The 56,141-nt window shown below is 58.2% G+C and carries 56 protein-coding genes and 2 pseudogenes (2 of these 58 cut by a window edge); 20 read left to right on the top strand and 38 right to left on the bottom strand.

The genetic code is table 11. The features are described from left to right. The 3 genes in view from QTL96_RS23320 to QTL96_RS23310 are tightly spaced (each overlapping or abutting the next) and all read right to left on the bottom strand, a layout consistent with a single transcriptional unit that may run on beyond the window. Positions 1–1,146, bottom strand: the start of a protein-coding gene (locus QTL96_RS23320; protein WP_289729388.1) for a two-component system VirA-like sensor kinase. Its footprint begins 1,401 nt before the window's first position; 1,146 of the gene's 2,547 nt are visible here — the first part of the coding sequence; it begins with the start codon at positions 1,144–1,146; its stop codon lies beyond the left edge, outside the window. Continuing rightward, positions 1,103–2,161 carry a cytochrome c peroxidase gene (locus QTL96_RS23315; RefSeq protein WP_289729387.1) on the bottom strand — a complete coding sequence of 353 codons (1,059 nt, stop codon included), beginning with the start codon at positions 2,159–2,161 and terminating at the stop codon, positions 1,103–1,105. The genes QTL96_RS23320 and QTL96_RS23315 overlap by 44 nt, the downstream gene beginning before the upstream one ends. After that, positions 2,136–2,858, bottom strand: coding sequence for a winged helix-turn-helix domain-containing protein (locus QTL96_RS23310; RefSeq protein ID WP_112819940.1), 723 nt, complete (start codon positions 2,856–2,858; stop codon positions 2,136–2,138). Before QTL96_RS23310 ends, QTL96_RS23315 begins: the two co-directional genes overlap by 26 nt. Before the next feature lie 514 nt (positions 2,859–3,372). On the opposite strand from QTL96_RS23310, the gene QTL96_RS23305 reads away from it, so the two are divergent. From QTL96_RS23305 to QTL96_RS23270, 8 genes are all read left to right on the top strand, one after another. After that, a complete protein-coding gene (locus tag QTL96_RS23305) occupies positions 3,373–3,534 on the top strand; it encodes a DUF1127 domain-containing protein (RefSeq protein ID WP_112819938.1) in 162 nt (53 codons plus the stop codon). Positions 3,535–3,845: 311 nt separating this feature from the next. Continuing rightward, positions 3,846–5,312, top strand: a complete 1,467-nt coding sequence (locus QTL96_RS23300) for a sodium:solute symporter (RefSeq protein WP_289729385.1) — start codon at positions 3,846–3,848, stop codon at positions 5,310–5,312. A gap of 346 nt (positions 5,313–5,658) precedes the next feature. Continuing rightward, positions 5,659–6,054, top strand: coding sequence for a cupin domain-containing protein (locus QTL96_RS23295; RefSeq protein ID WP_289729384.1), 396 nt, complete (start codon positions 5,659–5,661; stop codon positions 6,052–6,054). 252 nt (positions 6,055–6,306) lie between these two features. Then, entirely contained in the window at positions 6,307–7,347 is a 1,041-nt protein-coding gene (locus QTL96_RS23290; protein ID WP_289729383.1) for an alpha/beta hydrolase, read from the top strand. A gap of 136 nt (positions 7,348–7,483) precedes the next feature. Beyond that, complete coding sequence (locus QTL96_RS23285) at positions 7,484–7,669, top strand: twin-arginine translocase TatA/TatE family subunit (protein ID WP_289729382.1); 186 nt, start codon at positions 7,484–7,486, stop codon at positions 7,667–7,669. A gap of 35 nt (positions 7,670–7,704) precedes the next feature. After that, the gene (locus QTL96_RS23280; RefSeq protein ID WP_289729381.1) at positions 7,705–8,442 is read left to right on the top strand and encodes a response regulator; all 738 of its coding nucleotides are present in this window, start codon (positions 7,705–7,707) and stop codon (positions 8,440–8,442) included. 167 nt (positions 8,443–8,609) lie between these two features. Beyond that, a complete protein-coding gene (locus QTL96_RS23275) occupies positions 8,610–9,560 on the top strand; it encodes a HAMP domain-containing sensor histidine kinase (RefSeq protein WP_289729380.1) in 951 nt (316 codons plus the stop codon). 120 nt (positions 9,561–9,680) lie between these two features. After that, on the top strand, positions 9,681–9,896 hold the full coding sequence (locus QTL96_RS23270; protein ID WP_289729379.1) for a DUF3311 domain-containing protein: 216 nt from the start codon (positions 9,681–9,683) through the stop codon (positions 9,894–9,896). Between the two features lie 74 nt (positions 9,897–9,970). Here the strand turns inward: QTL96_RS23270 and QTL96_RS23265 are convergent, their stop codons facing one another. The 3 genes from QTL96_RS23265 to QTL96_RS23255 all read right to left on the bottom strand — a co-directional run bounded on the left by QTL96_RS23265 (position 9,971) and on the right by QTL96_RS23255 (position 11,807). Then, a complete protein-coding gene (locus QTL96_RS23265) occupies positions 9,971–10,516 on the bottom strand; it encodes a cupin domain-containing protein (protein ID WP_289729378.1) in 546 nt (181 codons plus the stop codon). A 166-nt stretch (positions 10,517–10,682) separates the two neighbouring features. Next, positions 10,683–11,183 carry a peptide deformylase gene (gene def, locus QTL96_RS23260; RefSeq protein ID WP_289729377.1) on the bottom strand — a complete coding sequence of 167 codons (501 nt, stop codon included), beginning with the start codon at positions 11,181–11,183 and terminating at the stop codon, positions 10,683–10,685. A gap of 213 nt (positions 11,184–11,396) precedes the next feature. After that, positions 11,397–11,807, bottom strand: a complete 411-nt coding sequence (locus tag QTL96_RS23255; protein WP_289729376.1) for a cupin domain-containing protein — start codon at positions 11,805–11,807, stop codon at positions 11,397–11,399. Positions 11,808–12,106: 299 nt separating this feature from the next. Between QTL96_RS23255 and QTL96_RS23250 the strand changes: the two are divergent. Continuing rightward, positions 12,107–12,822, top strand: a pseudogene (locus QTL96_RS23250) (TetR/AcrR family transcriptional regulator). Next, entirely contained in the window at positions 12,819–13,568 is a 750-nt protein-coding gene (locus QTL96_RS31295; protein ID WP_112819919.1) for a CDP-diacylglycerol diphosphatase, read from the top strand. Before QTL96_RS23250 ends, QTL96_RS31295 begins: the two are co-directional and overlap by 4 nt. Positions 13,569–13,661: 93 nt before the next feature. Here QTL96_RS31295 and QTL96_RS23245 read toward each other — a convergent pair whose 3' ends face one another. The 3 genes from QTL96_RS23245 to QTL96_RS23235 all read right to left on the bottom strand — a co-directional run bounded on the left by QTL96_RS23245 (position 13,662) and on the right by QTL96_RS23235 (position 16,006). Next, positions 13,662–14,552 (bottom strand): alpha/beta hydrolase, encoded by an 891-nt coding sequence (locus QTL96_RS23245; protein ID WP_289729375.1) that lies wholly within the window; start codon positions 14,550–14,552, stop codon positions 13,662–13,664. A 107-nt stretch (positions 14,553–14,659) separates the two neighbouring features. Continuing rightward, entirely contained in the window at positions 14,660–15,082 is a 423-nt protein-coding gene (locus QTL96_RS23240; RefSeq protein WP_289729374.1) for a cupin domain-containing protein, read from the bottom strand. Positions 15,083–15,172: 90 nt separating this feature from the next. Continuing rightward, positions 15,173–16,006: a class I SAM-dependent methyltransferase gene (locus QTL96_RS23235; RefSeq protein ID WP_289729397.1), complete on the bottom strand. Its 834-nt coding sequence runs from the start codon at positions 16,004–16,006 to the stop codon at positions 15,173–15,175. A gap of 254 nt (positions 16,007–16,260) precedes the next feature. Here QTL96_RS23235 and QTL96_RS23230 point away from each other — a divergent pair, with 254 nt between their 5' ends. Both QTL96_RS23230 and QTL96_RS23225 read left to right on the top strand, forming a co-directional pair. Further along, positions 16,261–16,653: a hypothetical protein gene (locus QTL96_RS23230; RefSeq protein ID WP_289729373.1), complete on the top strand. Its 393-nt coding sequence runs from the start codon at positions 16,261–16,263 to the stop codon at positions 16,651–16,653. Positions 16,654–16,779: 126 nt separating this feature from the next. Next, the gene (locus QTL96_RS23225; RefSeq protein ID WP_289729372.1) at positions 16,780–17,088 is read left to right on the top strand and encodes a hypothetical protein; all 309 of its coding nucleotides are present in this window, start codon (positions 16,780–16,782) and stop codon (positions 17,086–17,088) included. A 315-nt stretch (positions 17,089–17,403) separates the two neighbouring features. Here QTL96_RS23225 and QTL96_RS23220 read toward each other — a convergent pair whose 3' ends face one another. Next, a complete protein-coding gene (locus tag QTL96_RS23220) occupies positions 17,404–18,315 on the bottom strand; it encodes a fructose bisphosphate aldolase (RefSeq protein WP_289729371.1) in 912 nt (303 codons plus the stop codon). 209 nt (positions 18,316–18,524) lie between these two features. Then, positions 18,525–19,280, bottom strand: a complete 756-nt coding sequence (locus QTL96_RS23215) for an alpha/beta hydrolase (RefSeq protein WP_289729370.1) — start codon at positions 19,278–19,280, stop codon at positions 18,525–18,527. A 439-nt stretch (positions 19,281–19,719) separates the two neighbouring features. On the opposite strand from QTL96_RS23215, the gene QTL96_RS23210 reads away from it, so the two are divergent. Together QTL96_RS23210 and QTL96_RS23205 are read left to right on the top strand one after the other, a co-directional pair. Next, positions 19,720–20,961 (top strand): hypothetical protein, encoded by a 1,242-nt coding sequence (locus QTL96_RS23210; protein WP_289729369.1) that lies wholly within the window; start codon positions 19,720–19,722, stop codon positions 20,959–20,961. 346 nt (positions 20,962–21,307) lie between these two features. Next, positions 21,308–22,351 (top strand): alpha/beta fold hydrolase, encoded by a 1,044-nt coding sequence (locus QTL96_RS23205; protein ID WP_289729368.1) that lies wholly within the window; start codon positions 21,308–21,310, stop codon positions 22,349–22,351. 139 nt (positions 22,352–22,490) lie between these two features. Here QTL96_RS23205 and QTL96_RS23200 read toward each other — a convergent pair whose 3' ends face one another. The 3 genes from QTL96_RS23200 to QTL96_RS23190 form a co-directional block, all read right to left on the bottom strand. Beyond that, the gene (locus tag QTL96_RS23200; protein WP_112819903.1) at positions 22,491–23,456 is read right to left on the bottom strand and encodes a quinone oxidoreductase; all 966 of its coding nucleotides are present in this window, start codon (positions 23,454–23,456) and stop codon (positions 22,491–22,493) included. Between the two features lie 227 nt (positions 23,457–23,683). After that, complete coding sequence (locus QTL96_RS23195; RefSeq protein WP_112819901.1) at positions 23,684–23,992, bottom strand: YciI family protein; 309 nt, start codon at positions 23,990–23,992, stop codon at positions 23,684–23,686. Then, positions 23,967–24,683, bottom strand: coding sequence for an HAD-IA family hydrolase (locus QTL96_RS23190; RefSeq protein WP_289729367.1), 717 nt, complete (start codon positions 24,681–24,683; stop codon positions 23,967–23,969). Before QTL96_RS23190 ends, QTL96_RS23195 begins: the two co-directional genes overlap by 26 nt. Here QTL96_RS23190 and QTL96_RS23185 point away from each other — a divergent pair. Both QTL96_RS23185 and QTL96_RS23180 read left to right on the top strand, forming a co-directional pair. Continuing rightward, positions 24,672–25,931, top strand: a pseudogene (locus QTL96_RS23185) (glutamate-5-semialdehyde dehydrogenase). The gene QTL96_RS23190 and the pseudogene QTL96_RS23185 sit on opposite strands and share 12 nt — an antisense overlap. A gap of 512 nt (positions 25,932–26,443) precedes the next feature. Next, positions 26,444–27,361: a DMT family transporter gene (locus QTL96_RS23180; protein ID WP_289729396.1), complete on the top strand. Its 918-nt coding sequence runs from the start codon at positions 26,444–26,446 to the stop codon at positions 27,359–27,361. A gap of 59 nt (positions 27,362–27,420) precedes the next feature. Here QTL96_RS23180 and QTL96_RS23175 read toward each other — a convergent pair whose 3' ends face one another. The 13 genes from QTL96_RS23175 to QTL96_RS23115 all read right to left on the bottom strand — a co-directional run bounded on the left by QTL96_RS23175 (position 27,421) and on the right by QTL96_RS23115 (position 39,812). After that, the gene (locus tag QTL96_RS23175; RefSeq protein WP_112819897.1) at positions 27,421–27,726 is read right to left on the bottom strand and encodes a hypothetical protein; all 306 of its coding nucleotides are present in this window, start codon (positions 27,724–27,726) and stop codon (positions 27,421–27,423) included. Positions 27,727–27,822: 96 nt separating this feature from the next. After that, entirely contained in the window at positions 27,823–28,461 is a 639-nt protein-coding gene (locus tag QTL96_RS23170) for a glutathione S-transferase family protein (protein ID WP_289729366.1), read from the bottom strand. Between the two features lie 174 nt (positions 28,462–28,635). Beyond that, positions 28,636–29,673, bottom strand: coding sequence for an LLM class flavin-dependent oxidoreductase (locus tag QTL96_RS23165; protein ID WP_289729365.1), 1,038 nt, complete (start codon positions 29,671–29,673; stop codon positions 28,636–28,638). 57 nt (positions 29,674–29,730) lie between these two features. Next, positions 29,731–30,126 carry a DUF1622 domain-containing protein gene (locus tag QTL96_RS23160; protein ID WP_112819891.1) on the bottom strand — a complete coding sequence of 132 codons (396 nt, stop codon included), beginning with the start codon at positions 30,124–30,126 and terminating at the stop codon, positions 29,731–29,733. A gap of 45 nt (positions 30,127–30,171) precedes the next feature. After that, on the bottom strand, positions 30,172–30,849 hold the full coding sequence (locus QTL96_RS23155) for a YoaK family protein (RefSeq protein ID WP_289729364.1): 678 nt from the start codon (positions 30,847–30,849) through the stop codon (positions 30,172–30,174). 326 nt (positions 30,850–31,175) lie between these two features. Beyond that, complete coding sequence (locus QTL96_RS23150; RefSeq protein ID WP_112819887.1) at positions 31,176–31,430, bottom strand: formate dehydrogenase subunit delta; 255 nt, start codon at positions 31,428–31,430, stop codon at positions 31,176–31,178. 3 nt (positions 31,431–31,433) lie between these two features. Next, positions 31,434–34,313, bottom strand: coding sequence for a formate dehydrogenase subunit alpha (gene fdhF / locus QTL96_RS23145; RefSeq protein WP_289729363.1), 2,880 nt, complete (start codon positions 34,311–34,313; stop codon positions 31,434–31,436). A 234-nt stretch (positions 34,314–34,547) separates the two neighbouring features. Further along, the gene (locus QTL96_RS23140) at positions 34,548–36,104 is read right to left on the bottom strand and encodes an NADH-quinone oxidoreductase subunit NuoF (protein ID WP_289729362.1); all 1,557 of its coding nucleotides are present in this window, start codon (positions 36,102–36,104) and stop codon (positions 34,548–34,550) included. Further along, complete coding sequence (locus QTL96_RS23135; RefSeq protein WP_289729361.1) at positions 36,101–36,580, bottom strand: formate dehydrogenase subunit gamma; 480 nt, start codon at positions 36,578–36,580, stop codon at positions 36,101–36,103. The genes QTL96_RS23140 and QTL96_RS23135 overlap by 4 nt, the downstream gene beginning before the upstream one ends. Before the next feature lie 159 nt (positions 36,581–36,739). Then, a complete protein-coding gene (locus tag QTL96_RS23130) occupies positions 36,740–37,636 on the bottom strand; it encodes a LysR family transcriptional regulator (RefSeq protein WP_289729360.1) in 897 nt (298 codons plus the stop codon). 126 nt (positions 37,637–37,762) lie between these two features. After that, positions 37,763–38,050: a hypothetical protein gene (locus QTL96_RS23125; protein ID WP_112819879.1), complete on the bottom strand. Its 288-nt coding sequence runs from the start codon at positions 38,048–38,050 to the stop codon at positions 37,763–37,765. A gap of 160 nt (positions 38,051–38,210) precedes the next feature. After that, positions 38,211–39,071, bottom strand: coding sequence for a DUF1989 domain-containing protein (locus QTL96_RS23120; RefSeq protein ID WP_112819877.1), 861 nt, complete (start codon positions 39,069–39,071; stop codon positions 38,211–38,213). 36 nt (positions 39,072–39,107) lie between these two features. Continuing rightward, positions 39,108–39,812: a GntR family transcriptional regulator gene (locus QTL96_RS23115; RefSeq protein WP_289729359.1), complete on the bottom strand. Its 705-nt coding sequence runs from the start codon at positions 39,810–39,812 to the stop codon at positions 39,108–39,110. 398 nt (positions 39,813–40,210) lie between these two features. Here QTL96_RS23115 and QTL96_RS23110 point away from each other — a divergent pair, with 398 nt between their 5' ends. Together QTL96_RS23110 and QTL96_RS23105 are read left to right on the top strand one after the other, a co-directional pair. Beyond that, positions 40,211–40,996: a transporter substrate-binding domain-containing protein gene (locus QTL96_RS23110; RefSeq protein WP_289729358.1), complete on the top strand. Its 786-nt coding sequence runs from the start codon at positions 40,211–40,213 to the stop codon at positions 40,994–40,996. A 96-nt stretch (positions 40,997–41,092) separates the two neighbouring features. Beyond that, positions 41,093–42,589: an amino acid ABC transporter permease/ATP-binding protein gene (locus QTL96_RS23105; protein WP_289729357.1), complete on the top strand. Its 1,497-nt coding sequence runs from the start codon at positions 41,093–41,095 to the stop codon at positions 42,587–42,589. Between the two features lie 80 nt (positions 42,590–42,669). Here the strand turns inward: QTL96_RS23105 and QTL96_RS23100 are convergent, their stop codons facing one another. From QTL96_RS23100 to QTL96_RS23090, 3 genes are read right to left on the bottom strand one after another with little or no spacing between them, the layout of a single operon-like run. Further along, on the bottom strand, positions 42,670–44,382 hold the full coding sequence (locus tag QTL96_RS23100; protein WP_289729356.1) for a biotin carboxylase N-terminal domain-containing protein: 1,713 nt from the start codon (positions 44,380–44,382) through the stop codon (positions 42,670–42,672). Continuing rightward, entirely contained in the window at positions 44,379–46,001 is a 1,623-nt protein-coding gene (locus QTL96_RS23095) for an urea amidolyase family protein (RefSeq protein ID WP_289729355.1), read from the bottom strand. Before QTL96_RS23095 ends, QTL96_RS23100 begins: the two co-directional genes overlap by 4 nt. Continuing rightward, positions 45,998–46,768, bottom strand: coding sequence for a 5-oxoprolinase subunit PxpA (locus tag QTL96_RS23090; protein WP_112819867.1), 771 nt, complete (start codon positions 46,766–46,768; stop codon positions 45,998–46,000). Before QTL96_RS23090 ends, QTL96_RS23095 begins: the two co-directional genes overlap by 4 nt. 178 nt (positions 46,769–46,946) lie before the next feature. Here QTL96_RS23090 and QTL96_RS23085 point away from each other — a divergent pair, with 178 nt between their 5' ends. Continuing rightward, entirely contained in the window at positions 46,947–47,630 is a 684-nt protein-coding gene (locus QTL96_RS23085) for a GntR family transcriptional regulator (RefSeq protein WP_289729354.1), read from the top strand. Between the two features lie 13 nt (positions 47,631–47,643). Here the strand turns inward: QTL96_RS23085 and QTL96_RS23080 are convergent, their stop codons facing one another. From QTL96_RS23080 to QTL96_RS23070, 3 genes are all read right to left on the bottom strand, one after another. Further along, positions 47,644–48,402, bottom strand: coding sequence for an ABC transporter permease subunit (locus QTL96_RS23080; protein WP_210297259.1), 759 nt, complete (start codon positions 48,400–48,402; stop codon positions 47,644–47,646). Continuing rightward, positions 48,387–49,136 (bottom strand): ABC transporter permease, encoded by a 750-nt coding sequence (locus QTL96_RS23075; RefSeq protein WP_289729353.1) that lies wholly within the window; start codon positions 49,134–49,136, stop codon positions 48,387–48,389. Before QTL96_RS23075 ends, QTL96_RS23080 begins: the two co-directional genes overlap by 16 nt. 132 nt (positions 49,137–49,268) lie before the next feature. Beyond that, complete coding sequence (locus QTL96_RS23070; RefSeq protein ID WP_289729352.1) at positions 49,269–50,276, bottom strand: ABC transporter substrate-binding protein; 1,008 nt, start codon at positions 50,274–50,276, stop codon at positions 49,269–49,271. A gap of 237 nt (positions 50,277–50,513) precedes the next feature. On the opposite strand from QTL96_RS23070, the gene QTL96_RS23065 reads away from it, so the two are divergent. Continuing rightward, on the top strand, positions 50,514–51,935 hold the full coding sequence (locus tag QTL96_RS23065) for an amidase (protein WP_289729351.1): 1,422 nt from the start codon (positions 50,514–50,516) through the stop codon (positions 51,933–51,935). 12 nt (positions 51,936–51,947) lie between these two features. Here the strand turns inward: QTL96_RS23065 and QTL96_RS23060 are convergent, their stop codons facing one another. The 5 genes from QTL96_RS23060 to QTL96_RS23040 form a co-directional block, all read right to left on the bottom strand. Continuing rightward, positions 51,948–52,895 carry an NAD(P)-dependent oxidoreductase gene (locus QTL96_RS23060; protein WP_289729350.1) on the bottom strand — a complete coding sequence of 316 codons (948 nt, stop codon included), beginning with the start codon at positions 52,893–52,895 and terminating at the stop codon, positions 51,948–51,950. Positions 52,896–52,959: 64 nt separating this feature from the next. After that, positions 52,960–53,670, bottom strand: a complete 711-nt coding sequence (locus QTL96_RS23055; RefSeq protein WP_289729349.1) for a GntR family transcriptional regulator — start codon at positions 53,668–53,670, stop codon at positions 52,960–52,962. Positions 53,671–53,752: 82 nt separating this feature from the next. Continuing rightward, entirely contained in the window at positions 53,753–54,586 is an 834-nt protein-coding gene (locus QTL96_RS23050; protein WP_289729348.1) for an alpha/beta hydrolase, read from the bottom strand. Between the two features lie 3 nt (positions 54,587–54,589). After that, a complete protein-coding gene (locus QTL96_RS23045) occupies positions 54,590–55,435 on the bottom strand; it encodes a carbohydrate ABC transporter permease (protein ID WP_052213787.1) in 846 nt (281 codons plus the stop codon). Position 55,436: 1 nt separating this feature from the next. After that, positions 55,437–56,141, bottom strand: partial view of a sugar ABC transporter permease gene (locus QTL96_RS23040; protein ID WP_051961529.1) — the 3' portion only. Its footprint extends 234 nt past the window's final position; only the last 705 of its 939 coding nucleotides appear in the window; its start codon lies off the right edge, out of view; it ends in the stop codon at positions 55,437–55,439.

Raw genomic sequence — 56,141 nt, 5'->3', positions numbered from 1 at the left:
ATAGTGATATGGATCCCATTTTTTCGGGCTCTTGCCACTTTGATCCTGAACATCAGCCCGAAAAGTCTCGCGCAACGCATCAAACCCTGCGAGGCCGTCGTCGCCATATGTGGTCTCAGTTGCCCCGTTCTCACTATTCACGACAGCGAAAGCATAGCGACTGGAATCAAAGAAATTGGCTATCATGGAGAGCGCTTCGACTAGGGGTACTGAATGATCATCGGTACCGTTGGTGAACCGCTTCTGCATGTCGGTGATCATTGTTTCCAGCTCAAGCTGCTGAGCGAGCTTCTGTGTCTGACGCCGCAGACGGTAGATCAAGGACGCAACATAAACGCAGAGCAACACCGCGATCGACCCAAGCAAAAGCCTGCTCCACGAGGACCGTACGCTCAACTCGCCATAAGCATCGAGATATACTTTTTGGAGCCTGCGTGCGTCTTCAGAAGTCTGCGAGGCTTGGATTGCCTGGATTATCTTGTCGACAGCCGGCAGAGTATCCAGAATCATCCGAGCATGAACGACGTAAGCTTGCACATCTTCTAGATCGCCGGCCGGCGATCTCAACATCCGATCGAGTTGCGTGCGAATTGTTTTGTCCAGGGTTTGACTTGGCTGGTTTGCAAACCTCATCATGAGGTTTCCAAGGTCATAAGGTACATCCATCGACGCAGTTTGGCTCTCCGGCGACCCTTCGTGCAGTTTTGTGAGCATCTGCGTGGCTATGGAAAGGGAGTTCTGGAGCAGAGCGTTGTCTGTTTTGAATTCCTCGACCAAAACCTCGTCGCGGTCGATCGACGCTGAAAGCTTCCCAAGTTCCGATGCAAGGGCCGCAGGCACTTCCACACCGCTTTCCTTGAATAATTCTCCTAGCCGAGCAACCGTAGAGTGGAGCGTTTTCACTGGTTCGACCAGAGGATCGTAATCGCGAAGCAGACCGGCGCGAGCCTGCAACACATCGCGCTGCAGGGATGCATGATTAATGTCGACCGCCCGGAGGGATGTCAGGATGTCTTCGTGTGTCTCACGCGAGGGTACGCGACCAAACGCGAAAAGCGCGAAGGTGAAAACCCCCGCGACCAGGATCATAATCCTCCAGAGTTCAATAGTGTTTCGCCGAGGAGAGCGCTTGTAGCTTGCTTCCATTGTACTCGCCGGTAAGAGTTTTAAGGAACGCCAGCAGCGCCTTTATTTCATCTGAGGTCAACTTCCTGCCAAGCTGGCTTACTCCCATGATCGCGATTGCTTCTGAGAGGTCGGTCACCCGTCCGTCATGAAAATAAGGCCCGGTCAACTCCACGTTTCTCAGGCTGGGCACACGAAACACACCTTTGTCGGCTGGATTGTGTGTAAGAGTGAATCTGCCCAGATCACCATCACCTGATGAACTTCCCTGAGGCGGGCTTGTGAATATGCCAAAGCGCTGGAACATGTTCCCACCCACGTTCGCCCCCTGATGACACGATGCGCAACCGTAATCCTTGAAAAGGCGATATCCCTCGACTTCCAGGCCGGAGAGCGCTCCAGAGTCACCAGAAATAAAGCGATCAAATGCCGAGTTGGGCGTAACCAGCGAGCGCTGAAACGTAGAGAGCGCGTCAAGAATAGCTCGTTTGTCCGGTTGGTGACCGTAGACTTCTTCGAACGCTTCCGTATAGCTCTGGTTTTGGCTTAGACGGTCGACAATGACTGGCCACGTGACGCCCATCAAATCTTCGTCGAGTAATATCTTCTCGTTCTGGCTTTCCAGCGAGGTGAAATCGCCACGCCAGCCTAGCCGGTATATACTCCCGACATTGAACACCGTCGGCGCATTGAACCGATAGGCCTGCCCATGCTGACCGGTTGGACGCGCTGTATGCTGTGTTCCCCCCGACGCGAGGTCATGGCAAGTCATACAGGACTGGTTCTGGTCTGCGGACAAAATGTTATCCGAGAAAAGCCTCTTACCAAGAGCGACCGCCCGTTCGTCAAGCTGTGGAGGTGGTCTCAAAGGAGCAAGAGGCTCGCGGCCGTCAACTGCCGCATTGGTCGCAGCAATCGCACTAATTGCAAGTGAAAGAACTAACCCAGCGGTACAAAGAGCAAGATAGCGCCGAAGCCAGTGTGGCGTTCGACTATGTTTTTGCCTTGCCTCAACCGGGGCGTCTCCGCTCTTCAACGGCAACCTCCGTGTCGAACATGTAGCCCGCGCCACGCTCGGTAAGAATAAGCTTCGGATTCGATGCGTCTTCTTCCAATTTGCGCCTTAGGCGTAGGATCAAAACGTCGATGCTTCGATCGAATATCTCCTCGTCATGAACGCGGCTTGCGGACAGCAACTGTTCGCGTGAGAGGACCTGCCGCGGGGTGTCCAAAAACGCAGTCAGTAGATTGAACTCCGCTGCAGTCAGCTTAACCTCGTCACCTCCTTCACGGATTAGCTGACGCCTTTTCACGTTCAACTCCCAAGCAGCGAAGGAGTATATTTTTTGATCTCGCCGCTCTTGAACCTGGGGCTTCACGCGCAACGCCGCCCGCACTCTGGCTAGAAACTCCCGCAACCCAAAGGGCTTGGTCATGTAATCCGCAGCGCCAAGCTCTAAACCGAGTACCTTGTCGGTTTCTTCCAAGCGATCGCCGCTGATTATGATGCTTGGGGCATCTGTCTTCGCGGAGAGCGTCCTCACGATCTCCAAACCGTCTTCATGGCCGAGATTGAGATCGACAACCACAAGGTCGACGGTCTCAGCCGCCAGAATCTGCCCGAGTTGATGGCTGTCCTTGACCCCAGTGACGCGAAACGCATGCTGCGACAGGAAGTCAATCAGAAGTGACCGTAGTTTGCTGTCATCATCAACGATAAGAATGTGCTTCACGGACTATTCCACCACGGGCTGATAATAGGAGAGGAGCTGTCGCGAGAAATGTAAATCGCACGACCTTGCTGCTTGACATTGTTTTCGCCACCCGACGCCTTATGTCTCATGCCGTCGGATCATTTTTCATCGCCATTGGACGTCCACGCAATCTGTTTGCCGACTTTGACCGCATCTAGCGTTCTTTTTAAAGCGCTGAGTTGTATCGCATTGTATCAAACTCACCATCAGACATATTTGGATACAAAACTACAGTTTTTTTGTCGTGCGCGCTACAGAAAGTGTGGATAGCGAGCTCGCGAATTTTGGGGTGGATTTGTCACTGCATGTTTAAGAGAGGTGAGACTGTTCCGGTTGTCTGCTTTGAAACGGCGAGAGCGGACCTCTGTGAGGTCGCCATTCCGCATTACAAATAGTTTCGTTCGTAGTCGGTCGAGCCTTCGGAGAAATTGCTCGGTAATACGCCGCCACCATTGTCTCTTCGCGGCCTCAGGGGCCCAATGCGAAGGAGACTATGTTGAGATACCTAATGCGACTGATAGGCGGTCAACTACGAAAGATCAGACTGCGTCGCGCGGCAGCGGAACTGCTCGAACTCGACGATGCTCATCTTTCTGATATCGGAATTTCGCGCGGTATGATCGATTACTATGTAGCTAATGGCCGAAAGCTGTAGCCCATAGAAGTGAGCGCTGGTTGGAAACCCGCCGGCCAACAGGCCGGCGGTATGATTCTGTCGAAAGTTACAAATGTCACTATGTCGGTGCTGGTTGTCATCGGTCTGTAATTATATAAGTTCGCAATGGATATGGGTTAGGCCGGTGAATTCTTATCGGTGGAGCAGGGGCTAATAGTGGCAGTGGCGAAAGACTTCAGCATCCGGCCCAACCGCGCAGCTATCTTATTGACACCTCTGACGGGCCGACTGCCGGAATGCGGCCGCGACGTCGAAACCGACCTGCATTCTCGGTTTGACGGAGACGTCGAATGCTGATCATGATTTCAGTGGCCGGGACGGTCGCGCTCGCGGTCCTGTTGGCGGGATTTTTCGAGAAAAACAAGCGGGCGGTTACCGTAGATCAATGGGCGCTTGGCGGGCGCAGATTCGGCGCTTTGTTGGTTTTCGTCCTCATGGCAGGCGAAATTTACACCACATTCACATTTTTAGGCGCGAGCGGCTTTGCGTATGGCCGTGGCGGGGCGGTTTTTTACATCCTCGCGTACAGCTGCCTTGGGTTCGTCATGTCCTACTGGCTGCTTCCTCCGATCTGGCGGTTCGCAACAGAAATGCGCCTTGTCACACAGCCCGATTTTTTCGCAAAGAAGTACAACAGTGCTCTGCTAGGGATCGTCGTTGCAATCGTGGGGCTTATCGCACTGATTCCGTATCTTATTCTCCAGCTCAAAGGGCTTGGAATCATCACGGAAACCCTCTCCCAGGGTCGGATCAAGACACCTGTGGCGGTTGGTATCGGTGCGGTCGTCATGTCTCTATATGTTGTGATGTCTGGAATGAGGGGATCCGCGTGGGCGGCCGTGGTAAAAGACTGCACGACGTGGATCGTCTGCGCGTTCCTTGGTATTTATCTGCCCTATCACTACTATGGCGGGATCGGAGAGATGTTTCGCCAGATTGAAATTGCGAGGCCAGGATTTACCGCCTTACCGGAAACAGGCCAGACAATCGTTTGGTACTGCAGTACCATCTTCCTGTCCGCTCTCGGCCTATATATGTGGCCTCACACGTTCTGCTCCGCCTATACCTCGAAATCAGCGATCGCGTTTCGCAAGAACGCCGTGGTGATGCCTATTTATTCGCTGGTGATGATGTTCGCGATGCTGGTGGGCTTTGCGGCAGTCCTTCAGGTGCCAGGGTTAGAGGGTCAGCAGATCGACCTAGCGCTCTTAAAGCTGTCGATCGCGACGTTTGACCCGTGGGTAGTTGGCTTGATTGGTGCGGCAGGTGTCCTTGCCGCACTGGTGCCAGGGGCAACTATCTTGATCACAGGCGCTACCGTGATCTCAAATAACATCTGTTGGAAGCTGTTTCCGGGTCTTAGCCCATATCAGCTGACGAACTGCGCAAGGATTTCTGTCTTTTTCATTACGGCTGTTGCGGTTTACTTCACTCTGACTGGTGGCGAGAGCATCGTCGCGATCCTCATTATGGGATACAGCATCGTCACGCAGCTTTTTCCTGCGTTGTTTGCTAGTTTGCTCCGTCAGAATCCTTTTACCAAGGAGGGGGCAATGGCCGGCATCGTCGTCGGCGTTGGGACCGTTGGCATCGTCAGCACAACTGGCTTGAACATTGCGACTTTCTTTCCCGATGCGCCAACGTTCGTGAAGGAGGTCAATACTGGCTTCATTGCGATGAGTTTGAATGTCATGGTCGCACTCTTGGTCAGCATTGCCACCGAACAATGGCCAGCTCCATCTGAGCGCCTGCGCTAGGGCGATTGTCGTTGCACGCGGCCACCCTATTTGAGTTAGAGTAAATCACATTACGCTTCACTTCTGAAGTGTGAGCGTCGTATGCGAGGTTCTGGTTTCGCAGACATTCTAGTTTTGCGTGGGCATAGCTTCTCTTTGCTTTGTAAAGTTCTCGCTGTGAGCGATCCGATGCGTTCCGTGGGCCTTTGTCGGATCGCCTTCTTCGTGCCGCTGAACCTGCGATATGACCAGGAGGCTACAGCTGGATACAAAAAGCGGTATTCGTCGACACATCCCGTATTCGAATGTGCGTTGTAATAAAACGGCATCCAAGCCGGATGCCGTAACAACGAAGGAACCAAACGACATGAGGACGTTACATGTAGCCGTGCTGGCCGCTGCGGTCAGCGCATCTGCTGCCATTGGACCGGCCTACGCTCAACAGCCAATCAAGCGGACAGACCTGATCGACAGCCCGATCGATGTGCCGGGCCACAAGGTGGTTCAGGTGCGGGTGGATTTCGGGCCTGGCGTTCTCGCAGGTAACCATTCGCATCCAGGGGAAGAGATCGCATACGTGGTCAAAGGAAGCGTCGAGTACGCTTTGGAGGGCCGGGATCCGGTCGTCCTGCATGCGGGACAATCGCTCTTTATCCCGAGCGGCGTGAAGCATTCTGCGAGAAATGTCGGCGAAGGAAGTGCATCTGAACTGGCAACCTACATCGTCGAAGAAGGCAAACAGCTCGTGGTCCTGGCAAAATGAGTCCACGTAGGTTTTGATTCGGATCGGATGCGCAGCCTCACTGAAGCACGTGAGCTGCGCATTTTGATTCCAAGAAAATCACCCTCGTGCATGGTGAGTTTCGCCCCGAAATTAGGACTTCTCCGGACAAATTCTGTATCGAATTGTATCTCCAGCCGCCCTCGGTACATCAGGTTTCAAATAGGAGATATCCGGACATACCGTCGATACATGCAGAGCGCTTCATGCGTTCATCAAATCACGGAGGTGTTCATGACTAAGTCCTTTGAGTTCAAGCGGAGAAGCTTTTTCGCGGTCGCGGCGGCATCCGCCGCAGCAGTGCAATTCGTTGGAATCGGAAAGGCGCTCGCTCAGACCCCTGCCGCTTTGAGCGCCGCTGCGGGTGGCTCCTCGGCGAGCCTCGGTCCTCTCAAGGAAATCAAAGCCGGCGCATTGAACGTGCAGTACGCTGAAGTCGGGCCTGAAAACGGTGCTCCGGTCATACTCCTCCATGGCTGGCCGTATGATATCTACAGTTACGTCGAGGTCGCGCCGATCCTCGCGGCAGCGGGCTACCGGGTGATCGCTCCGTATTTCCGTGGTTACGGCGGCACACGCTTCCTCTCGGAGAAGACTCCTCGCAACGGCCAACAGGCCGCGATCGCCAAGGACATCATCGACCTGATGGACGCCCTCAAGATCGAACGGGCCGTAATCGCTGGATACGATTGGGGTGCGCGCACTGCGAATATCATCGCCGCTCTGTGGCCCGAGCGCTGCAAGGCGCTGGTATCCGTCAGTGGGTACCTGATCGGAAGCCAAGAGATCAACAAAAAGCCCCTGCCTCCCAAGGCAGAGCTGGCTTGGTGGTATCAGTTCTACTTCACGACCGAGCGCGGCGAAGCGGGTTATGACGCCAACCGACACGACTTCAATAAGCTGATTTGGCAGCTTGCGTCCCCGAAGTGGAATTTCAGCGATGCGGTCTATGACCGTACTGCAGCGTCATTCGACAATCCGGACCACGTTGCGATTGTCATTCACAACTATCGTTGGAGGCTCGATCTGGCCAAGGGTGAAGCCAAGTTCGACGCTCTCGAAAAGAAGTTGGCAAAGCTGCCTACCATCGGCGTACCCACCATCACAATCGAAGGTGATGCAAACGGTGCGCCGCATCCAGAGCCAGCCGCGTATGCCAAGAAATTCACAGGCAAGTACGAACATCGGCTGTTCACCGGCGGTGTCGGTCATAACCCTCCGCAAGAGACACCGGCAGAGTTCGCCAAGGCAGTTATCGACGCCGACAATCTCTAGCATTCGCGACGTCACGTGAGGTGACGTCGCTCTTATACCGGCGCGCAGTCCTCCCGCTCGTCGCCGGTCGGCTATCCGGAATCCGCCCCCTCATCCGGATAGCCGCCCCCCTTTCTACCAATACGGAGTTCGTTCGATGGGATCGTTTAGCGCCTGGCACTGGGTGATTGTACTGGCAATCGTCATGCTTCTATTCGGCCGGGGAAAGATACCCGCCCTCATGGGTGATGTCGCTTCAGGAATCAAAAACTTCAAAAAGGGCATGCAGGACGAGACCAAGGATCATGCTCGGTTGACCGCGTCCGAGCGTGAGCCGCAATAGCGTCCCCGCCGCACATATAGCGGCCCGAGGTATCTATGGAACACACAGACCACATTCTTATCGTCGACGACGATCGCGACATCCGCGAACTCGTGCAGGGCTATCTGACTAAGAGCGGCCTGCGAGTATCAGCGGCCGTAGACAGTCGACAAATGCGAACTCTTCTCGAAACCAATGCTTTCGACCTTATCGTTCTTGATATCATGATGCCTGGCGACGATGGATTGGTGCTCTGTCGGGAGATTCGATCGGGAAGGCACAAGAACATTCCGATCATGATGCTAACCGCGCGCGCCGATGAGGCTGACCGCATACTCGGCCTGGAAATGGGTGCGGACGATTATCTCGTTAAACCTTTTGCCGCGCGCGAGTTGTTGGCAAGGATCAACGCGATCCTAAGACGGACGCGAATGATGCCGCCCAATCTGCAAAAGACCGAGACTTCGGAGATAATCAGCTTCGGCGATTGGAAGCTGGACACTGTCGGGCGGCACCTTGTGGATCGCAAGGGCACTGCTGTCGGACTAAGTGGCGGCGAGTACCGCCTGATCCGCGTGTTCTTGGATCACCCCCACAGGGTGCTTAACCGGGATCAGCTGCTCAACCTTACTCAGGGTCGCGAAGCTGATATTTTTGACCGATCGATTGATCTACTGGTGAGCCGTCTGCGACAGCGACTCAACGACGATGCCCGCGAACCTGTCTACATAAAAACGGTCAGAAGCGAGGGCTACGTCTTTGCTTCAGCGATAGAGAGCGTCGAGCCGAAATGAAGCTAATGTTCCAGCGGTTGCGCCTCGGCGGTGTGTTTAGCACACTGGGTGCGCGATTGTCTGGACTACTGTTACTGGGGGCCGCCGCTGGAACGATTGTGCCAATAAGTGCTTTTCCACTTGGCCCCGTCGTTAGTCTCTCGGTCGATAGACCAGGGCCAACTTCGATGCTGGCGCACGAGAAGTTAAATCGCGAAAATTTCAGGGCGCACCTCGCGCCTGAGATACGTTCGTTCTTGCCAGCCCCTTTCTCTAGATTGTTATCTTCACCCGAGGTCCTCTCTCCAGTGGTTTGGATGATTCAACTGGCCGCGGCAGTGACACTGGTATGCCTTGCGGTTCGGAGGTTTCTGAAGCCCAGGGCTGCCATAGTCGCTACAAAAAAGGGCTACCCGACCTATGGTGGTACGCTCCCATCAAATCTTGACAATTTCGAAGCTTGGAGCTCGGCAAACCCCGGCACCGAAGGCACGACTGAAGCTGCACTTTTCGCGCTGGAGAAGGCAGAAATGCTGGCGGCGATATCACATGATCTGCAGACACCGGTGACCAGGCTTCGTCTCAGGATTGACACTCTGATGGAAGGGGAAATGCGGGAGCGGCTCCTTCGCGATCTGACGGAAATCCAAAAGCTGATCGAGCAAGGCATACTTTACGCGAAAGCTGCCAAGGCCATAGAGCCCAATGTGAACGTCGACTTGGCAGCATTCGCAATGACGATCGCTCGTTCATATCAAACTAAGGGCGCTGCTGTCGTCGCGGAACAAGCATATCCGCTGATGGTGTCTACCAAAGCGGTCGCCCTGACCACGATTATCTCCAGTCTGGTCGACAACGCGTTGAAGTTTGCCGGCTCCGCGGAGATAGGTGTAGCTCGAGACGAAAGTGGCAGAGCGGTAATACAAGTCCTGGATCGAGGACCGGGAATCCCGGAACTTGAGCTGGAATTGGTGCTTCGGCCGTTCTACAGGCTCGAGATATCGCGAAATCGGGATACCGGTGGTTCGGGACTGGGGTTGGCGATCGCAAACGAGCTGTCTCGAACAATGAGCGCTCGCATTACACTCCGTAATCGCGAGCGAGGTGGGCTTGTCGCTCAGCTTGCCTTCGCGGACTAAGCCACTCCGGCGGAGCTATGTTTTCGTACCAACCTATTGCGATGACACGATATTCGTGCACAGTACCGGGAATAAGAATGACCGATCTGCGGTGGTTCTCCGAAATGTGAAAGCCGTGCCATGAAAATCGCAGCTCCACTTATCTTGGTATCGCTGGTGTTCCTTGGGAGCATCGCAAGCAATCGCGTGACGCCATTGATTTTTGGATACCCGCCGTTTTTCGCATGGCACGTATTCAGCGTTTTTCTCCTCTCGGGAGGTATGTGGCTGATTTTTAGAACGGACCCGCAAAACCGCGCGAAACGAACCGAGCCCGACGAGGATAAGCACCATTAGCGAGGTCATGCGGGCCGCACCCGGCAGACCCGGGTGTGGCAGGGCTTTCGAAGGCTTATGACCCACGTTTTCGTCTATGCTCTCGGAGAACCGGACTTTCTGGCATGGTGGAATCCGGGCAACAGCTCTTCAATCTTTGACGGCGTAAGAAATTCGAGACCGAATTCCACACCCTTGTCGATCGCATCTTGGACGTCGGCCATTGAGTAGTTGATCGCGCCCGTGGGCATGTCGAGCTCAACAGCGGGCGAAGACATCATCGCTCTGAAATAGCCTTCCGCACCGCCAGGCTGGCAGAGGAAGAGCATCCTGAAGCGATCGGTTCGTACGATGAAAGCGTGCGCTTTGGCTCGCGGGAGAAAAATACAGTCGCCGGACGAAACCTGGACCTCATCTTCGCCGATGAAGACAGAAGCGCTTCCTTCTAGGACGTAATACAACTCGTCTTCGCTGTGGTGAATGTGGGCCGGCGGCTCGTTGCCCGGCCTCATGAGCAGTTCGAAAAGGGAGAACGTTCCTCCCGTATCCTTGCTCTCCGCAAGGAATGTAAGCAAGCTCCCCATGTAATAGACTGACGATTCGCGTGATTCACGCCGCAGGAACGGTTTCAGATCACCCATTGGATTTCCTTTGTTTGCATGTTGATCTTGAGATTGCTGTGCTTGAATTCCGACTTGGAGAATTCTCTTTTTTTGAAGGGCTTGCACCGCGAAGTTACAGCGCCCAAAAACGCTGGACATCGTAACGAGGTCGAAGGCCGATTGGGGCGAGCGTCTGGCGCGATAGTCAGGGGGCTGCAGCGATTGAGCGGTTGAATGCATCGAAGTCCGACGGCATCAGGTAATCGACAAAGAGAATTCCGTTGAGGTGGTCAATCTCGTGTTGCAGGCAGGTGGCCAGTACGCCCTCGGCTTCTATCACATTTGATGCGCCATCAAGATCCGTATATCGCACGGTCACTTCCGCAGGTCGCTCGACGACAGCCATGTATCCCGGAATTGAAAGGCAACCCTCTTTAAACGAGTTCAAGCGGATGGAATGAGAAACCACCTCCGGGTTCACAAGCACCATCGGCTTCTTGGGTTCTTCGCCACGTGATACGTCGATCACTACAACTCGTTTTGGCACCCCGATTTGTACCGCGGCTAAGCCGACGCCGCCGGCTGCATACATCGTCTCAAGCATATCAGCGGCCAACGCCTTGATGTCCGCATTGATCGTCTCGACCTGAACCGACCGTCCCCGCAGTGTCTCATCCGGTACGGTTACAAACTGTCTCAGTGTCATACTAACCTCCTCGTAACGCCTTAACGTCGGTTCCAGCAACGGAAGCGACGGCGAGGGTGAAGTTGGTTTGTGGAGAAGACAATGCTGTTACAGTTCGGCGCGGATTAATCGCATTTGAAACGAAGTTCCAACTTTGAGGGCAAGGTGTCGATGGGGGTAGTCGTTGCACCGCGAGATTTGACCGCGGGTTGAACCCGCGGTCATCGGAAGCGTTTACTTTCTGACCTCAGTCGTCTGCGCCCCTGCTGGCGCTTCGTCGATCACCAGAAGCTTCAATGGCTTGCTGCCCGGGTTGGTGCCGCTATGCCATTTTGCTACCGACTCTACGATGACGTCTCCCGGCTTGAACGTCTGCGAGAGCTTTGTCTCCTCATTATAGACTTTGATCTCTCCAGAGAGGACATATCCTAAGCGTGGGTAGGCATGCCGATGCACGGGAAGTGACGCACCGGGTTGAATGGTAAAGATCGAAGCCGCGATCTCAACGGGTCCGCCGGGCAACTCTACCGGTTGCTTCGCGATTGTCGTGCTTGAGTGGAATATGGGTTCGACAGTGACCTGAGAGTCGGCCGACGCATTCGTGGCGAAGGCCAAAGCTGCTGCTGCGATAGCTAATCTAAACACATATGTCTCCGTTCTTTGTTTTAAACGGTAGTATTTTCTCGATCGCGGATTTCTTGCCGATGTGGAAATTGCGCATTTTCGTTGCATGTGAAAGGTCGGCTATTCGGATTTGCGTGTGGACCTTTTCCAGGCAAGGCAACGGCTGGTCTGCGAATGCGACTGGCGACCTTTGCCTAGTCTTACAGAAGCAACAATTTCATCGGCTAGGGCGGCAATGACGTAAACAATGGGTAACATTGAGCCTGTCTGTTTGCGGTCTACGACAAGTGCACGAGAATCAAAGTGGAACCGAAAATTCAATGACAGTGATCATATCCTCGCGGGCGCAAGGTGGACCCCGTTTTTCCCGTCGTCAGGCCGCAGTCCTCGAACACGCGTTGCAACTGCTTGCTGACGGTGGAGAACGGGCTTTGACAACCGGACGACTGGCGCGAGCGGCAAGCTGCTCGAAAGAGAGCCTATACAAGTGGTTCGGTAACAGAGCTGGGATCATAGCATCAATGATTGCCTATCAATCCTCGAAAGTTCGGACGTTCCCGTTCGGAGGACGACGGCTTACTGCCAGAGCTCTCTTCGATCACTTATTAGTCTTCGCGAACGACCTTTTGGAGGTCCTTGAAGGAAACAATTCACTAGCGCTCAATCGGCTGGCGATCGCCCAGTCTGCAGATGGAAGTTCCGAGTTCTCCGGCGTGCTATTGGAGCACGGCCGAAATCAGGTCGAGGGACGCGCTAAATCCTTGTTGGATGCTGGAAGGGTATCTGGGTTACTATCGTTCATAGCGTGGATGAAGCCTTTCACGTCTTATATGGACTGGTCGTGTCCGACAGGCATGTACAGGCCCTGATGGGGGCGGCAAGCAAACGAGACCGAAGGAAAGTGGCTAAGTTGGCCGTGCGACTTTTCCTGAGCTTGTACGGCTCCGAAAGGTTGGTGGAAAAGCTATCAGAGAATGAACGAAGCACTTTGGATGGGAATAGTGCCGGCCTGCGTCAGGAGGGGTACAGCCAATGATGAGGATGGCTTCAACGAGACGGATCTCAATCGCACTCGGAGCTACCGTCGTCGCCTCGATCGCTTGGTTTACGCTTCGATCAAATCCTAACGCTTTGTGGTCTATTATCCAGGATCGCTGTCTAATTGACGTTGGACGCCGAGACGGCTTGCCACCGTGTGTGAGGGTGGAACGACAGGAAGGTTACGTCGTAATCAAGGACCGTAAGGGATCACACCACTTCCTTTTGCTTCCTACCGAGAAGATGACCGGGATAGAGGATCCCAGGCTTCTAGACGCACAGTCGCCAAACTATTTCGACCGAGCGTGGGGGAATCGAGAGCTACTGTCTGGCGAGAGGGATGTGAGTGATGAGCAAATCCTTTTGGCAGTCAACTCGGAGTATGGGCGCAGCCAGAACCAGCTTCACATCCACATCTCGTGTACGCGGCCGGACGTAAGACAGAAGTTGCTTGAGCTGGAGACCGGAATCACCGACACGTGGGAGCCCTTGAGCGTTGAATTCTCGGGGCATGCTTACTGGGCACGAAGGGTGACGATGCCTCAATTTGCCGAGGTTGGGCCCTTCCGTCTCTTGGCATACGGATTGCCAAGATCGGTTTCTTCGATGGGCAGGTATTCCGTCGCAATGACCGAATTGAAAGGCGAGGTTATTCTACTGGCGACCGAGCGGAATCTTTACGACCTCAATTTCGCGTCTTCAGAGGAATTACAAGACCACGAGTGCGCGCCGTCCGCGGGATAGCTGTGAGCCGTCGGGTCAAACGCCCGGCCGACTTGCCGGCCCTTCGTGCGCTGATGAAGGCGGCCATGGTCCGAGGAATAGGCTTAATCGACGCTATCGCGGATAGACGGGGTAGGAGTCGAGGAACTCATCCACCGCCGCAGAGAATGCTTTCGCAATCTCCAGGAAGGCAAAGTGCGTACTTCCGGGGCCGTCGAAGATTACGGTCCGGGAGCTAGGTATCATGGTCCCAATAGATGCCATTGCCTGCCAAGGAACGACACTTTGCTTTCCACCGATAACAAGGGTGGGTTTGTCGATACGACGGACTACGTCGCTCCAGTCGTGGAAAGCGTGGTCTGTAAGAAGCGCGGCCGCCCTTTCACGTGGGAGAAGCATGTTATCTGCAACAAGCTGCTCGAACACCCGCATTGGCAGCTCAGCGCTCACCATCGACCGTAAGGTTTCGCGCGTTGCTAAATCTCCCTTGCGCGAACGGAGATCATCAATGAGGCGACCAAGCTGGTCGAATGTGAAGACTCCTCCCGTTTCAAGCCTCTGATATGGATCGGATGCATTGGTCGCCGTGAGGGTGACGCTTTGATCGGCGAGGATAAGGCGCGATACCTGGCTCGAACCGTAAAGTTCTAGGTAGGACCAGACAATTGAACAACCCATGGAGTGGGCCAAGAAGGTGACGGTGTCTAAATCCAGCGCCTCAAGCACTTCTTTCAGATCGGCGGCTAGCCTGGATACCCGGTAGCCATGCCCGGGCTCGCCACTTTCACCATGCCCGCGGTGATCAAGCGCAATCACACGATTTCGTTTTGAGAGATGAGCAATCTGTTCCTCCCACGCGGAAACGGTTTGCGACCAGCCCGGTAGAATAATGAGGGCAGGGCCCGAGCCCACGTCTATCAGTGAAAGGGACGTACCATCCTGAATTTCGATTACTATGCGGTCCAGGGTGTGAGAGGAGCGTATGTAGCTGGTCGGCTGATCCATTTCGTGTCCTCCAATGCTGCTGGATAGCTGGTGCGCACTCGCGCCGACGTTTACCCCTTGGGGTTAAGTGACCAGATAAGGGCAGATTTACTCGACGTGAGAGGGGCTCATGGTTGGAGCCCATCAGGGTAGTAGATTGAATAGAGCTTCACGTAGGAGCCGCTCTCGAACGTACCGGTCCATCCTTTGGGGATCGTCACTGACTGGCCGGGCCCGAACACCGTCCGTGTGCCGTCGGTCGCAGTCATCGTGATCTGGCCGGCGAGCAGGTAAATCATTTCGTGGTTGGCATAGCCTTCGGGGCCGTTGATCACCTCGTGTATCGGGCCCGAGCTGTACAGCCCGGTCTCGAACTTGCGATCAGGCGACAAATATGTCTCCCGATCTTCGTCCGGGCCACTTTTAACGCGCCTGTCTTTGACTACCCGCTCCAGCTCATTGGATCGCAGCGTGGAAAGCGAGGGCGATTCAGCGTGGACAACAGACACGGCCAGTAGAGATGGCACGATAAGAAGCGCGGTGGGTTTCATATTCAAAGCCCAATCAGGAATAGAGGCGTGGCTGCGTCCTCGGTCACGGGGTCTCGGTTTCGCGATCAACCGTGACCGGAACGTCAGCGATCACGCCTTTTTGGTTACGATGACTTGCAGATATTCGCTTGGCACGACCATGGTGCCGTCCTCGGCCTCATTGAAAAGCCCGATCAAGTCCAGAAGATCTGCTTCTAGTTTCAACTGCTGATCGGCTTGCAACGCAGCAAAGGCCTTGTGGACCGGCCCGTACCAGTTGCGGAATACATCAACCCAGTGACTTGGCGACCGATAGCGGAATCTGAAGTTAGCAACCTCGGTAGAGATGGTTGCCGCATCTCCGAAAAGGCTCTCCAGATGCGAGGGATCGCCCCACAGCGACGGAGGCTTAACGCCCGCGGGAGGAGGGACATGACGGCCGATGGTTTTGAAGAGTTGCCCAATGAACCCATCTGGCGTCCAGTTCGCCAAGCCAACCTTCCCACCCGGCCGGCAAACGCGAATTAGCTCGGCGGCGGCTTTGTTCTGATCCGGTGTAAACATCACGCCGAAAGTGGACAGGACGACATCGAACGCATCATCTTTGAATGGGAGGGCCTCGGCGTCCGCCTCTTCGAAGCTGACCGACAAGCCTTCCGCCAACGCGCGACGCTTGCCTTGCTCGAGGAGCGTCGGCACGTAGTCCGTAGAGGTCACGACTCCCCAACGTCGCGCGGCAGCAAGAGTAGCATTTCCGTTTCCGGCCGCCACGTCGAGAACGCTCTGGCCAGACCGCAGATCTACGGTTTCACAAAGCTCCTCTCCGACAATCTGCAGCGTGGTTCCGACGACAGCGTAGTCGCCTGATGACCAAGCACCTTGTTGGCGCGCCTTGATCTCCGAAAGGGTGGGCGCTTGTGTGACGGGTGTTGTTTCGTTTTGCATCGGGATCTCCATGATGTCATGAATGACATCGATGGTCCCGGGACATTGCATCCGGATTACATGCGCGGTGGTTTGCATTTCAGTTGTGACGAATGATCCGTGTAGCTCAGTAGAGCGGGGCACCTGCTCGCATCCACGGTACTCGCCATGGCCCTGCAGCTGACAGACCTTGTCCTTCGATGGGAACGGCGCCTCGATTGACACTTTGCTTCGTACGGTACAAGACATAATGCCGATCATTGTAGGAGCCATCTATGGCCGAGGAAAATTCTGAAAGTTTAACTGCTCCGGTAACGCCGACACCTGCCGCAGAACCCAAGAAGCAGCGAGCTCCGCGCCGCAGCAAAGAACAGATCGCCGCCGAGCTTGCTGCGAAGCAGGCTGCAAAAGGAGGTCCAAAGAAAAAGGAAGCTCCTTCCGCATCTGCTTCCGCGCGAGCTGTAAAGAGCGCTCCTGTTCCCAAAAAATCAGAAGCACCGAAAGCAGTGTCTGCTGCCAAGACTGCGTCGAAAACGGCGGCACTTGCCAGCGATGAATTCGCAGACCTCCTGGCGCTGGAGGAAGAGAACCGTAAACTCCGGAAGGCACTGGCGGACAAGCTACGTGCAGAGAACGTCGATCTCAAAAAGAAGCTGGGCGTCTCCTGAGTTTGACGGTACTTGCGACCCTTATGGTCGACATCTTAGTCTGAGTTCCGGGCCTCTTTGGCCCGGAATTGCCCGTCCGATACTATACATTTGTCGAGGTATACGACGATGAGATCTCCGTGGCGATTGGCTGCCGGGCTTTTCTCCCGGAAGCAGCCGCTCGATAGCAACGAGCCAAAAGCCGATACTGCTGAAGCATTCGACCCTCAAGAGGTGGAGCCACGTTCTGACAGAGCGAGCTCGTCGAATGCCGCGCTCGATGATCAAGGTTCCGTCGAGAGAAGAGTGGGAAGCAATGACGCGGTGCCATCTGAGCCGTCGATCCCAGCAAAAGCAGAGAGCCGAACCTCTGACAGCGCCGACCTGCACGAGGAAATGCGGGAAGGCGACACCAAGGTGGACGCCTTCGAGTATTCAAAAAAGGCCTGGGATTGACGACGACGGCGCGAGCAATGCCGACAGTATTCTCAAATCCGGGCGTCGCACGCGCGAGGCGTCCAAGAGAGTCGGTATTGAACACGAGAATGCTGAGCCTCGGCATCCCAACGAAGCGCTTGCTTTGGACGCAGAAATCCAAGATCTCCGCGCCCGCCTTTGCGAAAAGCTTAGAGCACAGAATGAGCTTATGACCCGGCTCCTGGAGCGCTATCAGTAGCTCGGTGTTGTCAAACATAGCTACCTTTACCAATACGCCACGTATTGCTTGAAGCAAAAGGCCGACACGGGTCAGCTACAGATTAAGACTTGCCCTCATACGGTGTTCAGAGCCTTGTAAACGCTCGCGGCATAGATTTCGTCGACGGATCCGGCCAGCCGTTTGTTAAACTCGACATCACTCATTCCGACCCTCAAGTCCTCGGTCAGCGCTCGTAAAAAGCTGGCGATCATCCCTCGATTGTGCCTCAGTCTCTCGCACGCCTCGGCACAATCATATCCTCCTGAGAGGGCCACGACCCGAATGACTTTCGGATGCTCGACTAACGGAAGGTAGGTGTCGGCGTGTGTCGGTATCGACACTTTGATGATGACCTGAGCTTCACTTGGGAGGTGGTCGAGTTCTCGGAGAACTTCCTCAAGGAGCACGCCTTCGGCGTGTGCTTTTGTAGGGCTTGTAACAAGTACTTCCGGTTCAATGATCGGAACCAGTCCTTGCGACAGAATCTGCCTTCCCAGATCAAACTGTTGTCTAACCAACATGGCGATCCCGGTGTTGTCCGCATTTGCGATCACCGAACGCATTTTAGTCCCGAACACTCCTTTCTTGGTCGCGCGAGCAAGAAGACTTTCCAGATCGGGAATGGGTTTCAAAAGCTGAACGCTATGCCGTTCTTCTTCCAAGCCTTGGTCAACTTTGACGAACGGAACGATCCCACGTTCTTCCCATAGATAACTCGGAACCGATCGTCCAACCGCTTGTCCGTCCATTGTCTTTTCGAAGAGGATTGCTCCGATCACCTTATCTCCTGAAAAGGGCGGAGCCGTCATCAGGCGTACGCGCATCGCATGCACGAGGCGAAACATCTCTTCATTGGTCGAATATTCGAAATCTTCAATACCATATGTACGCAAGGCTTTTGGGGTGGAGCCACCGCTTTGATCGAGGGCGGCAATGAAGCCGTCTTTCTCGCTCATCTGAGACAGCATTTGGGAATGGGGCGTCATTTGGAATTCCTTCAACGTGTTACTACAGAGGTTGCCGAAAACGCCAATCATCGGGCGGACGGCTATTGATCTTCTGCAGCTTGACTTACGCGCTCAAATGTCCTTGGACTTCGATGATCAGGAGGGTGCGCCATCGCTACCACTGGATTAAAGCGGTGCGCACCCGATCTAAGGAACAGGACCAATGGTCGAGTTCGCGGCTCGAGCACTTAGTTGCCGGCTGCTTCTGCCGCCTTTTGAATAACGTCCGCCACCTTCTCTGGCTGCGACATGAACACGGCGTGGCTGGCCTTGATCTCGGTCACCTCACTACCTGCCCGTTTGGCCATCATGCGTTCCAGATCGGGATTGATGGAGCGGTCTTCCGTAGCGACGATCGACCAGCTCTTTTTTGTCTTCCAAGCGGGTTTGCCAACTGCTGCGGAGAAGGCTTCTTTTGAAGCGAACACCTGTGACTTCGCGAGGAAGCTGACCTGGTCTTTCGGAAGATCAGCAGCAAAATCGGCCGCAAACGCCGCAGGATCCAAATAGAGGTACTTGCCGTCGTTCGTCTCGCGAATATTCATCTTCCCGGCTGGAATTGCGCTCGCAGCTTTGATGAGGCTCTCGCCCTCATCCGGCTGAAACGCCGCAACGTAGACCAGGCCAGTGACCTTGTCATCGCGGCCGGCTTCCGTAATAACCATGCCTCCATAGCTGTGGCCAACCAGCAAAGTTGGACCGTCTTGTAGATCCAAGATTCTCTGGGTTGCTGCGACATCGTCAGCCAATGAGGTGAGCGGCTCCTGGACGATTGTTACATTGAAGCCACGCTTTTCAAGGATGTTCGTCGCGTCCCTCCAGCCTGAGCCGTCAGCAAGCGCCCCGTGGACGACAACGATATTTTTCAATGTTGCGGCGTGAGCTCCGAATGCGGCCATGGAGCTGGCGGCGGCAATGGCGATTGGCGTCAGATAGTTTCTCATAGAATGGATTTCCTTCCCGTTACGATCCACAAGGTCCTGCACAAATCCGATTGGGATTCCTGCTCCCGGTAGTCCTCCGACGTCGCAAAAGTGCGATCGAGGACAACCTCACTTGGTCATTTCAACGTGTCGGGCATATTTCCGGGAAATGGCTAAACGGTATCTGATTGTAAGTGAGAGGGTGTCTTACACACGTCGTTACATATGGCAGGCAGCCGCCGCTCATGTCCCGCTCACTTGTGGATTTGCGATTTGTGTTTCACCTGTAGGAAGAAAGAGAGGCTTTGAAATGTCCTTTCGAGGCTTAGAGCGTAGGACAAGCTCAAAAATCCGGCCGAGTGCAGCCATTAACAGCACACGGGACACTCAATCAGATCTTGCGCGTCGCATATCGAATTGATTGCGCAAAGCTAGACAACAAATGCAGGACCGAATGCAAATGTCACACCCGAAAACACTGGTGCGAGAATTGGGCGCATCCGAACGGCTGATGTATCATTATTCCGTCGACCATCCTCGTCATTTTTGCGTTGTCGCCGAAATCGAGGCGTTGAAGCTTCGCCACGACTACGAGGCCGCGTGTGAGGCCTTGCGTCGGCGTCATCCGCTGTTGAACATCACCTTACTATCGAATGACGCGGGCGTACCTGGTTTCTATGCGAGCGAGGCGCCGATTGAACCTATCCTAAGGCACGCAAGCAGTAAGGAGCCTTGGACGGATTTCGTCGCCAACGAATTGATTTCAGACTTTCCAGTCTCATCGCCCCTTTGCAGAATTGCGATCCTCTGTGAAGAGGCTGCGGCGACCATCGTCCTCACAATGCATCATGCGGTTGGGGACGGACTCTCCGGCATCGCCTTGATCGAGGACTTCCTAACTGCTTTGTCTGGTCTCGATATTGGAGAACTTCAGGTCCCACTGGCGATAGAAGATGCTCTGCGTGAGACCGATGCGGAACTCCTGACAGCTAACAAAGGCACTCTTGCTCTCCCGTCCGTTGAGCAGCTCGTAGGGTTGGCCGCGCAGCCTCTATGGCGTCCATTCGACGGCGACCAAGTGGTAGTGAAGACCGAAACTATCTCACCTGGATATGTTCATCAGCTTCGTGGCAGGGCTAAAGCAAACGGAACCAGCTTTAATAGTGCAATTTGCGCTGCGGTGGCCATCGTGGCGGCACGGCGTGAGAGGCGTGAAAACTACAACGTCTTGAGCCCTATAGACCTTCGGCGCAAATTTGGCCTCGACTTGCGAGATTGCGTTTTGAGGGCAACCGCTGGGACGGTTACCTTGCCAACTGATCAAGATATCTGGTCGGTAGCACGCTGTCACATCGAAGACATGAACCGTCTGAGAACCACGGGGGCGATATTGCAAACTGGGCATATGTTGGAGCGGTTGATAACGCCCTCATGTGATCCTCGCGTTGCTTCCGGTGTCCTTGGGGCCCTCAATTACGACGCCGTCGTTTCGAACCTGGGCGTCGTAGAGGTTCCGCAGCAATACGGCGACATAAGGCTCGCGGCGTTATGGGGTCCCGCGGGACAGGCGCGGCTAAAGCGTGAAAGGTTCTTCGGAGTTACAACGTTCGCAGGAACTCTCAGGCTTATAGAAGCATGCCCCGCATCCCAGGAATTGATTTGTACGGATGTTATTGAATTGCTGATCAACGCCTGCGAATAGCATTCTGGAAGACCAGTCGAACGCGGTGCTGGATCCACAGTGACATCGGGTGCCCGAGACTTCAAAATGATCCGCAGCCAGGACGGGTGCCGCTCCCGACCGGGTGAGAGTCGGCGAGACTTTCGACCGGCGCGTGCCGCCTTCGCTCGATAATGAAAGCGCTGGTCAACAATGCATTACAGCTGAAAATCCATTCCAGGAAACTGACATCTGCTACAAAGCAAGGCACCTCATCTTTTCCCGAAATGTATCATTGGGAGAGAAGAGTATGTCTGGATTTGGACGATGCCGAAGGCTTATTCCGACATTCCTCCCATTGTGTCTGATACTCACGATGGGAAACGCGATGACATCAAAATCAACCTTTTCCGCCCCGGTTAAGGCGACACCGAGTGGCAAAGAAGCCGCGCTTGCGCATAACTATGCGGGCATTCTCGACTTCTGGACGCGACATGGCGAAGCCCGATCTTTCCTCGGCGTTAACAAAGTCCTGATCACAGGCATGTCGTTCCAAAGATACGATACCGATCGAGCGATAGTGATTTCCAGCGGCCGAACAGAAAGCTTCCTGAAGTATAGGGAGGTCATTTTTGATCTTTGGCACGCCGGCTATTCCGTCTTCATCATTGATCATCGCGGGCAGGGCCTTTCGGAACGTGTACTTAAAGCTCCTGCAGGCGCAGGTGCACAAACCAGCCGAAATACCTACGAGATCGGGTATGTCGATCGGTTCGACGACTACGTGGACGACCTCAAAGTCTTTGTCGATCAAATCGTGAAGCCGGCAGGAAGCAGACACCTGTTCATTTTGGCTCATTCAATGGGGGGAGCCATCGCCTCACTGTATTTAGAGAATTACCCAGCTGACTTCGAGGCAGCCGTGCTTTTATCCCCAATGCATGAAATCAATCTCGCGCCTGTTCCGGCTCGAGCGTGTTGGCTTGTCCCGTTCCTTGGCCGTCCAAAGCACTACATATTTGGTAAGGGCCCATATAAAGAACTGGAGGAATTCGATCCGAAGTTAGCTTTGACGTCGAGCCAGACCCGATATGAGCTTCTCTGGCGCGACGAGTTGCGCCGAACTCCTGACGCAAGACTTGGGGGACCGAGCACGAGATGGGTTCACGAGGCGTGTTTGGGCGCAAAGCGAAGTCGCGAGGAAGCCAATCGTGTCACTGTACCAGTTCTTGTCTTGCAAGCCGGGAAGGACACGGTGGTAAATGCGAGAGGGCAAAGTGAATTCTGTAAAGGGGTTAGAAATGGTGGCAGCGGCTCGTGTGTTATCGAGCGAGTGGAAAACGCACGTCACGAGCTCCTTATGGAGCGCGATGAGTACCGTGATTATGCGCTGCGACGCGCGCTTGAATTTCTGGGTCCGTTAGGGCGCTAAACAAGCGGAGAGATAGACGAATGCATATCACATAGGTGGCTTCGTCTTCGGTCAGCATTTCCATGTAAGCAAGAGAATTAAAGCCGCAGTCGGAACAAGGTCACCCGAAACAGCGCAATCATTGTTTCGGGTAACACAGTCACGGGATCAGCAAAAGCTTTCCCGTAGTGGCGCGGCTTTGCATCGCTTCGTGCGCTACGGCGGCGTCGGCTAGAGGATACGTACCACCGATGTTCACCTTTATGTCACCGCGACGTATCCAATCAAAGAGCTGGTTAGTGTGCTGGCGCATCAGCTCCGGAGTCGGGATGAGGTTTAGGAACACAGCGTAGCCAATTTTGATGCTCTTCGGAAGGCTCATCACATCGAACGGTCCCGGTCCGCCGAGAACCGGACCGTACCAGCAGAACGTCCCGGAACGACGAAGTGAGTCTAGTGATCCCTGGAACGTCGACGGCCCAGAGCCGTCGTATACAACATGCACGCCTTCGCCGTTTGTAAGACGAAGCGCTTCTTCAGCGAACTTTCCTTCTCTGTCGACGATTACCTCGTCAGCGCCAGCTGCCTTCGAAATCGCGACCTTGCCTTCGTTGGAGACACGACTGATGATCCGGCCTCCGCGAAGCTTGACTATCTGCGTCAGCAAAAGCCCCAGTCCACCAGCTCCCGCGTGTACAAGTGCAACGTCGCCTGGCTGGACAGGGTAGAAATCTGTCGCGAAGTGGCTCGCTGTTAGTCCCTGCATCATGATCGCCGCTGCAGTTGCATCGCCAATGTCGTCGGGAATCTTCACCAACGAGTCAACGGGGGCAACAATTCGCTCGGCGTAGCTGGAGAGATTGAAGACCCAGGCAACGCGGTCACCTTCTCGAAACTCCGTCACATCCGGGCCGACTTCCACGATCCGTCCTGCGCCTTCGACGCCAAGAATAGCGGGCTTATAGCCGCCCCCCATTGTTCCCTGTCTTGCGCCGATGTCCATGAAGTTTACCCCCGCGGCGGCCACTTCAACAACTACTTGTCGGCTTCCGGCGACCGGATTAGGAGTTTCCCCATACTCGAGAACTTCGACGCCGCCGAAGCCATTCAACTTTACTGCTTTCATTTTCTCACTCCTTTATTTTGAATGATCGTTCCATAAAAACGCAAAAGACTAATGCCTGGCGCGCACCGCCAGAGGGCCTACCCTGCATCGAGGGCGCACTTCAGGCAAAGTGTCGAACTTCTAGAAGTCGTAGGGGGGAGATCGGGGAGATGAATCCCAATATCCACCCCCTTGAAACGCACCGTGTCTTGGGGTCAACGCCATTGTGCTAACGCCCGCCAGCAGGATCAGTCTTTAAGTGATCTCATTGCCGCGGGATCGGGCCGCGCCAGCTCGTAGATCTCAATCCTGTCCCAAACACCAGCTTTCATGTAGGGGTCGGCCGCTATGATCGCGTCCAAGGTCTTTCGATCAGGCACGTCGAATAGGAGAGCAGAGCCGACCGGGTTGCCTGTAACGATGATGACCCCGCCATCCAACAGCTTGTTTGATTGCACGTAGCTTATCACGCCCTTTTGATGTTCGTCTCTAAGCGAAGCTCTTTTTGCGAGTGTGTCGCCATCAGCACTGTCATGCGCAACGACCAAAAAGTTCATTGTCTCTTCCCTTCGATTTTGGGCCGGCCGGAATGTGATACCAGGGGCGCGCCCTCCGGCAGACCAGGATTGTCGTTGGCCTGACTCTAAGAAGGGAGTAGCAGCTGATGATTTTCAAATCGCTCAATCGAGCTACGATTGAAACCTTGTCAGGAGGGCGTTGCAAGACGGTCGATGTGCCAATGCGAGTACTGTTTGCCGGCGGAGCGTCACCCGCAGGATTAGTCTGTGCTGCCGCCTGCTCTCTGCGCTTGAGGGGGCCAATCTGCACTGGAATTCCGAGGCAAGGTAGGTCTATAAAGACGTCTGTCATCATGACCGGATCAGAGACTAACTCTTCTATTATAGCCGACAAAGAACGCCCTTCGTGCCACTGGGCAGCGTTCCAGCCCGAGGCCCTGGCAGCCGTGATATTTGCGTAGGTATCGTCGAACAATAGCAACTGATTTGGCGGGAGGCCCGAGAGAGCGCTGGCTTTCTCGAAGAAGCTTATATCCGGTTTACGGCACCCTAGCGCCGCCGAATAAAAGATGCCGTCGCAATGATCGCCTAAGCCGAGCACTTCCAGCAGGTAGGTGGCCCGGATGTGCTCTTGATTGGTGGCTAGGTACACCTTCCTACCGGACTTGCGTTGCCGTCCGAGCTCTTCAAGAAGGTCAATATTTAGCCGTGCATTGCGATGTCTGACCATCAAGCCGATTTACTACTTGCAGAGTATGGCGAACGTGCCAGGAGAGCGTCGTCATTCCTGGCACTGGCCCCGACTGCACAGAAGTCAGAAGCGCTTCAGCAGGCTGCGCGTTTCGTCAGGGAGCGACAGGAAATCATACTCACAGCGAACAGCAATGACTTATGCCAAGCTGACTTACGCGGCATCAGCCCGCCGATGAGAGATCGGCTGAGGCTCGACCCGGCCCGGCTGGAAACCAGTGCCGCCTCCTTGGAAACAGTCGCGACGCTTGACGATCCAGTCGGAAAGGTTATCGAGAGTCGGGTCCAACCAAACGGGTTGCTCTTAAAGCGCATCAGGGTCCCTCATCTGGATGATAGGCATCATATTCGAGAGCCGCCCCAACGTCACAATTGATGCCGGCGGCCTAGCCCTCATGTCGGGTAACGCCGCCTTGCTTCGCGGCGGGTCAGAAGCCAGCCGTAGCAATATGGCACTGTTCGAAGCGCTTTCGGATGGGATCGTCTCCGCGGGGCTGCCACGGGACTCGATCCAGTTGATCTCGACAACGGATCGCGCGGCAGTTGGAGCACTGCTACGAGGCCATGAGCTAGTCGATGTCATCATCCCACGCGGAGGCAAGGGGCTTGTTGAACGTGTACAGCGAGAAGCCCGTGTGCCTGTCCTCTCCCATCGCGACGGGATCAACCACACCTTCGTCCACGCGGCGGCTGATCCCGACATGGCTGAGCGGATCGTTGTGAATGCAAAAATGAGGCGAACGATCGTCTGCGGTTCGACTGAAACGCATCTCATCGACCGGGACTATCCGTATGCGCAAAGGCTGGTCGCCACGCTCGCCGATGCCAGCTGCGAGCTTCGAGCGGACGAGCGGGCACTCTCGCTCGATGGCCGCATGGCCTCTGCAACACCTGAAGACTGAGACACAGAATATCTCGATGCGATCTGTTCTGTCGCCATCGTCGATGGTGTCGAAGCCGCGATGAAACACATCGGGCGACATGCATCGCATCACACGGATGCAATCATAACGGCCGACGAAGTGGTCGCGTCGCGTTTCCTCGCAGGTGTCGACAGCGCAATCGTCATGTGAAACGCATCGACCCAGTTTGCCGACGGAGGCGAATTTGGCCTCGGAGGGAGATCGGGATTTCAACGGGTCGGCCGCACGCGCGCGGTCCGGTGGCGTTGGAAGGTCTGACCACGTACAAGTGGCAAGTGATCGGCACAGGGCAGGCACGTCCATAGCTTGCCGGATCCGAGAAAACGAATAGCCCCATTTTCAGCGCCAACCAGATCACACCGCTAGTCAGAACATCTGCTGCCGGCCAGGCCGAAAATCCGGATAGTCTGCCGGGGGGCTTTAACGCTGCCGCCGCAGCTCGTCAAAGCGTCGCGCCTCATCGACACTTTTGCAGGCGATGGGCAGGCATCACCGACTCCGACTGTTGTTCAGGCCGATCGGGACACCGGTCAAGGCGGACACAGTGTCTCTAAAAGCCAAGATTCCGCGAATTTCAGCCGGGATCGCTGGAGTTCTGGCGGACGCACAACTACAGCCGCTTTCAACACAGTTCAGCGCCTGTGGACGCACATCAACGCGGCATCATCAATGATTTGCTTCTTTGCTTGCAACAGGGTTTGCCACCGGGCTATGCATCTGCCGAACAATTGGGCATCGGCGTGGTGCGGCGAACCGTGTACCGGCGTTGCCGCTAAAACCGCGTCACAAAATGGCGTCACGGAGCGCCTTGAAAATCATGAAAAAGCAGGCGGCTCTTGTCGCGGGCGGAAACGCCGTGTTGGTTGGTATCGCATTAATGCTCGTCGGCGACTTCATGTTCGCCCTTAACGACGCTATGGGCAAATGGCTCGTGGCCAGCTTTTCGGTCGGTCAGGTTCTGCTGGTTCGCTCGCTCGGCGCGTTTTTCGTGCTCGGGCCGATGTTGTCGCGCCAACCGGTCGCGGCACTCTATAGGGTTGAGAAGCCGCAATGGCAGCTCGCGCGCGTCATCCTCGCTACCGCTGACACCGGGCTATTTTATGCCGCCGTTGCCTATCTTCCGCTGGCCGACGTCATGACCTTCTACATGGCCGGTCCGATCTACGTCGCTGCTCTATCGCATTTCCTGCTTGGCGAACGGATCGGCTGGCGGCGCTGGCTGGCGGTGCTGATCGGCTTCATCGGCGTCGTCATCGCGCTGCGTCCATCTTCTGCGATGTTGTCCTGGCCCTCGATGTTCGGTCTCGTCGGCAGCATTTCCTTCTCGTTGACACTGGTCCTTGGTCGTGTCTTGCGATCCACGCCTGACGCCACGCTGGTTACGTTGCAGACGCTTGGATGTCTCGCTGTCGGGGCGGTGCTTAGCGTCGGGAGCTGGAGCGCTTTCAGCACAAGCCAGTTGCTGGCGCTACTACTGCTCGGAGTGGTGTCGTGCTCCGCGCATCTGATGATTACCCGCTCGCTGAAGCTTGCACCTGCCTCGCTGCTGGCACCGCTTCAGTACACGTTGCTGCTGTGGGCGATTATCTTCGGCTGGATGTTTTTCGGCGAGTTTCCCGATCGACAGACGTTGATTGGCGCTGCCGTGATCGTACTGGCAGGGCTGTTCATTTTCCACCGCGCCAAGGTCAAGGATGTGGAGCCGCTGGTGCCCAACGACGCGAGCCACGGATAAGACATGGCCGTGGCTGTGCCAATCCATGTGTTATGGTTTCGGGATGCGCGGCAATCGCGCTAGATCCCGGATCCATCGAGCTGGAGAATATCGTCGCCTTCCCATGGGGAGGGCAGCGAGCTCTGGCCGACATTGGCCAAAGGCATCGGCATCCAACATTTCAGCTCCGGATCGGGATATTCGATGATACGGCCGGGGACAGAATCGGATGAGCGCCAGCCTTCCGAACCAAACCGATCGCCGTTAGACCAATAGGCAAGATCGACCTGCGCCGGTCCCTGTTCGGATGGATGGATCGTCACGAGAATCCGGCTGCCGTCCTTCGGGGCGCTTGCCATGTGGCGCCACTGGTTTGGGTCTTCCATCAACGTCCTCCCACATTGCTGTAGTTCACAAGTGTGGCGTCGCCGTTGAAAACGTCAACTCAAACTTCGCGAAATGCCCTCGGCATTTCGCCGATTTCAAACTGGCAGTGGCGGCATCGGCGGTGCTTCGAGCCCATTGAAAGGGTCGCGCCAGGCGTCAATCTCAGTCAGTCGGTTCGACCAGCGCTGAATGGAGGGATAGTCCGACACCGGCAATTTTGCGGCATCATTGAACGGCAGGAAGGTTGCCATGCGAAAATCCGCGAAGGAGATCGTGTCGCCAACGAGCCACATGCGATCGGCAAGCTCGGTCTCAAGCAGGGCTGCGGCCCTGTGGAACTGCTTCAGTCCGCTTTCGACCTGCGCTTCATCACAGCTACCAATGCCATAACGCGGTTTTGTCCCGCGCTCCCAATGGACCGCGTCACATGCCTTCACAAAATTGTCCTTCGCCCAACTGATCCAGCGGATCATCTCCGGTTCATCATCATCGGTACGCCAGAAATTCGAACCGGTATGTCGGGAAAGGTAACAGGCAATCGCGTCGGTTTCCCATAGCGATCGTCCCGGGCGCTCGAGGATTGGAAGCAGGAGATTGGGGTTAAGTGGCAGGTAGCGATCCGATTGCCCAGGCTCCAGAGGAGACGCGAATTCAAATTCGATGTTTGCGTCCAGGTGCCTGGCAACGGCAACGGCCAGACGTGGATTTGGATTTCTGCTGAAATAGAGCTTCATGGGGATCTCCTCCGATGCTTTTACCTTTCAAGGACGAACCAGGATCTGTCGTGCCGACACTGTCGGATGAAGATCCTAAATGAAAGGATTACACCGAAGCACCGGGAGGGCCGAAGACTATTCGATCCTCCCGGTGCGGCGCAGGGCGATATCGTTCTCCGCATCGGGTCAGGCTCAGGGCTGCGCCAGCATTGAGCGGACCAGCGGGATAACCTTGGTGCCGTAAAGGGCGATGCTGTTCATGAGCTTTTCGTGCTCCATCGGACCAGCCGAATACTTCATCTGGAAGCGCGAAATACCAAGTGTTCTGACGAGGTTGACGATCTTCTTCGCGACCGTTTCCGGCGATCCCGCGTAAAGCGATCCGTGTTCGATCTCGTTGTCGAAATCACGCTCTGTTACCGGCGGCCAGCCGCGCTCCCTGCCGAGGCGATCACGGATCTTCTTGAAATGCGGAAACAGATCGCGGCGAGCCTCTTCATCGTTTTCGGCGATATAGCCAGGCGAGTGGACGCCAACTTCACGCGCGGGCCGGCCCGCCTGCTCGGACGCTTTCTTGTAGAGATCCACATAGGGCACAAAGCGTTGCGGGTTGCCGCCGATGATCGCCAGCATCAGCCGCATGTCGTGCCTTACTGCGCGGATCACCGATTCGGGACTGCCGCCTACGCCGATCCACGTCTTCAGCTGGCCGTCGCCGATCGGAGGGTAGATGCGCTGGTCCTTCAAGGGCGGTCGCCAGTCTTCCTCGTAATCGATGACATCCTTGGTGACGAGTTCAGAGAAGAGGTCGAGCTTCTGTTCGAACAGTTCTTCGTATTTCGACAGATCGTAGCCGAAAAGCGGGAAGGATTCGATGAAGGAGCCACGGCCCAGAATAACCTCGGCGCGTCCGTTGGAGATTGCGTCGAGCGTGGAGAACCGCTGGAAGACGCGTATGGGGTCGTCTGAGCTCAACACGGTGACTGCTGATCCCAATCGTATGCGTTCTGTGCGCGCCGCAATCGCCGAGAGAACAATCTCGGGAGCGGACACGGCAAAATCTTTTCGGTGGTGTTCGCCGATGCCGAAAAAATCGATGCCATGCCGGTCGGCTAGAACGGCCTCTTCGATCACGTTGCGGATGACTTGAGGTTGCGCAAGAAGCTGACCGTCTGCCGCCGTGGTGACGTCTCCAAAGGTGTCGAGACCAAATTCGAAGGTTGAAGTCATTGGTTTGCCTGCTGGTTTTGTGAATGGTTAGGAGTGGACGCGCTACCGCCCTTGCGGTCAACCGAGTTCCGCGCCGCCTTTCGACGCCCTGGACCATGGCCATTGACCGTCGATCTCGGCTTCGAGGGAGAAGCTGAGGAAGGTCCTGATCAGGACGATCAGCCCGAGCAGGCCGACGCTTTCCCAGGTCAACGGCGATATGATCGTCGCTATAATGTCGGCGCCGATCAGGATTTCGAGCCCGAGCAAGATGCCGCGTCCAAGGTTCGCGCGATATCTGTCGTAGGCGTCATGCTTGGCAGGTGACATCAGATCTCGTGCGTAACTCACCGTCGCGACAACCACGCCGACCAGGATGACGCCGACACCGAAGAATTCGAGGCCCGATGCCATCGGCTTGAGGATCGGTGCGATCAGACTTGCCAACCCGCCGACTTCGCCAATTGTGTCCATTGCGGTCTTCCTTCCTCTTTGGTCCGATAGTCGTGAGTGTGAGAATTATGCGTCGGCGCCTGCAGTGCTGGCGAAGAGTGCGATTGTGGCCAGAATGGCTGGCAGGGTGAAGGCTGCGGCGGGAGCAAACATGTAACCAGCGGCACCGAGGCCACAGCCGAGTGCGAACGTGACAACGGCCGTGCCCATTTTCAAGATCCGTGCCCTCAGTGCTGCCGTCTCTTCCGGTTTCGCGCTGACCAGGAGATCTGCTAGATCGAGCATGATCTGCGTTGTCGTTCCGGTCATCAAGGTGGAGGGAGGCGCCTTCGACAGATGGGCTCTGTGCAGCCCGTTTTGGATGGCCATCGCGCAAACGAGAGCAAGTCCGACGACAAGCGTCACGATGTTTTCGTTCGCGTGAAATGGTCCATGATAGAGCGCGAAAATCGCGACGCCGGCGAGGAAAGCCAGCTTCACGATCAGCATCGGGCGGATCGGGGAACGATCCACAGCCTGCAATTTCAAACACGTCAGGCGCGATGCGAAGACGACGAAGCAGAACACGGGAAGTGCCAATAGCTTCGACAACGCTCCGCCCAGACCGAGTGCCGCCGTTGCGCCGAGCGTGACGAAGTTCCCGGTGACGTGGGCGGTGAAGAGACCCGATAGCGCTAGAAAACCGAGCGTGTCCACATAGCCTGCGTTGAAGCTCAGGAGTTGGGGTAGGGAGGGCAACTTCATGATCTCAATCTCAATTCTCAAGTGGCGACGAGCTGAACGGCGGCTTGAAGCCGCCCTGGCGAACCTCGCGTTCGTCTGATGAGGAGATATTGAAGGGAAGAGCTCGCGCAAACAATTGCACGAATGATTTCGATTTAATTGCGCTAGCTGCAATTATCAGACCGCTTCAGTTCTAACGAACCGAGCTCGATTGGTAATCGGGTGTCACCTTCCAGTGCGCTGGAGGATGCGGGATGGTTGGGAGGTGAGAGCCGAAGCGTATGACCGCTGTCGGCGCAATGGCGCCGTTATCTTCGATGATATCTGCATCGGCGGGATGGTGTTTGTCAGACGGTCGTTTCCGTACTGGGTGTTTCCGACAACGGCCGTTTGATCAGCGACACGGCCCGCAACACCAGGGGGCTCAGCCCGTTTTCATCCTGCTCCAGTATCTCGAACAGTTGCCGGCGCATGCGCGGCTCCCAGAACTTGTTGATATGCGAGGCCACGCCCTGTGCGGCCTCGCCTTCGGGCTGGGTCGCGAAGAAGCCCGCGATTTGGTTGGCCATATAGACGAGCTTGTCGTTGGTGCTGTGTGACATGGTTTACTCCGCCGCTTCGAGCTTGCCCGAGATCCGGCGGCTCTGCCGCGCCTGCTCATCATACTCGACCTGCCAGTCTGTCGGGCCGTTGGAAGGCGAGACCTGGACCGCGGTCACCTTGTACTCGGGACAGTTGGTTGCCCAGTCGGAGAAGTCGGTGGTGATCACGTTAGCCTGCGTGTCCGGATGGTGGAAAGTTGTATAGACCACGCCGGGCGAGACGCGATCGGTGATCAGCGCGCGCAGTGTCGTGTCGCCCGAGCGGCTCATCAGCTTCACCCAGTCGCCATCGCGGATGCCGCGCTGTTCGGCATCATGCGGATGGACCTCCAGCCGGTCCTCGGAGTGCCATACGACATTCTCGGTGCGGCGCGTCTGGGCTCCGACATTATATTGGCTGAGAATTCGCCCTGTCGTCAAAAGCAGCGGGAAGCGCGGGCCGGTGCGTTCATCGGTGGCGATGTATTCGGTGCGGATGAACTTGCCTTTCCCACGCACAAAACCATCGACATGCATGATCGGCGATCCCTCGGGGTGCGCTTCATTGCACGGCCACTGCACAGACCCCATCTTTTCCAGATAGTCGTAGGAGACCATTGCGAAACTCGGCGTTGTTACCGCGATCTCATCCATGATTTCGGACGGATGCTCGTAGTTCCAGGCAAGGCCGATCGCCTGCGCCAGCTTTTGCGTCACTTCCCAGTCAGCATAGCCGTTCTTCGGGCTCATGACCTTGCGCACGCGGTTGATGCGTCGCTCGGCATTGGTGAATGTGCCGTCCTTCTCGAGGAAACTCGAGCCCGGCAGGAAGACGTGCGCATAGTTTGCCGTCTCGTTCAGGAAGAGATCGTGGACTACGACGCATTCCATGGCCGCCAGCCCCGCCGCCACATGCTTGGTGTCAGGGTCGGACTGGAGGATGTCCTCGCCCTGAACATAGAGCCCTTTGAAGGACCCATCGACGGCGGCATCCAGCATGTTGGGAATGCGCAAGCCCGGCTCGTCGCTGATTTTGACGCCCCAGAGCTTCTCGAAGATGTCGCGTGTCGCATCGTCGGAGACATGGCGATAGCCCGGCAATTCGTGCGGGAAGGAGCCCATGTCGCAGGAACCCTGCACGTTGTTCTGGCCGCGCAAGGGGTTCACGCCGACGCCGGGACGGCCGATATTGCCGGTTACCATTGCAAGGTTGGCGATTGCCATGACCGTTGTCGAGCCCTGGCTGTGCTCGGTCACTCCAAGCCCGTAATAAATCGCGCCGTTGCCGCCTGTGGCATAGAGGCGGGCAGCTCCGCGAAGCATATCTGCAGGCACGCCGGTCAGCGCCTCAGTCGCCTCGGGGCTATGGTTTGGCTCGGCCACGAACGCCGCCCAGTCTTCGAACTCCGACCAGTCGCAGCGCTCGCGGATGAAGCGCTCGTCGAACAGCCCTTCGGTGACGATCACATGCGCCAGCGAGGTCATGACCGCGACGTTGGTGCCCGGCTTCAGCGGCAAGTGATAGGCTGCCTCGACATGCGGCGAGCGAACGATATCGGTGCGGCGCGGATCGATGACGATCAGCTTGGCGCCCTGCCGCAGCCGCTTTTTCAGGCGAGACCCGAAAACCGGGTGCCCATCCGTTGGATTGGCGCCGATGATGACGATCACATCGCTCTTTTCGACGCTGTCGAAATTCTGTGTGCCGGCCGAGGTGCCGAAGGCCTGGCCGAGACCGTAGCCCGTCGGTGAATGACAGACGCGGGCGCAGGTGTCGACATTGTTGTTGCGGAAGCCAGCGCGCACCAGCTTCTGCACGAGGTAGGTCTCTTCATTGGTGCAGCGAGAGGAGGTGATGCCGCCGATCGAATCGCGGCCGTACTGGTACTGGATACGACGGAACTCGGAGGCCACATGTGCGAAGGCCTCCTCCCAGGTCACTTCGCGCCACGGATCGGTGATTTTCTCGCGCACCATCGGGTTCAAGATGCGGTCCTTGTGGCTGGAATAGCCGTAGGCGAAGCGGCCCTTTACGCAGGAATGTCCGCGGTTGGCCTGCCCATCCTTCCACGGCACCATGCGCACCAGTTCTTCGCCGCGCATTTCCGCCTTGAACGAACAGCCAACGCCGCAATAGGCGCAGGTGGTAACGACCGAATGCTCGGGCTGGCCGATCTCGATCACCGACTTCTCGGTCAGCGTCGCGGTTGGGCAGGCCTGCACGCAGGCGCCGCACGAGACGCATTCCGAAGAGACGAAATCCTCATGCATCCCGGCCGAAACCCGCGAGCCGAAGCCCCGGCCCTCGATGGTTAGCGCGAAGGTGCCTTGCACCTCCTCGCAGGCGCGCACGCAGCGCGAACAGACGATGCATTTGGCCGGATCGAAGGTAAAATAGGGATTGCTTTCGTCCTTCGGCGCCCACTTGGCATTGAGCCCGCCATTATCGCGCGCCTTGACGTGGTTTTCGCCATCGTAGCCGTAGCGCACATCGCGCAGACCGACGGCGCCGGCCATGTCCTGCAGCTCGCAATCGCCATTCGCAGCACAGGTAAGACAGTCAAGCGGGTGGTCGGAGATATAGAGTTCCATCACGCCGCGGCGGACGTCCTTGAGCCGGTTCGTCTGCGTCGAAACCACCATGCCGGCCGCAACCGGCGTGGTGCAGGACGCGGGCAGGCCGTTGCGTCCCTGGATCTCGACAAGACAAAGCCGGCAGGAGCCGAAGGCGTCGATCATGTCGGTGGCGCATAGCTTCGGGATCTCGATGCCTGCATCCATCGAGGCACGCATGATTGAGGTACCCCCGGGCACAGTGATCTGGTTGCCGTCGATGGTGAGCGTCACCATGGTTTCGGAGGCGGAGGCCGGCGTGCCGTAGTCGATTTCATGAACGAGGGACATGGTGTGCCTCCTGTCTGGACCTGTATGAACGGTTTGATGCGATGGGATCGAGGCCTCTGCGCCGAGCGCTGTTCGCCCAGCGCGAAGTCTCCCGCGCAAGCCGTGAGATTGGCTCTGCGCATCCGTCCAATCCGCTGGGGCAGGCTGGCGCTGCGCCGGCCACTTTATGATCTACCTGCATGTTCGGTTGAGCGTCGGCAGCGTAAAGCGGGGTTGGGGAAGCGTCAGCGCGCATCATTCCGCAGCCTCCACCATCGACCCAGGCGCAAAATCGTCAGGAAAATGCGCCATGGCGCTCAAGACGGGATAGGGCGTGAAACCACCGAGCGCACAAAGCGAACCAAACTTCATTGTGTTGCACAGATCGGCCAGCAGCGCCCGATTCTTATCCGGCTCGATACCTTTGGCGATCTTGTCGGCCGTCTCCACCCCGCGTGTCGAGCCGATGCGGCAGGGCGTACACTTGCCACAGCTCTCCACGGCGCAGAACTCCATCGCAAACCGCGCCTGCTTCAGCATGTCGGCGCTCTCGTCAAAGACAACGATCCCTGCATGCCCGATCAGCCCGTCCTTGGCAGCGAAGGCTTCGTAGTCGAACGGCGTGTCGAACAGCGCGCGTGGGAAGTAAGCGCCCAGCGGCCCGCCCACCTGCACCGCCTTGACCGGCAGTCCCGATGCGGTGCCGCCGGCGATGTCGTCGACGATTTCTCCCAAGGTCAGCCCAAAGGCTGCCTCATAAAGTCCGGGGTGCTTCACATTGCCGGCGATCTGCAGCGGGATCGTGCCGCGAGAACGGCCCATGCCGAAGTCGCGATAATGGGCAGCTCCCTTTTCCATGATCACGGGCACGGAAGCGAGTGAGATCACATTGTTGATGACGGTGGGACAGTCGAACAGCCCCTTATGCGCCGGCAGTGGCGGCTTGGCGCGCACGATGCCGCGCTTTCCCTCCAGGCTGTTTAGGAGCGCCGTTTCCTCGCCGCAGACATAGGCGCCGGCGCCAGCACGGATCTCGATATCGAACGCCTTGCCGGAACCGAGTACCGAAGGGCCGAGCACGCCAGCGCGCGCCGCGATCTCCACCGCCTCCGTCATGGCGGCAATCGCATGCGGATATTCCGAGCGGATATAGACGAAGCCTTTGGTGGCACCGGTCGCGAGCCCCGCGATCACCATACCCTCGAGAAGCACGAAGGGGTCGCCCTCCATGATCATTCGGTCGGCGAACGTACCGCTGTCGCCTTCGTCGGCATTGCAGACGATATATTTTCGCGCTCCCGGTGCATCGAGAACGCTGTTCCACTTTATGCCCGTCGGAAAACCCGCGCCGCCGCGGCCGCGCAGACCGGATTGGGTGACGTCACTGACGATATCGGCCGGCTGCATCGTGACGGCACGACGCAGGCCGCAAAGCCCGCCATGCGCCTCATAATCGGCAAGCGACAGCGGGTCGATCACGCCGCAACGGGAAAATGTCAGTCGTGTCTGTTGCTTGAGAAACGCGATCTTCTCGACCGCGCCAAGACAGAGCCGGTGATCGCCGCCAGATATCATCCCCGCGTCGAACAAGGACGCCACATCGCTCGTCTTCACAGGGCCGTAGCCGATCCGCTCGCCGGCCACCTCGACTTCGACCAGCGGCTCGAGCCAGTGCATGCCGCGCGAACCGTTGCGCACGATGACGGCATCGATCCTGCGATCGGCGATCTGCCTGGCAACCGCATCTGCGACCTTGTCGGCACCCAGCGCCAGCGCTGCCGCATCGCGCGGAATATAAATCCGAACGCTCATCGGCGTGCCTCCGCGATCATCTCTTCGATATCGGCGAGATCGACCCGGCCATGCACCTCGCCGTCCAACATCGCGGACGGCGAGCACGAACAGAGCCCGAGACAGAAGACCGGCTCCAGCGTGATCGCCCCATCCGGCGTCGTGCCATGCCAATCGATGCCGAGCACCGCCTTCACCCGATCGGCCAGACGGTCCGCGCCCATCGACTGACAGGATTCGGCGCGACAGATTTTCAGCACATGTCGGCCGGCCGGGTGGTTGCGATAGTCATGATAGAAGGTAACAACACCGTGGACTTCGGCCCGCGACAGATTGAGCCCCTGCGCGATAAGGGGAAGCGCCTCAGACGGCACGTAGCCAAACACGTCCTGGATCTCGTGGAGGATCGGCAGCATCGGCCCCTCGAGCGTCTTGAGACGCTCGACGATCTCACGCACCCGGTCGGGAATATCGCCGTTGGCGACACGAATATTCATCAGCGGCCCTCCCAGACCAACAGCGACGCTTACAGACCTTCGGCAAGCCTCCTCCAGAAGCCGTTGGCCGACGATGTGGAACCGTCAAATCATTATAGAACTTTCTCAGGGAAGGACGAAGCGATCAATAAAGCTGTCCCGTCGGTCGATAGGATTTTCCTATTGAAGGTCCGGCTTGTCGGTGAGTATGCGCGCCTCGTGCAGCAGCGCGGAGACCAGAGGCGTGAAGGGCTCACGGTGCGTTGCGACTAGACCGACGACATGATGCGCCTGCGGCTCGATAATCGGGATCATCCGGATTTCGGCGGGAAAGCCGAATGATTTCGCGACATTGCGCGGCATGATGCTGGCCCATCGGCCGGTACGCACGTGCGAAAACAGGACGATCATCGAGTTGGATTCGAGCGTGGGCTGCGCCGTTACCCCCGCATGCGACAGCAACTGATTGATAATACGTCGATTTTGCATGTCGGCTGTCAATAGACAGAGCCTGATGTCGCCGACCTCTTTCCAGGTGACACTTTCGCGATCGGACAAAGGGCTACCTGCGGCGGTGATAAGATTATACTGTTCGGCATAGAGCGGAACGCTCGTCACGCGCCCGAGCGGCTCGTTTTCGAGATAGGTTATACCGGCATCGATCTCCAGGTTCTCAAGCATGCTGAGCACCTGCAATGAATTGCGCGAGACGATCGAGAAGGTGACGTCTGGGTGGCGTTCCTGAAAGGGCGCGGTCAGCTGCGGCAGCATGGAAAGCGCCGTCGGTATAGCGGCGATCCTTATATGACCGGCAAGGCCAGCGCGCGCAGCGCGCATTTCCTCGCGCAAGGTGCGAGCATCACCAACAATTCGACGCGCCCATTCGAGCACGCGCTGACCCTCCGGTGTCAGGCCCTGAAAACGCGAACCGCGCTGCACGAGAATGACGCCCAGCTGATCTTCCAGCTGGCGAATGGCTGCGGAAAGGGAGGGTTGGGATATGCCGCATTCCTGGGCAGCACGGCCAAAATGCTTTTCGGTGGCAACCGCGATGAAGAATTCCAGTTTATCGATCATGCGGCCTCCCTGCCGGAAGCGAGCTTATCGCCACAAGATCAAATCGTGAAGTCGGTAATCGTCGCAACGAGCCCTGCCATGCGGGCAGCATGGCAGGGCTCGTTGCATGCTTCGTGTCAAGGCGCCTTAGTTACAGACGCGTACCGACTCGACATGAGAGCCGCCGTCATAGGCGTTCTCGACCTCGCGATCCTCATACCAGCAACGCGGACGCGGCGGTGGCGGATCGACGTAACGGGGGCCGGAGTTCGCGATGGCGCCACCAATCAGTCCGCCAACGACGCCTGCGGCAACTCCGCCGGCGATCGCGCGTCCTGTGTTGTCATGATGATGGTGGTCGCGCGCCATCACCGGGCTAAAACCTCCGACAAGTACGATTGTTGCAGCAAAAACTGCGGCTAACGTCCTTTTCATCGGACTGCTCCTTTCTGAAAATCATAGTAACTCAACGTCGCAAACGCGGATTGGTTCGATCTCTCAAGGGAGCAAGGCTTTCGGGTGCATAACCACGCCTCAGCCAAAAACTCCCGCGAACATGTCGCGGGAGCCTGTCATCGGATGCTCTTTGCGTGGCTCAAAGGCCGTGCGTGCCGTCATAGCCGTTGACCTTAGGCGCGCTCCAGTCTTGCGGGGTGCGGGCCGGCTTGTAGATCTCGACCACCAGCGGATAGCAGGCGACAGCGTCTGAGGAATGCTCGGACGAGCAATCGCCGCCGGGGCAGGCCGACATGCAGCCGAGAAGATCAATCTCGGCGAAGAACTCGAGATAATCGCCGGGGCGAACAGGGCTGGCCTTCATGAAATACTGACCGGTATCACGCGTGAAGCCTGTGCACATGAAGACATTGAGCACGTCGTGAATGTAGGTGCCAGCCTCCTGCAGCGATTTGCCAGTCTTCGCGGCAAAAGCGCGCGTCAGGTTGGAATGGCAGCAGTGGTGGTACTGGCCGCCATTGCTGAGCAGATTGTGCGTATAGGGGTCGCAGCGCGTGCCGATGACGTCGTGAACCGAGCCACCAAATTCGTCGAAGCCATACCAGTCGAGCGTGTCGTGGGTGATCGTCGCGATCGGGCGCAGATAGGGCATATTGGAGAAGAGCTGGTCGCCTAGGCCGACATGTGTGCCGTTCAGCGCCCGGGTCTTGCCGGTGAAGAGGCGTTCTTCAAGGTTGTTGGCGTTAAAAAGGTTCAGATCGCCTACCTGCGAGCCTTCACTTGAAAGGATGCGGCAGAAATGGCCGGCAGGCACGGTCCAGCAGGCCGCATCACGCGGCGGCACGACCACGCGCTCGACGAACTCCAGATCGTCGCGCAACGCGCGGTACGCCGCAAGGTCCGGGCGGGGCAGCGTCTCGACGGGATAACAGATAACCGGCTTGATCGCCTTGCGGCTTGCTGCGTCTTGCGGTGTGCTGGTAATCGGCTGGGGCTTCATCCGTCATTTTCTCCTGATATGCCGGGCGGGCTGCCGTCAATCGGCGGGCGCCGCCAATGTTTTGGTGGGGCGGGGCAGGCTTTGCGCGCGGGCAGCTTCCAGCACCACGCGTTCGGATTCCTGCAAATAGAGTTCAAGTGCTCGGGTGGCTGCCGTGCGGTCGCCATCGCACAGCAGACCGCAAATCTCTACATCGCGTGCCACCCACGGCTCCTGGAACCGGCGGGCATCTGGCGCCAGCGAGAAGGCGAGGCGGGCCTGGGCTGCGACAGTCGCAAACACGTCGTTCAATCGCGGGCTGCCGATGAAATGGACGATCTGCTGGTGAAATTCCAGCGAAGCGGTGCCGCACTGCTGCCAGTCCTTGGCAAGCGCAGCGCGCTGAACCGCCTCGACGCGGGCAACGAGGTCCGACATCGCCTCCTGCGAGGCATAGGCGCTGCATGTGACGCCGCGCAATTCGAGGGTCATGCGGATCGCGTAGATCTCGCTGATCTCGGTTGAATTCAGCGCCCGCACGGTCGCGCCGTAATGGGCGCGATGTTCGATCAACCCCTCGGCAACCAGATCCCGCAGCGCCTCGCGCAACGTGTTGCGTGAAACGTTCAGCGCCTCGGCCCACACAACCTCACGCAGCGGTGCGCCGGGCGCAAGCTCTCCACGCAAGATCTTGTCGCGCAGCAGGCCAGCGGCGGTCTGCGTCAGGACAAGGGGGCGGTCGGGGGGATTGTGGTTGCTCAATGCGGTCTCCTTGGTCCATGATTTTTGTTGAACAACTTACGCATGTCAAGAGAGGCGCTGCGCCCATATCAGGATGTCGACCGTGGCGCAGGAGATTTTTACAGACCCCAAGGTCATGGGGTCTTTCTTTCGGTGAACGCCGGATCCAGCGCATGCTGCTTGTGAACTGGATGTGTCGTTGCGGCGTGTTTTTTGGTCTATTGACATGCTGTCGCTGAAGAATCTCGTTTTATTTCGACATTTCAGTTGCTTGCCCGGTGCACGTCAAGCGCCTTTGCCGCCGTGCGGGCTATCGATCTGCTCGAAATCCGCCCCTTGATGAAAGTTTATGCATAGCAGGGGATTGCAATCTCAAAATTGTTCAACAAAAATGAGCCATCAATCGAGAGGAACAGTCCATGAAAAAACTCCTTGCTGGTATCATCATGTTGGCGGCGCCCCTGACCGCGGCCCATGCCGAAACGCTGAAGATCGGTGTCGATCTCACCTATCCGCCCTACAATTACTTCGACGACGCCAACCAGCCGGCCGGCTTCGACGTCGAGCTGATGAAGCTGATTGGCAAGAAGACCGGCAGCGACGTTTCCTTTCATGACACACGTTTCGAAAACCTGATCCTCGGTGTTTCAAGTGATCAGTTCAACGTCATCGCCTCCACGCTTTACGTGACGGCGGCGCGCGCCAAGCAGATCGACTATATCCCCTACATGAAGACGGGTGTCTCGATCGCAGTTTCGGCCGCCGGCGGCCAGAGCTTTGTCAAGCCCGAAGAGCTTTGCGGCAAGCGCGTCGGCTCCATCAAGGGTGCGGCCTGGATCCCGGAACTCGAGAAGCTGAACGCATCGGTATGCTCGGCCGACCCGATCGATTCCCGCGAATTCCCAACCTCGCCCGAGGCAACCCAGGCCGTGATGTCCGGTGGGGTCGATGCTCAGCTGGAAAACTCGGCGGTGCTTGCCGATGCCGCCAAGAAGCTGAACGGCCGACTGAAGGTCACCTCCACCGACCAGCTCTACCCGGTCATTGTCGGCTTCGGCGTGAAAAAGGGCAACACTGAGGTCGCATCGTTCCTGCGCAATACGTTGGCGAAGCTTGACGGCGATGCCGACTACGAGGCGCTTTTTGCCAAGTATGGCGTGGCCAAGTCGACCGAAGCCGAATTCAAGGCGGCTGTCGGGCAGTAAGCGTTGCGGGCGGGCGCCGGTGGGGCGCTCGCCTGACCAATCAACACCGGAATGCGCGGCGCTTCGGCGCCGCTGCTCTTTTGGGGATACCCGCCCATGAATTTCGACTGGAACTACCTCCTCAGCCTCTTTCTTTATCCCGACTTCTGGCGCGCGACAGCGCTCGTGGCGTGGCTCGGCGTTTTGACTTGGGTCATCGGTACCGTGCTCGGCTTCCTGCTCGCGCTTGCGCGGCAATCGAGCCTTCGCTCGGTGCGCTGGTTTGCCAAGACCTATATCTGGCTGTTCCGCAGCCTGCCGCTGCTGGTGCTGCTGATCTTCGTCTACAATCTCCCCCAGTTCATGCCGGCACTCGGGCCGGTGCTGTCGGTCCCCTTTTGGGCCGGGTTGATCGCGCTGGTCATCTCCGAAACCGCCTATCTCGCGGAAATCCACCGCGCCGGCCTTATCGCCGTCGATCCGGGGCAGCATGAGGCAGCGCACGCGCTCGGCGTACGCCCCGTCGGCAAATACCGGCATATCATCCTGCCGCAGGCAGTTCGCGTGGCGCTCCCCTCGCTTGGCAACGAGTTCATCACCATCGTGAAGCTGACTTCGCTTGTCTCGGTCATATCGCTCGCGGAAATACTGCTCGTCGGCCAGCGGCTCTACACCCGCAACTTCATGGTCATCGAAACGCTGGTCGCGGTGTCGTTCTATTATGTTTTCGTTGTCTCGATCTTCAGCTTCTTCCTGGCCCGCCTCGAGGGTCGTCTCGATATTTCCAGGATGACCGGCGCCGAGATCGCGGTGCCGGCAGCTGTGGCCCACGCAGGCGCTGCGGGCGATGAACGCCGCGTCGGTGAAGAGGTCGTGGTCGGCATCGACCGTATAGCCAAGAGCTTCGGCGACAAGCGGGCTTTGGCCGATGTATCGCTCGAGGTGCGCAAGGGCGAGGTGCTCAGCATCATCGGCCCCTCGGGCTCGGGCAAGACTACTCTCATTCGTACGATCAACGCCCTGCAGGACATCGACGACGGCTGCATCACGCTCGATGGAAACGAGTGGATCACGGCAGATGCCAAGGGTTACCGCATGGTGACCGGTTTCCATCACCGCGTGACCTGTCTCGGCATGGTTTTCCAGTCGTTCAACCTCTTCCCGCATATGACGGCGCTTGAGAACGTGACCTTCGGCCCGCGCTATCACGGTAATCGCGACAAGCAGGCTGTGCGCGCGGCGGCGATGAACCATCTGGCCCGCGTCGGTCTGGCAGCGCATGCCAACAAGTATCCGCACCAGCTCTCGGGTGGCCAGAAGCAGCGTGTCGCCATTGCCCGCGCGCTCGCCATGGACCCTGAGATCATGCTGTTCGACGAGCCGACCTCTGCGCTCGATCCTGAATTGGTCGGAGAGGTGCTGCAGGTCATCGAGGGTCTTGCCAGAGAGGGAATGACGATGATCATCGTTACGCACGAAATGCGTTTCGTCAGCCGCGTCAGCGATCGCGTCGTGATGATGGAAAACGGTCATGTCGTCGTGAACATGACGGCGCAGGAGCTGGAAAGCTCTCCGGCCGACAGCCGCATCCAGCAGTTCATGCGGCAGAGCTGATCGCTCTTTTATCATCTGAACAAAAGACGCCGGCGGATCGCAAGACCCGCCGGCGCCTTTGTTTTGAGCTATCGTTGTCCTTACACGATAATACCCAGTTCCGCGCCGAGGCCGACACTATCTCCGACCTTGGCGCTGAGCTTGATCGTGCCGGCCCTGGGCGCCGCAACGCGCGTCTCCATCTTCATGGCTTCGATGACCGCAACGATCTCGCCTTCGGCAACCGTCGCATTGTCGTCGACCAGCCACTGCCGGAAGGTCCCTGGGATGGGAGCGGTCACGGCGCCCTCGCGCTCATGGGATGCCTGGGGCGCAGCTGTTTGAGGGGTAACGGCGAGGCCGGAAAACAGCGCCGCCGGCAAGCCGATCTCATGGCGCTTGCCGTCGATCTCGATGAAGCTGCGGATGAGACTGCCATCGGTGGGCTCTATTCTCGGCGAGGAGGCAACGCCGCGGAATTCTGTCTCGATCCAGTTGGTGAAGACCTTGAAGCCGTCTTCGCCGGTAAAGTCCTTTTCCTCGAGAACGGCGCGATGGAACGGCAGCACGGTTGCCACGCCTTCGATCCGGAATTCAGCGAGCGCGCGGCGGGCACGGACCAGCGCTTCCTCGCGGGTTGCACCTGTCACGATCAGCTTGGCCATCATGGAATCGTAGAGGCCGGGGATTTCCGAACCACTCTCCACGCCGGTGTCGAGGCGTATGCCTGGACCGGATGGTGCGCGGAAGCGCGTGATGAGGCCGGGCGTCGGCATGAAGCCGCGGCCCGGATCTTCGGCATTAATCCGGAACTCGAAGGCGTGGCCACGCGGTGCAGGCGTCTCTGTCACCGAGAGCTGTTCGCCATCGGCAATTCGCAGCTGTTCGATGACGATATCGATGCCGGTGGTTTCCTCGGTCACCGGATGCTCGACCTGCAGGCGCGTATTGACCTCGAGGAAGGAAATCGTGCCGTTCTGTGAGAGCAGGAACTCAACCGTACCGGCACCGCTATAGCCGGCTTTGGCGCAGATCGCGCGGGCGGCATCATGGATGCGCTGGCGCTGCTTTTCGGTGATGAAGGGCGCCGGTGCCTCTTCGACGAGTTTCTGGTTGCGGCGCTGGAGCGAGCAGTCGCGGGTACCGAGGACGACCGTATTTCCGTGGCTATCGGCAATCACCTGCGCTTCGATGTGGCGCGGCTTTTCGAGGAACTGTTCGGCGTAGCATTCGCCGCGGCCGAAGGCTTCGACGGCTTCGCGAACGGCGGAATCGAAGAGCTCGCCGACTTCGTCAATATGGTGCGCCACCTTCATACCGCGCCCGCCGCCGCCAAAGGCGGCTTTGATCGCCAGCGGCAATCCAGCTTCGCGGGCAAAGGCGACGGCCTCGGCGGCAGAGGCCAGCGGTCCGGCGGAACCCTTTACCAGCGGTGCGCCCACGCTTTCGGCAATCCGCCGTGCCTCGACCTTGTCGCCAAGTGCCCTGATGATATCAGGCGCGGGCCCAATCCAGATCAGCCCGGCGTCGATGACGGCCTGCGCGAACTCCGCGCGTTCCGAAAGAAAACCATAGCCCGGATGCACGGTATCGGCGCCAGCCCGCTTGGCGATTTCGAGGATCCTCTCAATATTAAGATAGGTGTCGACAGGTCGTCCAGCGCCAAGACCGTAGGCTTCGTCGGCAAGTTCGGTATGAAGCGAGCTTGCGTCGGCGTCCGAATAAATCGCAACCGAGGCGACGCCGTAGTCGCGGGCGGCGCGGATGATGCGGATGGCGATTTCGCCGCGATTGGCAATGAGCAGCTTTTTCATGAAATCAGTGTCCTGTTCGGCACGGTGCCGGCGATGACCTCTCGCGGCTCAAAGGCGGAGATCGGATTGAAACGAATGCGGGCGCCGATCGGGATCTGGCCGGAGAGATCGAGATGGTGGCTGGCGACGACGCCTATGACGGGATAGCCCCCTGTCAGGGGATGATCGGCAAGGAAGAGCACGGGCTGGCCGCTATGCGGCACCTGGATCGCGCCGAGTGCCGTGCCTTCGGAAGGCAGTTCCGCATTGTCGGAACGCTCGATCGCCACCGTGCCGTCAAGGCGCATGCCGACGCGGCTGGACTGAGGCGTCACGTCCCATTCCTGCGTTGTCAGCGTCGCGACGCCCTGCTCGGTGAACCAGTCGGTGCGCGGGCCGAGCACGATGTCGAGCGTCACGACTTCGCCGGCGCGCGGCAGGCGCCGCTGTTCGGCGTGGGTCTGCAAAACAGCAAGTGATCGACGCTCGGCCGCAACCAGAATGTCGCCGGACCCGATCGGCGCCGGGCCGACCTTGGCGAGCGTGTCGGTGGCCGCCGATCCGAGAACCGGCTGGACATCAAATCCACCGCGCAGGGCGAGGTAGCTCATCATGCCCTCGGGTGGAATGCCCAGCACGAGTTCGTCGCCGGCATCAAGGGCGATCGGACTTGCGAAATTGGCGCTGCTCTCGCCACCAGCCGCGCTACGGATCGTCAAAGGGCAGGGCGCGCCGGTTGCCGCAACGGTCACCGGCCGATCGGCTTTGATGGCGAAGCCACCGAAAAGCACTTCGATTAGGGCGGCATCGCGCGGGTTTCCGAGGCAGCGATTGGCCTCGATCATCGAGGTGCGATCGAGCGCGCCGGATTCCGAGACGCCCTGGCTGGCAAGGCCCGGTCGGCCGAGATCCTGGAACAGCGCCGGACGATCCGCGCGGGTGACCCGCAATCCGGCTTTCTGCACTAGGACCTTGTTGACCGGCGGCTTGCGCAAAGAGACAGGGATGACAGCGCCTTTGTCGATGTCACGAAAGCGAACGCGGTCGCCGGGCGCCAAGAGCGCCGCCCGTTCCCGTGTCGTGTCCCACATCGCGAGCGGCGTCTTGCCGAGCAGCTGCCAGCCGCCGGGGCTGTCGGACGGATAGATGCCGCCGAACTTGCCAGCGATGGCAACCGAGCCAGCCGGGATTTTTACGCGAGGGCTCTTCCGTCGAGGGACATCGAAGCGTGGATCGTCTGAGGTCATATAGGCGAAGCCAGGGGCAAAGCCGGTGAAGGCGACTGTGTACGTCGCCTCGGTGTGGCGCTGGATGACCTCTTCGATCGTGCAGCCGAGCATCTCGGCCACATCCCCAAGGTCTTCGCCATCATAGGTGACCGGGATTTCGAATAGTTCGCCGCCACGTGACGAGCGCGTGGAAAGGTCCAGGGCGGTGATCTTTTCGCAAAGCCCTGCGACGTTTGTCAGCCACGGATCGAAGCGCACCATGACGGTGCGCGCACCCGGGATGACTTCACGCACGCCTTCGATCCCCGCCGCCAGTATGGCGTCGAGCAGGGTCAGGGTCGCGGCGAGGTCGTCGAGTTCGACGAGGAAACTGTCGCTGCCTGAAGGCAGGAAACGCAGGCGCTCGCTCATGACGACATATCGACAAAGGACTTCAGCTCGACGCCGCGCGCTTCCAGCGTCTGCCGGAGCGTGCGGGCGATCGAGACGGCAGCCGGCGTATCGCCGTGAATGCAGATCGACTGCGCTTCGAGCGCGATCACGGTTCCGTCGATTGCAACAACGCGGCTTTCGTTGACCATGCGCAGCATCCGCTCGGCGACGGCTTGCGGGTCGTGGATCACCGAGCCGTCCAGCCGGCGGCTGACGAGGCTGCCGTCAATGTTATAGGCGCGGTCGGCGAAGGCTTCGCAAACGACGGTGAGCCCGGCCTTTCGCGCTTGTTCCACGATGGGAGCGCCGGCCAGTGCCATCAGCACGAGGTCGGGGTCGACGGCCTTGATGCCTTCGATGACGTCGGCTGCCTGGCGGGCGTCATGGGCAATAGTGTTGTAGAGCGCGCCGTGCGGCTTCACGTAGCGCACTTTCGTTCCCGCCGCTTTCGCCAGGCCTTGCAGTGCGCCGATCTGGTAGACCGTGTCGCCGACGAGTTCGGCGCTCGACGGATCCATGTTGCGCCGGCCGAAGCCGACGAGATCGCGGTAACCGATATGGGCCCCGACGGCCACGCCGCGGAGCGCGGCTTCCTTGAGAACCGTCAGGATTCCCGCGGGATCGCCGGCATGAAAGCCGCAGGCGATGTTGGCGCTAGTCACCGTCGCCAGCATGGCGGCGTCGTCGCCCATCGGCCACGGACCGAAGCTCTCGCCGAGATCGCTGTTCAGATCGATTGCCGCCATGTTCCATCTCCATTGAAAATACCGACGTCACAGATTATTGTTCAATAAAGCAATATCGATTGTTGAACAATATGTGCGGTGCGTGTTTTTGAAGCGTGCTGCGGAGTGGTGGTAGGCCCGGCTCGCATGCGCTCAGGTCGATATGGTGTCTCGGATTTGCAGGGAAAGGGCATTGAGAATGTCTGCGGCGATTGCTGAAATGGACGACGCACCGCTCACGGCGCAGATTGCGGGAAAGATCCGCGAGATGCTTATCTCAGGCGAACTGGCGCCGGGCGCCAAGCTTTCCGAACAGCAGATCGCCGGCCAGTTCGGGATCTCGCGCAACACACTGCGCGAAATATTCCGGCTGCTGACCAGCCAGAACCTTTTGGTTCACATACCCAACCGCGGGGTCTTCGTTGCCACTCCGGGCGAGGCTTCCGTCGTGGACATCTACAGGGTGAGGCATGTCATCCAGAAAGGCGCCGTTCGCGCCGCTGTGCGCACACACCCGGCATTGGCGCGCATGAGGGAACTCCTGACGCACACCGAGGCGTCGCGTGAGGCTGGCGACTGGAGAAGCGTCGGCACGATCAATATGGAGTTTCATCGTTCGATGGTCGAGCTATGCGATAGCCCGCGGCTAAGCGCATCTTTTGAGCTTGTTCTGGCGGAGCTCCGCTTGGTGTTCGCTCAGTTCGAGGATACCGCCCATCTGCACGATCCCTACATCGCCCTGAATTGTGAGCTTCTTGTATTGCTAGAGGCCGGGGACATCGAAGCGGCATCGGATAAATTGGACGCGTATCTTGCGCGCTCGGAGAGATCCGTTCTTGCGGCTCTACAAACCGCCAAGCAGAAGACGTCTCCTCGCATATGACGATTGGGTCATCTCACCGCCACCAAACCAGGCGCCTGTCCGCTGCGACCAAAAGGCCGTAGAGCGAAAGGCTCGTCAAGGACGATACAAGAATGGCCGACCAGACCGTCTGCGAGTCCATCTCTGCGGTGGCGCGATAGACGATCTGACCTATACCCTTGTAAGCGCCGAGCATCTCGGCGACGATTACCGCGATAGTGCTGCGTGCAAGACCAATGCGCAAGCCAGTTGCGATGGACGGCATGGCAGCCGGAAGCTGCAGGCGCCACAGAAGCGCAAACGGACCAGCGCCAAAGCTGCGCAGAAGATTAAGATGTCCGTTTTCAGTGCGCGAGAAACCTTCCAGTGCCGACAACAACACCGCGAAACTAACGGCGAGAGCTGCAATTGCGACCTTCGAGGCGGCACCCATGCCGAACCACAACAGCGCGAGTGGCACGAAGGCGATCGACGGAACCGTGTTCAAGGCGATAATCAGAGGAAGTAGCAGGATGCGCAGCGTCGGCATGAGAAGAAACAAACAGGCAAACAGCAAACCGAGCGCCGACCCAAGTATGAAGCCGGAAATGGCCTCGAGCGTGGTCAGCCAAAGGCCGTCGGCAATGTGTGGTAGCGACGTCATGGTGGCTGACGCTATGGCGCTTGGTGCGGGCAAGACATATTGCGGTATGTTGCCGAAGGACGCAGCAACCTCCCAGACGATGAGAAGCATTGCGATGGCGAAAAGGACAGGAACAGCCTCGGTGGCCACGGTTTTCAGACGATTCGCCACCAGACGTACTTCCTTTCAAGGAGAGCTAGAAGACCATAAAGCAGCGCCCCAAGCAGACCGCAGATGACGATCAAGGCCCAGACCCGCTCTACCTGTTCAAAATAGAGTGCCTGCAACAACATCACGCCAAGTCCAACATTATCGCCGAACCACTCGCCCACGATGGCTCCGATCAGGCTGAGCGACACGCCGAGCTTCAGACCGGTGACGACCGAGGGCATCGCAGTAGGCAAGGCGAGGCGCCAGAAGATCTGGGCCCTCGATGCGCCGAAACTCAAAAACAGCGCGACGCGCTTTTCGTCGACCATCTGCAAGCCGCGCAGAGTGGCAACCGAAACAGGAAAGAAGGTGAGGTAAAGTGCTATAGCGACTTTGGCGAGAATGCCATTGCCGAACCAGATGACGACAATGGCGCCGAAAGCGATCACGGGAACGCTTTGCAGCGCAACGAAGAGTGGCAATACCGAGCGCTCGAGGAACCGGCTACTGGAGAAAAGGACGCCGAAACCGGCCCCCATCGCCACGCCAGCGACGAAGCCGAGCACGGTCTCGACCAGAGTGTGCAGGAAACTGTTCCAAAGTTCGGAGCTGACGGACGCGGCGTCAGCGATCACGCGCCCGAGCGCCGGAAGATAGCGCGGTGGCACGTCAAAACATGGCACGAGCACCAGCCAAGCGAAAACCGCAAGCACGATGCCGGCCGCTGGGTGCTCAAGGAAAAGACGTCGCCTCATGAAAACTCCTGAGATATAGGCCAAACCGCCCCAAGCCGCGCGGCAGCGTGAGCGAGCGGTTCTCCACGCCACGCGTATTTGACGTTCGAGACGGGAGCGGACCCAAACAGGATCCGCTTCCGATTGGTTCGATTACATCGATTTCGCGGATGCTGGCGTCTTGCCCCAGAAGGTCTGATCGAAGGCGGCTTCCAGATCGACCGGCTTCTTCAGTGCCTTGTATTCGATCAGACTGTCGTGAACGGCTTTGATCGATGTCATGTCGATGGCGCCCAGGCCCTGGCTGCCGCCGAGCTTGGCGCGCATCAGCTTTTCGATTTCATCGAGCATCAGCTCCTGGTGCTTGCGCTCGAGACCGGAACCTGCCGCCATTATGATATCCGTGGCTTCGGCCTTGTTTTCGAAGGCGTACTTCCATCCCTTGAGCGTCGCGTCGAGAAAGGCCTGAACGACTTCTGGCTTCTCCTTGATCATCTTTTCCGAAGTGACGATCGAATCCTGCTGCGTCGTCACGCCGGAATCGTCGGGTAGGAAGGTTTTAATGTTGTTGATGCCTTGTTCCTTCAGCGTATTCAGCTCGTTGTAGAGCGTCACGGTCGCGACCTCGTACTGCTTGTCGATGAAGGGCTGCATAGAGAAGGGCTGTGAGACGACATTGACGTCGCTCTGCGACAAACCTTCATGCGCGAGCACGGAGTAGAGCGTGAACTGCGGCCCGGTCATCCAGGTTGCGACCGACTTGCCCTTGAAATCCTTGACCGAGTTGATGCCCGAACTGTCGTAGGTAACATAGGCGAATGGTGTCATCTGTTGCGACATGCCGATGCAGATCAGCGGCAGGCCCTTTTCGCGGGCATAGAGAACGCCTTCAGTGCCACTGGCGATACCGAATGTGTCCGCGCCTGAGGCAACCAGTGTTTCGACGTTAATGTTCGGGCCGCCGGGGCTGATCGTCGCGTCGAGACCGGCGTCTTTGTAGAAGCCCTTGGCCTTAGCGACGTAGACGCCGGTGAACTGCGCCTGGGCGACCCATTTCAGCCGAATGGAAATGGCCTCCGCGGCATGGGTCGAGACCGAGCCACCGATTGCGGCGGCAAGAAATGCAAGTGAGAAAACACTATGCTTGAAATTGCGCTTCATGATGTAGTTCCCCATTTTGTGTATGCAGAAAAATGATTGCAATATACATGCCAATTCAAGACTCGGCATTTTTGCCTGAAAACGGACTGTTCATGCGGATGGGCGGTGCATAATCCAGTCCTCGCTGATTATAAAATGCAATATTTGCCTAATATGTATTCAATTTTGACAAGTGTGATTTTTTAGGCTGAATTGAGTGCGCCTATGCCGTATCGAACATGCAAAAAGGGATGACTGATGAGTAACGAGCCCCTGTGGTCTGCCGAATTTACCCAGCTTGGAGAGGTCATGCGCAGGGGGGCGGTTTCCTCGGTTGCGTTGACAGAACTCATGCTCGAGCGGATCTCTACGCATGACGGAGCACTACACTCCTATGCCGCCGTTGCGCGGGACGTGGCTCTCGCCGCAGCGCGCAACGCGGATGCCGAGATCAAGGCTGGGAACTGGCGCGGACCACTGCATGGAATTCCGCTAGCCGTTAAGGATGCCTTCGCCACCGCCGACATTCCGACGGGTTTTGGCAGTCCTGTCTTCGCCGGTCAGGAGATAGGCGAGGACTCGACTGCGACGGCGCGTCTGCGGGCAGCGGGTGCCGTGATGCTTGGCAAGCTGACTTTGACTGAAGGCGTCTATGCCGATCACCATCCGTCGATGATACCGCCTATCAATCCTTTTGGCGCCGCGCACTGGACCGGAACGTCGTCATCGGGTTCGGGCGTGGCGGTCACGTCGGGCCTTGCCTATGGCACACTCGGCACCGACACGGGCGGCTCCATTCGCCTACCGTCGTCCTGCTGCGGTGTCGTTGGCATCAAGCCGACATGGGGGCGCGTGAGCCGCCACGGCGTCTTTCCCCTTGCGAACTCTCTCGATCACGTCGGGCCGATGGCCCGCAGCGTGGCCGATGCGTCGGCTCTTCTCGGCGCCATCGCCGGGCCGGACGCGGCGGATCCGACCGCCGCGCAGGTTCCCGTCGATGACTATCTCGCCGCTGCTCTGTCCGCCGATGCCAACGGCCTGACGATCGGCATCGATCGGGCCTTCATTGCGTCACGCGCGACGGACGAGGTGGTGGCGTCGATCGAGGCGGCGGTCGAGGTGATGCGCGGGCTTGGCGCCCGCTTCAAGGATGTCAGCTTTCCCGATCCCGATCTGGTGCTGCGCGGCTGGGCCGTGCAGTGCGCGGTCGAATGCGCGATGGCGCATGAAGCGACCTACCCGGCGCGCAAGGCGGAGTATGGCAAGCGACTGTCCGCTCTTTTGGAGCGCGGCCGTGCCTACACGGCGCGCGATATGGCGGTAGCGCTGGAGGATCGCCGCGAATTCAACGGCCGGATCGCGCGCATGTTCACCGATATCGACCTGCTCATGGTGCCCGGATTGCCGATTGCCGGCCCCTCTTTGGAGTTCATGTCATCGCTCGGCGAAGACCCCGCCGCGATCCTTGCCATCGGGCCGTTCACGGCGCCTTTCGACGTCTGCGGTTACCCGACGATCACCATGCCTTGCGGTGAGAGCACCAAGGGAATTCCCGTCGGCTTCCAGTTCGTCGGTCGCCCCTTCGCCGAGGCTTTACTGTGCCGGGCCGGCGGAGCCTACCAGATGAGGACGTCGTTCCACCGCAGACGTCCGACGCTTCGGGGCGAGGTTTCAATGTGACGTCGATCCCGGTCAGTAGCCGCGCGCGGGATCGACCAGCGCCTCGAGCTCTTCGCCATTCAGATAGGCGTCGAGGTTCCTCAATAACCGGTCCTGGAAAGCCCGATCCTGATCACCGCCCGCCCATGAAATGTGCGGGCTTATGAAGACGTTGGGCGCGGTGTAGAGCGGGTGACCGTCCGGCAGCGGCTCCGGCGTCGTCACGTCGAGCGTCGCGCTGCCGATATCTCCCGCAACGATTGCCGCTACCAGTGCGTCCTGATCGATGAGGCTGCCGCGGGATATGTTGACGAGATGCAAGCCCGGCTTGGCGGCGCGGAAGAGGTCGGCACCGATCAAGCCTTCCGTCTCCACTGTCAGCGGCGCGGCGATGACGAGGTGGTCGGCGGTTGCGAAGATCTCGTCTATCCCGGCCGCTGCGATGCCGCGCTCACCCTCCCAGGCGGTGCGGCGGTTGACCATGACATTCATGTCGAAGGCAAGCGCTCGGCGGGCGATCGCCTGGCCGAGGCTTCCATAGCCGATGAGGCCGAGCGTCTTGCCGTACAGGCGGCCGATGTCGTGCCGGCGCCAGTCCGCCTCGCTGCGGGCGCGCGTCTCTTCCAGCCGCTTTTCGCTGCGCAGTATCGCCGCGAATACGAACTCGGCGATCGGCAGTGCGTTCAGTCCGCGCCCGCAGGTCATGACCCGATCCCGCAGGAGGGTCGGTGGATAGATCTCGATGCCCGTCGTCTGCGATTGCACCCATTTCAGCCGCTCTGGAAACCGCCAGTCGCGCGGCGCCTGTTTCCAGTTAGCAAAGCCTCCCGTCACAAGAATGTCGGCCTCGGGCACGATCTTCCATGGCTCGTCCGGAAAGGAACTCTGGATCACCACTGGTCGGGAAGGATGCTCCTTGAGCGTCTTGCCGAGTTCCGGGCCAAGCTGGTTGAGGATCACGGGGCGTTCTGATGCGGGCATATGTTTCCTCCTCCCGCGCGACGATTGCCGCGCGGTCTCCTTGCGAGCACGAAGCTCGATCGTGTTACTGAGCGCGGCTCATATGTGCGGGCAGCGACGAAATGAAATCGGTCAGCTGATCGCCGAGCAGCTGGACGTGATCGCTGGCCGCCTTGCGCGCCCCTTCCGGATCACCGGCATCGATCGCGTCCATGATGCGGACGTGCTCGGTCAGCGTGCTCAGCATGCGGCCCGGCTGGTAGGTGGCGCGCATGCGGTAGGCACCGATGCGGCGGCGAAGCTGGATCGCCTGGTCGGCGATGAAATGCGTGTGGGCCGCCTCGTAAAGCTGGTCGTGGAACTTCTGGTTCACCTTGTAGAAGGCGACAGGGTCACCGGAATTGTAGGCTTCGACCAGTTCCTCGTGCACCTTGCGCATACCGGCGCGCTCGGCCGGTGTCGCGCGGCGGGCGGCGAGCCGGGCGCAGAGACCTTCAAGAGCCGACATCACGTCGAACATCTCGATCAGCGCCGGAATGGAGAGCAGGGCAACATGGGTGCCCTGCCGGCCGCGCGTCTCGACGAGCCCTATCGCCAGCAGCGCCTTGATTGCTTCGCGCACCGGCGTGCGTGAGAGGCCGAAGCGGCGCGCGAGCTCCATCTCGTCCAGCCGCTCGCCGGGTTCGAGCCTGCCGTCAAGGATCATCTGCTCGAGCTGCTCACGCAGCTCGCCGGCGCGGGTCGGAGCGCGCATCCCGTTTGCCGCCTCGGGCAGACGCGTGTCATCCTGATCCAATGCGGTCACTCCTCTCGCGGAACTGCGAATGGCCAATTTGTATTTTGCTGGCGGCATTTATACTTTTCTTTTCGCTCTGCATTCAATGGGTGGTGAGTGGGTATACGAATGTAGCAAGGCAAGTTCGGAGCTTTTCCACAATCATCACGGGAGCTTCGATCATCGGAAAGTGACCAGAGTCGTATTCGACGACAGCGGTGCCGCTGAAACAGTCCATTGGCGCCGGATCCGCCAGTCGCGCGACCCAGGCCGAATTGAGCATCACGGCGGGACAGGCGACCAGCGGCCAGCGCTCTTCAGCGTCCCAGGCGAAGAGGTCGTCCTTGACGTCAAGCGCGAAGGCGGCGGGAGCCGAGGCGATCATGCTGTCGGTGATCGACTGGCGCATCGCCTCGTCGGTGGAGGGATGCACAATGATGTCGATCATGGCGCGCATGCGGCCATCGTAGTCGGCGGCGAACTCCTCGTGGCGTCTGACGAGCTCGTCGTCGGGAACACGACCGTAATAGTCGCGGTCCGTCAGCGTATCGAGGCCGATCAAGACCCTCACGCGGTCCGGTGCGATGATCGCCACCTCGGTCATGATCGGGCCGCCCATCGAGTGACCGATCAACGTCGCTCCTTCGATGCTAAGATGAGCCAGGAGATGTGCGACTGCAGCGCCCATCGCGCGGATCGTCTGGCCGGCTGGCGGTGGCGGGAGCGTGCCACCGAAACCGGGATGCGAGACCGCCAGCACGCGGTGGTCTCGCGCCAGTTCGGGCGCGATCGCGTTCCAATGCTCGGCATTGCCGCACCAGCCGTGGATTAGCACGAGCCAATCGCCTTCGCTTCCGAAGACGCGATAGCCGATCTGTCCGCCCATCGGGGCGTCCAGTGTCGAAAGCTGGGCAAGGCCGCGGGCCGGTGCGTTCATGGCCTAGCCCTTGATCCCGCTGGTGGTCATGCCCTGCGTGAAATACTTCTGTAACAGCAGGAAGAGCAGGATGAGCGGAACGGTAGCGACAGTCGCGCCGGCAAAGGTTTCGCCCCAGTTCGGCAACTGTGTCGGCGAGCCCTGCTGGGCAATCGCCACCTGGATGACCTGGATTGCCGGATCCTGGATGATGACGAGTGGCCACAGGAAGCTGTTCCACGAAAACAGGAAGGTGATGAGGCCAAGCGTCAGCATCGGCACCTTCACATTCGGCAGCACGATCGAAAAGAAGATGCGCACATGACCGGCGCCGTCGATCCGCGCGGCGTCCTCGAGTTCGACCGGCAGTTCCTCGAACGCCTGCTTCAGCAGGAACAGACCGAACGGGCTGGCGATCCAGGGGATCATGACGCCGAGCAGCGTGTTGGAGAGGCCGAGGCCGGAAACCACCTGATAGAGGGGCACCATCATCGCCTCGATCGGTAGCAGGAAAGTGAGGAGGATCAGCACGAAAACGATCTTCGCGCCGGGAAAGCGGATGCGCGTCAGCGAATAGGCTGCCATCGAGCAGAGCAGGAGCGTCAGAGCCACCTGCCCGCCGGCGACGATGGCGGTGTTCATCAGCGCGGTCAGAACGTTGGTGCGCTCGAACAGCGTGCGATAGTTTTCGAACGTTCCCTCGACGGGCAGGAAGGCGCGCCAGGAGAGCGGCGTGACATCGTTAAACAGCGTCAGCTGGTTCTTGAAGGACGACGAGACGATCCAGGCATAGGGGGCCAGGAAGCAGCACAGGATGACGACGATGACGAGGGCGACCATGGCGCCGCGCCGGAGATGTTGCTTCTTCATGTCAGTAATTCCAGCGAGAGCGCAGCAGGGCCATCTGCGCCATGGAGATGGCAAGCACCACGAGCAGAAGCGCAACGGATAGTGCCGAGGCATAGCCGGCCTGCTGCATGATGAAGGCGCTGTTGTAGATGTGGTAGACGATCAGGTTGGTGCTGTCCTGCGGTCCGCCCTGGGTCATCAGGAAGGCCGGCGCGAAGGCCTGAAGTGAAAACACCGTCATGATCACGACGACGAAGAGCGTCGTCCGGGAGAGGAGCGGGATCGTCACGTTCCAGAGAACCTGGCGGCGCGTGGCGCCGTCGATACGGGCGGCCTCGGTCAGTTCTACCGGCAGGCCTTGCAGGCCGGCGAGGAAGAGGATGGCGCCGAAGCCGACCTGCTGCCAGAGCGTCATGGCGATCAGGGCCGGAAGCGCCTGGCTCGTCGACGTCAGGAAGGGCTGGTTGCCGATGCCGACGATGTTCAGCACGCCGTTGATCAGGCCGTTCGATGGGTCGAGCAGGAAAGACCACATGGTGGCGACAACCACCGACGAGGTCACGACCGGCAGCATGATCATGGTGCGGACAAGGCCGCGCGCCGGGAGCTTCGAATTGAGAAACAATGCCAGCGAGAAGGCCACCGGGATGACGAAGACGACGACGCCAAGCGCGAAGAGAAAGGTGACGCCGAAGGAGACGGCGGCATCGTCATAGTCGATCATGTC

This window comes from Rhizobium sp. S163, from assembly GCF_030380805.1.
Taxonomy (GTDB): Bacteria; Pseudomonadota; Alphaproteobacteria; order Rhizobiales; family Rhizobiaceae; genus Rhizobium.
The sequence above is the reverse complement of the archived record's forward strand: the minus strand, read 5'-3'. Positions and strand labels throughout refer to the sequence as shown.

Bases quoted from the DNA above. Each gene is read 5' to 3' on its own strand.
- QTL96_RS23305 (WP_112819938.1), top strand. From the start codon at position 3,373: ATGTTGAGATACCTAATGCGACTGATAGGCGGTCAACTACGAAAGATC.
- QTL96_RS23300 (WP_289729385.1), top strand. From the start codon at position 3,846: ATGCTGATCATGATTTCAGTGGCCGGGACGGTCGCGCTCGCGGTCCTG.
- QTL96_RS23295 (WP_289729384.1), top strand. From the start codon at position 5,659: ATGAGGACGTTACATGTAGCCGTGCTGGCCGCTGCGGTCAGCGCATCT.
- QTL96_RS23290 (WP_289729383.1), top strand. From the start codon at position 6,307: ATGACTAAGTCCTTTGAGTTCAAGCGGAGAAGCTTTTTCGCGGTCGCG.
- QTL96_RS23285 (WP_289729382.1), top strand. From the start codon at position 7,484: ATGGGATCGTTTAGCGCCTGGCACTGGGTGATTGTACTGGCAATCGTC.
- QTL96_RS23280 (WP_289729381.1), top strand. From the start codon at position 7,705: ATGGAACACACAGACCACATTCTTATCGTCGACGACGATCGCGACATC.
- QTL96_RS23275 (WP_289729380.1), top strand. From the start codon at position 8,610: ATGCTGGCGCACGAGAAGTTAAATCGCGAAAATTTCAGGGCGCACCTC.
- QTL96_RS23270 (WP_289729379.1), top strand. From the start codon at position 9,681: ATGAAAATCGCAGCTCCACTTATCTTGGTATCGCTGGTGTTCCTTGGG.
- QTL96_RS23265 (WP_289729378.1), bottom strand. From the start codon at position 10,516: ATGGGTGATCTGAAACCGTTCCTGCGGCGTGAATCACGCGAATCGTCA.
- def (WP_289729377.1), bottom strand. From the start codon at position 11,183: ATGACACTGAGACAGTTTGTAACCGTACCGGATGAGACACTGCGGGGA.
- QTL96_RS31295 (WP_112819919.1), top strand. From the start codon at position 12,819: ATGATGAGGATGGCTTCAACGAGACGGATCTCAATCGCACTCGGAGCT.
- QTL96_RS23245 (WP_289729375.1), bottom strand. From the start codon at position 14,552: ATGGATCAGCCGACCAGCTACATACGCTCCTCTCACACCCTGGACCGC.
- QTL96_RS23240 (WP_289729374.1), bottom strand. From the start codon at position 15,082: ATGAAACCCACCGCGCTTCTTATCGTGCCATCTCTACTGGCCGTGTCT.
- QTL96_RS23235 (WP_289729397.1), bottom strand. From the start codon at position 16,006: ATGCAAAACGAAACAACACCCGTCACACAAGCGCCCACCCTTTCGGAG.
- QTL96_RS23230 (WP_289729373.1), top strand. From the start codon at position 16,261: ATGGCCGAGGAAAATTCTGAAAGTTTAACTGCTCCGGTAACGCCGACA.
- QTL96_RS23220 (WP_289729371.1), bottom strand. From the start codon at position 18,315: ATGACGCCCCATTCCCAAATGCTGTCTCAGATGAGCGAGAAAGACGGC.
- QTL96_RS23215 (WP_289729370.1), bottom strand. From the start codon at position 19,280: ATGAGAAACTATCTGACGCCAATCGCCATTGCCGCCGCCAGCTCCATG.
- QTL96_RS23210 (WP_289729369.1), top strand. From the start codon at position 19,720: ATGTCACACCCGAAAACACTGGTGCGAGAATTGGGCGCATCCGAACGG.
- QTL96_RS23205 (WP_289729368.1), top strand. From the start codon at position 21,308: ATGACATCAAAATCAACCTTTTCCGCCCCGGTTAAGGCGACACCGAGT.
- QTL96_RS23200 (WP_112819903.1), bottom strand. From the start codon at position 23,456: ATGAAAGCAGTAAAGTTGAATGGCTTCGGCGGCGTCGAAGTTCTCGAG.
- QTL96_RS23195 (WP_112819901.1), bottom strand. From the start codon at position 23,992: ATGAACTTTTTGGTCGTTGCGCATGACAGTGCTGATGGCGACACACTC.
- QTL96_RS23190 (WP_289729367.1), bottom strand. From the start codon at position 24,683: ATGGTCAGACATCGCAATGCACGGCTAAATATTGACCTTCTTGAAGAG.
- QTL96_RS23180 (WP_289729396.1), top strand. From the start codon at position 26,444: ATGAAAAAGCAGGCGGCTCTTGTCGCGGGCGGAAACGCCGTGTTGGTT.
- QTL96_RS23175 (WP_112819897.1), bottom strand. From the start codon at position 27,726: ATGGAAGACCCAAACCAGTGGCGCCACATGGCAAGCGCCCCGAAGGAC.
- QTL96_RS23170 (WP_289729366.1), bottom strand. From the start codon at position 28,461: ATGAAGCTCTATTTCAGCAGAAATCCAAATCCACGTCTGGCCGTTGCC.
- QTL96_RS23165 (WP_289729365.1), bottom strand. From the start codon at position 29,673: ATGACTTCAACCTTCGAATTTGGTCTCGACACCTTTGGAGACGTCACC.
- QTL96_RS23160 (WP_112819891.1), bottom strand. From the start codon at position 30,126: ATGGACACAATTGGCGAAGTCGGCGGGTTGGCAAGTCTGATCGCACCG.
- QTL96_RS23155 (WP_289729364.1), bottom strand. From the start codon at position 30,849: ATGAAGTTGCCCTCCCTACCCCAACTCCTGAGCTTCAACGCAGGCTAT.
- QTL96_RS23150 (WP_112819887.1), bottom strand. From the start codon at position 31,430: ATGTCACACAGCACCAACGACAAGCTCGTCTATATGGCCAACCAAATC.
- fdhF (WP_289729363.1), bottom strand. From the start codon at position 34,313: ATGTCCCTCGTTCATGAAATCGACTACGGCACGCCGGCCTCCGCCTCC.
- QTL96_RS23140 (WP_289729362.1), bottom strand. From the start codon at position 36,104: ATGAGCGTTCGGATTTATATTCCGCGCGATGCGGCAGCGCTGGCGCTG.
- QTL96_RS23135 (WP_289729361.1), bottom strand. From the start codon at position 36,580: ATGAATATTCGTGTCGCCAACGGCGATATTCCCGACCGGGTGCGTGAG.
- QTL96_RS23130 (WP_289729360.1), bottom strand. From the start codon at position 37,636: ATGATCGATAAACTGGAATTCTTCATCGCGGTTGCCACCGAAAAGCAT.
- QTL96_RS23125 (WP_112819879.1), bottom strand. From the start codon at position 38,050: ATGAAAAGGACGTTAGCCGCAGTTTTTGCTGCAACAATCGTACTTGTC.
- QTL96_RS23120 (WP_112819877.1), bottom strand. From the start codon at position 39,071: ATGAAGCCCCAGCCGATTACCAGCACACCGCAAGACGCAGCAAGCCGC.
- QTL96_RS23110 (WP_289729358.1), top strand. From the start codon at position 40,211: ATGAAAAAACTCCTTGCTGGTATCATCATGTTGGCGGCGCCCCTGACC.
- QTL96_RS23105 (WP_289729357.1), top strand. From the start codon at position 41,093: ATGAATTTCGACTGGAACTACCTCCTCAGCCTCTTTCTTTATCCCGAC.
- QTL96_RS23100 (WP_289729356.1), bottom strand. From the start codon at position 44,382: ATGAAAAAGCTGCTCATTGCCAATCGCGGCGAAATCGCCATCCGCATC.
- QTL96_RS23095 (WP_289729355.1), bottom strand. From the start codon at position 46,001: ATGAGCGAGCGCCTGCGTTTCCTGCCTTCAGGCAGCGACAGTTTCCTC.
- QTL96_RS23090 (WP_112819867.1), bottom strand. From the start codon at position 46,768: ATGGCGGCAATCGATCTGAACAGCGATCTCGGCGAGAGCTTCGGTCCG.
- QTL96_RS23085 (WP_289729354.1), top strand. From the start codon at position 46,947: ATGTCTGCGGCGATTGCTGAAATGGACGACGCACCGCTCACGGCGCAG.
- QTL96_RS23075 (WP_289729353.1), bottom strand. From the start codon at position 49,136: ATGAGGCGACGTCTTTTCCTTGAGCACCCAGCGGCCGGCATCGTGCTT.
- QTL96_RS23070 (WP_289729352.1), bottom strand. From the start codon at position 50,276: ATGAAGCGCAATTTCAAGCATAGTGTTTTCTCACTTGCATTTCTTGCC.
- QTL96_RS23065 (WP_289729351.1), top strand. From the start codon at position 50,514: ATGAGTAACGAGCCCCTGTGGTCTGCCGAATTTACCCAGCTTGGAGAG.
- QTL96_RS23060 (WP_289729350.1), bottom strand. From the start codon at position 52,895: ATGCCCGCATCAGAACGCCCCGTGATCCTCAACCAGCTTGGCCCGGAA.
- QTL96_RS23050 (WP_289729348.1), bottom strand. From the start codon at position 54,586: ATGAACGCACCGGCCCGCGGCCTTGCCCAGCTTTCGACACTGGACGCC.
- QTL96_RS23045 (WP_052213787.1), bottom strand. From the start codon at position 55,435: ATGAAGAAGCAACATCTCCGGCGCGGCGCCATGGTCGCCCTCGTCATC.